The 56892-nt window shown below is 72.2% G+C and carries 59 protein-coding genes (2 of these 59 running past the window's edge); 43 read left to right on the top strand and 16 right to left on the bottom strand.

Annotation, left to right across the window (positions count from 1 at the left end; translation table 11 throughout):
* The 4 genes in view from N538_RS0109840 to N538_RS0109825 are tightly spaced (at most 11 nt apart) and all read right to left on the bottom strand, a layout consistent with a single transcriptional unit that may run on beyond the window.
* Positions 1-69, bottom strand: the beginning of a protein-coding gene (locus tag N538_RS0109840) for a sec-independent translocase (protein WP_028637168.1). 270 nt of this gene lie to the left of the window's left edge; the window shows 69 of its 339 coding nt (coding positions 1-69); the start codon lies at positions 67-69; the stop codon falls past the left edge of the window.
* 3 nt (positions 70-72) lie between these two features.
* Positions 73-1236 carry an Mrp/NBP35 family ATP-binding protein gene (locus N538_RS0109835; RefSeq protein WP_028637167.1) on the bottom strand — a complete coding sequence of 388 codons (1164 nt, stop codon included), beginning with the start codon at positions 1234-1236 and terminating at the stop codon, positions 73-75.
* Between the two features lie 11 nt (positions 1237-1247).
* The gene (locus tag N538_RS24715; protein WP_036570006.1) at positions 1248-1784 is read right to left on the bottom strand and encodes a DUF1003 domain-containing protein; all 537 of its coding nucleotides are present in this window, start codon (positions 1782-1784) and stop codon (positions 1248-1250) included.
* A complete protein-coding gene (locus N538_RS0109825) occupies positions 1781-3037 on the bottom strand; it encodes a magnesium transporter MgtE N-terminal domain-containing protein (protein WP_028637166.1) in 1257 nt (418 codons plus the stop codon). The genes N538_RS24715 and N538_RS0109825 overlap by 4 nt, the downstream gene beginning before the upstream one ends.
* Positions 3038-3149: 112 nt before the next feature.
* Between N538_RS0109825 and N538_RS24710 the strand changes: the two genes are divergently transcribed.
* From N538_RS24710 to N538_RS0109765, 12 genes are all read left to right on the top strand, one after another.
* Complete coding sequence (locus N538_RS24710) at positions 3150-4175, top strand: hypothetical protein (protein WP_155992036.1); 1026 nt, start codon at positions 3150-3152, stop codon at positions 4173-4175.
* A gap of 58 nt (positions 4176-4233) precedes the next feature.
* The gene (locus N538_RS0109815) at positions 4234-5289 is read left to right on the top strand and encodes an endonuclease/exonuclease/phosphatase family protein (protein ID WP_028637165.1); all 1056 of its coding nucleotides are present in this window, start codon (positions 4234-4236) and stop codon (positions 5287-5289) included.
* Between the two features lie 72 nt (positions 5290-5361).
* Complete coding sequence (locus N538_RS0109810) at positions 5362-6510, top strand: phospholipase D-like domain-containing protein (RefSeq protein WP_155992035.1); 1149 nt, start codon at positions 5362-5364, stop codon at positions 6508-6510.
* Positions 6511-6531: 21 nt separating this feature from the next.
* Positions 6532-8112, top strand: coding sequence for a class I SAM-dependent methyltransferase (locus N538_RS24705; protein WP_051549104.1), 1581 nt, complete (start codon positions 6532-6534; stop codon positions 8110-8112).
* Positions 8103-8333 carry a DUF6752 domain-containing protein gene (locus N538_RS0109800; protein ID WP_028637163.1) on the top strand — a complete coding sequence of 77 codons (231 nt, stop codon included), beginning with the start codon at positions 8103-8105 and terminating at the stop codon, positions 8331-8333. The genes N538_RS24705 and N538_RS0109800 overlap by 10 nt, the downstream gene beginning before the upstream one ends.
* 5 nt (positions 8334-8338) lie before the next feature.
* The gene (locus N538_RS24700) at positions 8339-9397 is read left to right on the top strand and encodes a hypothetical protein (protein WP_051549102.1); all 1059 of its coding nucleotides are present in this window, start codon (positions 8339-8341) and stop codon (positions 9395-9397) included.
* 69 nt (positions 9398-9466) lie between these two features.
* Positions 9467-10798: a phospholipase D-like domain-containing protein gene (locus N538_RS0109790; RefSeq protein WP_231496185.1), complete on the top strand. Its 1332-nt coding sequence runs from the start codon at positions 9467-9469 to the stop codon at positions 10796-10798.
* Between the two features lie 3 nt (positions 10799-10801).
* The gene (locus N538_RS0109785) at positions 10802-11821 is read left to right on the top strand and encodes a hypothetical protein (protein WP_028637161.1); all 1020 of its coding nucleotides are present in this window, start codon (positions 10802-10804) and stop codon (positions 11819-11821) included.
* 42 nt (positions 11822-11863) lie between these two features.
* Positions 11864-13060, top strand: a complete 1197-nt coding sequence (locus N538_RS0109780; RefSeq protein WP_028637160.1) for an acyl-CoA dehydrogenase family protein — start codon at positions 11864-11866, stop codon at positions 13058-13060.
* A gap of 67 nt (positions 13061-13127) precedes the next feature.
* Entirely contained in the window at positions 13128-14168 is a 1041-nt protein-coding gene (locus N538_RS0109775) for an endonuclease/exonuclease/phosphatase family protein (RefSeq protein ID WP_028637159.1), read from the top strand.
* A 41-nt stretch (positions 14169-14209) separates the two neighbouring features.
* Entirely contained in the window at positions 14210-14395 is a 186-nt protein-coding gene (locus N538_RS0109770; protein ID WP_028637158.1) for a DUF5302 domain-containing protein, read from the top strand.
* Positions 14396-14457: 62 nt separating this feature from the next.
* On the top strand, positions 14458-14991 hold the full coding sequence (locus N538_RS0109765; protein WP_028637157.1) for a MaoC family dehydratase: 534 nt from the start codon (positions 14458-14460) through the stop codon (positions 14989-14991).
* Positions 14992-15049: 58 nt separating this feature from the next.
* Here N538_RS0109765 and N538_RS24695 read toward each other — a convergent pair whose 3' ends face one another.
* Positions 15050-16228, bottom strand: a complete 1179-nt coding sequence (locus N538_RS24695) for an MFS transporter (protein WP_036570004.1) — start codon at positions 16226-16228, stop codon at positions 15050-15052.
* A gap of 94 nt (positions 16229-16322) precedes the next feature.
* Between N538_RS24695 and N538_RS0109755 the strand changes: the two genes are divergently transcribed.
* From N538_RS0109755 to N538_RS0109735, 5 genes are all read left to right on the top strand, one after another.
* Positions 16323-18287, top strand: a complete 1965-nt coding sequence (locus tag N538_RS0109755; RefSeq protein ID WP_051549100.1) for a CASTOR/POLLUX-related putative ion channel — start codon at positions 16323-16325, stop codon at positions 18285-18287.
* A gap of 7 nt (positions 18288-18294) precedes the next feature.
* The gene (locus N538_RS0109750; protein ID WP_155992033.1) at positions 18295-18861 is read left to right on the top strand and encodes a histidine phosphatase family protein; all 567 of its coding nucleotides are present in this window, start codon (positions 18295-18297) and stop codon (positions 18859-18861) included.
* 66 nt (positions 18862-18927) lie between these two features.
* Positions 18928-19389, top strand: a complete 462-nt coding sequence (locus tag N538_RS0109745) for an HIT family protein (RefSeq protein ID WP_028637154.1) — start codon at positions 18928-18930, stop codon at positions 19387-19389.
* A 223-nt stretch (positions 19390-19612) separates the two neighbouring features.
* Positions 19613-20227, top strand: coding sequence for a DUF6758 family protein (locus N538_RS0109740; protein ID WP_028637153.1), 615 nt, complete (start codon positions 19613-19615; stop codon positions 20225-20227).
* Positions 20228-20246: 19 nt separating this feature from the next.
* Positions 20247-21074 carry a PHP domain-containing protein gene (locus tag N538_RS0109735; protein WP_028637152.1) on the top strand — a complete coding sequence of 276 codons (828 nt, stop codon included), beginning with the start codon at positions 20247-20249 and terminating at the stop codon, positions 21072-21074.
* A gap of 3 nt (positions 21075-21077) precedes the next feature.
* Here N538_RS0109735 and N538_RS0109730 read toward each other — a convergent pair whose 3' ends face one another.
* Positions 21078-21836, bottom strand: a complete 759-nt coding sequence (locus N538_RS0109730) for an SDR family NAD(P)-dependent oxidoreductase (protein WP_028637151.1) — start codon at positions 21834-21836, stop codon at positions 21078-21080.
* Between the two features lie 60 nt (positions 21837-21896).
* Between N538_RS0109730 and N538_RS0109725 the strand changes: the two genes are divergently transcribed.
* Both N538_RS0109725 and N538_RS27350 read left to right on the top strand, forming a co-directional pair.
* Positions 21897-22670: a ParA family protein gene (locus tag N538_RS0109725; RefSeq protein WP_081790392.1), complete on the top strand. Its 774-nt coding sequence runs from the start codon at positions 21897-21899 to the stop codon at positions 22668-22670.
* Positions 22667-23356, top strand: coding sequence for a L,D-transpeptidase (locus N538_RS27350; protein ID WP_051549099.1), 690 nt, complete (start codon positions 22667-22669; stop codon positions 23354-23356). The genes N538_RS0109725 and N538_RS27350 overlap by 4 nt, the downstream gene beginning before the upstream one ends.
* A 16-nt stretch (positions 23357-23372) precedes the next feature.
* Here N538_RS27350 and N538_RS0109715 read toward each other — a convergent pair whose 3' ends face one another.
* Positions 23373-24785: a DEAD/DEAH box helicase gene (locus tag N538_RS0109715; protein ID WP_028637149.1), complete on the bottom strand. Its 1413-nt coding sequence runs from the start codon at positions 24783-24785 to the stop codon at positions 23373-23375.
* 169 nt (positions 24786-24954) lie between these two features.
* Here N538_RS0109715 and N538_RS0109710 point away from each other — a divergent pair, with 169 nt between their 5' ends.
* Positions 24955-25644 (top strand): ferritin-like fold-containing protein, encoded by a 690-nt coding sequence (locus tag N538_RS0109710; protein WP_028637148.1) that lies wholly within the window; start codon positions 24955-24957, stop codon positions 25642-25644.
* On the opposite strand, the gene N538_RS0109705 is transcribed toward N538_RS0109710, so the two are convergent.
* Positions 25641-25862 (bottom strand): DUF3107 domain-containing protein, encoded by a 222-nt coding sequence (locus N538_RS0109705; protein WP_028637147.1) that lies wholly within the window; start codon positions 25860-25862, stop codon positions 25641-25643. The two genes, N538_RS0109710 and N538_RS0109705, sit on opposite strands and share 4 nt — an antisense overlap.
* Positions 25863-25931: 69 nt before the next feature.
* Positions 25932-26513, bottom strand: a complete 582-nt coding sequence (locus N538_RS0109700; protein WP_051549148.1) for a TetR/AcrR family transcriptional regulator — start codon at positions 26511-26513, stop codon at positions 25932-25934.
* A gap of 185 nt (positions 26514-26698) precedes the next feature.
* Between N538_RS0109700 and moeZ the strand changes: the two genes are divergently transcribed.
* From moeZ to N538_RS24675, 8 genes are all read left to right on the top strand, one after another.
* Entirely contained in the window at positions 26699-27898 is a 1200-nt protein-coding gene (moeZ, locus tag N538_RS0109695) for an adenylyltransferase/sulfurtransferase MoeZ (RefSeq protein ID WP_028637145.1), read from the top strand.
* A 262-nt stretch (positions 27899-28160) separates the two neighbouring features.
* Positions 28161-29030: a hypothetical protein gene (locus N538_RS24685; protein ID WP_036569999.1), complete on the top strand. Its 870-nt coding sequence runs from the start codon at positions 28161-28163 to the stop codon at positions 29028-29030.
* Positions 29031-29133: 103 nt separating this feature from the next.
* Entirely contained in the window at positions 29134-29865 is a 732-nt protein-coding gene (locus N538_RS27345) for a DUF4129 domain-containing protein (protein ID WP_081790391.1), read from the top strand.
* A complete protein-coding gene (locus N538_RS0109680; protein ID WP_155992032.1) occupies positions 29862-30335 on the top strand; it encodes a hypothetical protein in 474 nt (157 codons plus the stop codon). Before N538_RS27345 ends, N538_RS0109680 begins: the two co-directional genes overlap by 4 nt.
* Positions 30332-31318 (top strand): AAA family ATPase, encoded by a 987-nt coding sequence (locus tag N538_RS0109675; protein ID WP_051549098.1) that lies wholly within the window; start codon positions 30332-30334, stop codon positions 31316-31318. The genes N538_RS0109680 and N538_RS0109675 overlap by 4 nt, the downstream gene beginning before the upstream one ends.
* The gene (locus N538_RS0109670; protein WP_028637141.1) at positions 31315-32595 is read left to right on the top strand and encodes a DUF58 domain-containing protein; all 1281 of its coding nucleotides are present in this window, start codon (positions 31315-31317) and stop codon (positions 32593-32595) included. The genes N538_RS0109675 and N538_RS0109670 overlap by 4 nt, the downstream gene beginning before the upstream one ends.
* Positions 32592-33098, top strand: a complete 507-nt coding sequence (locus N538_RS0109665; RefSeq protein WP_028637140.1) for a hypothetical protein — start codon at positions 32592-32594, stop codon at positions 33096-33098. The genes N538_RS0109670 and N538_RS0109665 overlap by 4 nt, the downstream gene beginning before the upstream one ends.
* Complete coding sequence (locus tag N538_RS24675; RefSeq protein ID WP_197025295.1) at positions 33095-33457, top strand: MGMT family protein; 363 nt, start codon at positions 33095-33097, stop codon at positions 33455-33457. The genes N538_RS0109665 and N538_RS24675 overlap by 4 nt, the downstream gene beginning before the upstream one ends.
* On the opposite strand, the gene N538_RS0109655 is transcribed toward N538_RS24675, so the two are convergent.
* The 3 genes from N538_RS0109655 to N538_RS24670 form a co-directional block, all read right to left on the bottom strand.
* On the bottom strand, positions 33381-34805 hold the full coding sequence (locus tag N538_RS0109655; RefSeq protein WP_028637139.1) for a DUF1116 domain-containing protein: 1425 nt from the start codon (positions 34803-34805) through the stop codon (positions 33381-33383). The genes N538_RS24675 and N538_RS0109655 overlap by 77 nt on opposite strands.
* Positions 34806-34881: 76 nt before the next feature.
* Positions 34882-36303, bottom strand: coding sequence for an FdrA family protein (locus tag N538_RS0109650; protein WP_028637138.1), 1422 nt, complete (start codon positions 36301-36303; stop codon positions 34882-34884).
* On the bottom strand, positions 36300-36950 hold the full coding sequence (locus tag N538_RS24670; RefSeq protein ID WP_155992030.1) for an oxamate carbamoyltransferase subunit AllH family protein: 651 nt from the start codon (positions 36948-36950) through the stop codon (positions 36300-36302). The genes N538_RS0109650 and N538_RS24670 overlap by 4 nt, the downstream gene beginning before the upstream one ends.
* A gap of 69 nt (positions 36951-37019) precedes the next feature.
* Here N538_RS24670 and N538_RS24665 point away from each other — a divergent pair, with 69 nt between their 5' ends.
* From N538_RS24665 to N538_RS29455, 9 genes are all read left to right on the top strand, one after another.
* The gene (locus tag N538_RS24665; protein WP_155992029.1) at positions 37020-38276 is read left to right on the top strand and encodes a PucR family transcriptional regulator; all 1257 of its coding nucleotides are present in this window, start codon (positions 37020-37022) and stop codon (positions 38274-38276) included.
* A 155-nt stretch (positions 38277-38431) separates the two neighbouring features.
* The gene (locus N538_RS0109635; RefSeq protein WP_028637137.1) at positions 38432-39892 is read left to right on the top strand and encodes a uracil-xanthine permease family protein; all 1461 of its coding nucleotides are present in this window, start codon (positions 38432-38434) and stop codon (positions 39890-39892) included.
* Positions 39893-39915: 23 nt separating this feature from the next.
* Positions 39916-40752, top strand: a complete 837-nt coding sequence (locus tag N538_RS0109630) for an FAD binding domain-containing protein (RefSeq protein WP_028637136.1) — start codon at positions 39916-39918, stop codon at positions 40750-40752.
* Entirely contained in the window at positions 40749-41330 is a 582-nt protein-coding gene (locus tag N538_RS24660) for a (2Fe-2S)-binding protein (RefSeq protein ID WP_081790390.1), read from the top strand. The genes N538_RS0109630 and N538_RS24660 overlap by 4 nt, the downstream gene beginning before the upstream one ends.
* 138 nt (positions 41331-41468) lie before the next feature.
* Entirely contained in the window at positions 41469-43847 is a 2379-nt protein-coding gene (gene cutA / locus N538_RS0109620; protein WP_028637135.1) for an aerobic carbon-monoxide dehydrogenase large subunit, read from the top strand.
* The gene (locus tag N538_RS0109615) at positions 43844-44479 is read left to right on the top strand and encodes an SRPBCC family protein (RefSeq protein WP_028637134.1); all 636 of its coding nucleotides are present in this window, start codon (positions 43844-43846) and stop codon (positions 44477-44479) included. The genes cutA and N538_RS0109615 overlap by 4 nt, the downstream gene beginning before the upstream one ends.
* Positions 44476-45852 (top strand): amidase, encoded by a 1377-nt coding sequence (locus tag N538_RS0109610; protein ID WP_028637133.1) that lies wholly within the window; start codon positions 44476-44478, stop codon positions 45850-45852. Before N538_RS0109615 ends, N538_RS0109610 begins: the two co-directional genes overlap by 4 nt.
* A gap of 218 nt (positions 45853-46070) precedes the next feature.
* Complete coding sequence (locus tag N538_RS29460; protein WP_081790389.1) at positions 46071-46880, top strand: DUF222 domain-containing protein; 810 nt, start codon at positions 46071-46073, stop codon at positions 46878-46880.
* Positions 46766-47233 (top strand): HNH endonuclease signature motif containing protein, encoded by a 468-nt coding sequence (locus tag N538_RS29455; RefSeq protein WP_081790388.1) that lies wholly within the window; start codon positions 46766-46768, stop codon positions 47231-47233. Before N538_RS29460 ends, N538_RS29455 begins: the two co-directional genes overlap by 115 nt.
* Before the next feature lie 13 nt (positions 47234-47246).
* Here N538_RS29455 and N538_RS0109595 read toward each other — a convergent pair whose 3' ends face one another.
* The 4 genes from N538_RS0109595 to N538_RS0109580 form a co-directional block, all read right to left on the bottom strand.
* A complete protein-coding gene (locus N538_RS0109595) occupies positions 47247-47558 on the bottom strand; it encodes a hypothetical protein (protein ID WP_155992028.1) in 312 nt (103 codons plus the stop codon).
* A 23-nt stretch (positions 47559-47581) separates the two neighbouring features.
* Positions 47582-48262 carry a DUF1684 domain-containing protein gene (locus N538_RS0109590; protein ID WP_028637129.1) on the bottom strand — a complete coding sequence of 227 codons (681 nt, stop codon included), beginning with the start codon at positions 48260-48262 and terminating at the stop codon, positions 47582-47584.
* On the bottom strand, positions 48255-48953 hold the full coding sequence (locus tag N538_RS0109585) for a VOC family protein (protein WP_028637128.1): 699 nt from the start codon (positions 48951-48953) through the stop codon (positions 48255-48257). The genes N538_RS0109590 and N538_RS0109585 overlap by 8 nt, the downstream gene beginning before the upstream one ends.
* Positions 48954-49789: 836 nt before the next feature.
* On the bottom strand, positions 49790-50035 hold the full coding sequence (locus N538_RS0109580; RefSeq protein ID WP_028637127.1) for a DUF2630 family protein: 246 nt from the start codon (positions 50033-50035) through the stop codon (positions 49790-49792).
* Positions 50036-50096: 61 nt separating this feature from the next.
* Here N538_RS0109580 and N538_RS0109575 point away from each other — a divergent pair, with 61 nt between their 5' ends.
* The 6 genes from N538_RS0109575 to N538_RS0109550 form a co-directional block, all read left to right on the top strand.
* Positions 50097-50762, top strand: a complete 666-nt coding sequence (locus N538_RS0109575) for a lysophospholipid acyltransferase family protein (protein WP_028637126.1) — start codon at positions 50097-50099, stop codon at positions 50760-50762.
* A gap of 92 nt (positions 50763-50854) precedes the next feature.
* A complete protein-coding gene (locus tag N538_RS0109570; protein ID WP_028637125.1) occupies positions 50855-52090 on the top strand; it encodes an amidohydrolase family protein in 1236 nt (411 codons plus the stop codon).
* 3 nt (positions 52091-52093) lie between these two features.
* A complete protein-coding gene (locus N538_RS0109565) occupies positions 52094-54175 on the top strand; it encodes a hydantoinase/oxoprolinase family protein (RefSeq protein ID WP_028637124.1) in 2082 nt (693 codons plus the stop codon).
* Positions 54172-56082 carry a hydantoinase B/oxoprolinase family protein gene (locus N538_RS0109560; protein WP_028637123.1) on the top strand — a complete coding sequence of 637 codons (1911 nt, stop codon included), beginning with the start codon at positions 54172-54174 and terminating at the stop codon, positions 56080-56082. Before N538_RS0109565 ends, N538_RS0109560 begins: the two co-directional genes overlap by 4 nt.
* A 13-nt stretch (positions 56083-56095) precedes the next feature.
* Positions 56096-56572: a tRNA (N6-threonylcarbamoyladenosine(37)-N6)-methyltransferase TrmO gene (gene tsaA / locus N538_RS0109555; RefSeq protein ID WP_028637122.1), complete on the top strand. Its 477-nt coding sequence runs from the start codon at positions 56096-56098 to the stop codon at positions 56570-56572.
* Positions 56573-56576: 4 nt separating this feature from the next.
* Positions 56577-56892, top strand: partial view of a VOC family protein gene (locus N538_RS0109550; RefSeq protein ID WP_028637121.1) — the 5' portion only. 38 nt of this gene lie beyond the right edge of the window; 316 of the gene's 354 nt are visible here — the first part of the coding sequence; it begins with the start codon at positions 56577-56579; its stop codon lies off the right edge, out of view.

Here is a 56892-nt window from a genome sequence, read left to right as displayed (position 1 = left end):
GTCCGGGCCGAAGACGAAGATCGCGACGAAGGCGATGACGGCCAGCTCCGTCAGCCCGACTCCGAACACGGGCTAGAACTTACTGGTCGGCGTCAACCCGAGCTGGAGTCCGGCGAGGCCGCGGCCGCGGCCGGCGAGCTTCTCGGCGATCGCCGTCAGCACCTGCGCTCCCGGTGCGGTGGGGTCGGAGTCCACGATCGGCTTGCCGGAGTCGCCACCCTCGCGGAGCGAGGTGTCGATCGGGATCTGGCCGAGCACGGGTACGTCGTACCCGAACCGCGTCGACAGCGTCCCGGCCACCCGCTCGCCGCCGCCGGCGCCGAAGATCTCCAGGCGGTGGTCGGTGCCCTCGGCGGTGCAGTGCGGGCAGGGCAGGTAGCTCATGTTCTCGACGACGCCCACCACCCGCTGGTGCATCATCGAGGCCATCGTGCCGGCGCGCTCGGCGACCTCCGCCGCAGCCTCCTGCGGCGTGGTCACGACGACCACCTCCGCGCCGGGGAGGTGCTGGCCCAGCGAGATCGCGACGTCGCCGGTGCCCGGCGGCAGGTCGAGGAGGAGCACGTCGAGGTCACCCCAGTAGACGTCCGCGAGCATCTGCACCAGGGCACGATCGAGCATCGGGCCGCGCCAGGCGACGACCTGGTCGCGACGCGGCTTCAGCATCCCGATCGAGATGACCGAGACGCCTGACGGCGTCGGCACCGGCATGATCAGGTCGTCCACCTGGGTCGGACGGTGGTCGGCGACGCCGAGCATCGCCGGGACCGAGTGGCCGTAGATGTCCGCGTCGACGATGCCGACCTTGAGCCCCTGCTTGGCCATCGCGAGCGCGAGGTTCACGGTGACCGACGACTTGCCGACCCCGCCCTTGCCGCTGGCGATCGCGAACACCTTGGTGAGCGAACCCGGCTGGGCGAACGTGATCTCGCGCTGCGCCTGGCCGTTGCTGAGGATGTCCTTCAACCCGGCGCGCTGCTCGGCGGTCATCACGCCGAGGCTGAGGTCGACGCCGGTGATGCCGTCGACCCCGCCGACGGCCGCCGACACGTCGCGGTTGATGGTGTCCTTGAGCGGGCACCCCGCCACCGTCAGCAGCACGGTCAGGTGCGCGATGCCGGCGTCGTCGATCTCGACGGACTCGACCATGCCGAGCTCGGTGATCGGGCGCTTGATCTCGGGGTCGTTGACGGTCGCCAGCGCGGCGTTGACCCGCTCGAGAAGGGGGGTGCTCATGATCCCCGAGTCTACGTGGGCGTGTTCTCCGGATCGGCGTCGGCCGGGTGAGACTGGCCACGGTCCTCGGTGCGCTCGTCCAGGTCGGCCAGCAGGCTCCGCAGCTCGGACCGCAGGAAGTCGCGGGTCGCGACCTCGCCGACCGCCATCCGCAGCGACGCGACCTCGCGGGCCAGGAACTCCATGTCGGCGTGCGCGCGGGCGTCGGCCTGCCGGTCCTGCTCGGCGATCACCCGGTCGCGCGCCTCCTGCCGGTTCTGCGCCAGCAGGATCAGCGGGGCGGCGTACGACGCCTGGAGGCTGAGCATCAGGGTCAGGAAGATGAACGGGTAGTCGTCGAACCGGAGGTGGTCGGGCGCCGTGAAGTTCCAGACCACCCAGAACACGACGAAGAGCGTCATGTAGATGAGGAACTGCGCGGTGCCCATGAAGCGGGCGAACTGCTCGGCGAAGACCCCGAAGGTGTCGGAGTTGTACGACGGCCGCCGGACCAGCGGGGGACGGCGCAGGTCCTTCGGGGTGTCGAGGCGCGGCGTGCGGTCGCTCATCCCTCGACCCCCTGCCGCACGGCCCGGTCCCGCCAGCCCTCGGGCAGCATGTGGTCGAGCAGGTCGTCGACGGTGACCGCGCCGAGGAGATGGCCGGTGTCGTCGACCACGGGCGCGGCCACCAGGTTGTACGTCGCCAGGTGGGCCGCCACCTCGTCGATGGTGGCCTCGGGGCGCAGCGACTCCATCGAGTCGTCCAGGGCGCCGGCGACCAGGGTCGACGGTGGCTCGCGGAGCAGCCGCTGGATGTGCGCGACGCCGAGGAACTTGCCGGTCGGCGGCTCCAGCGGCTGCCGGCACACGTAGACGAGCGCGGCGAGCGCCGGCGTGAGCTCGGGGTTCCGCACGTGGGCGAGCGCGTCGGCGATGGTGGCGTCCGGCCCCAGGATCACCGGCTCCGGCGTCATCATGCCGCCGGCCGTCTCCTCGGCGTACGACATCAGCCGGCGGACGTCCTCGGCCTCCTCCGGCTCCATCAGCTCGAGCAGCGCCTCGGCGGTCTCCGGTGGCAGGTCCGCGATCAGGTCGGCGGCGTCGTCCGGCGACATCTCCTCGAGGATGTCGGCGGCGCGCTCGTTGTCGAGGTGCTCCAGGATGTCGACCTGGTCCTCCTCGGGGAGCTCCTCGAGCACGTCGGCCAGGCGCTCGTCGTCGAGCGCGGCCACGACGGCCGAGCGCCGCTCGAGCGGCAGGTCGTGGATCATGTTCGCGGCGTCCGCCGGACGCATCTCGTTGAGCGCGGCGATCAGGTGGGTGGCGCCCTGCGACTCGTCGCGGGCGGTGAGGCCCTCGACGTCGCGCCACTCGACGACGTGCGTCTGGCCGCGGCGGCGCAGCCCCTTCGTGGGCTCCTGGATCGCGACCCGGCTCAGCACCCAGTCGCGGTTGCGGGCCTGCTCCATCGCGACGTCGTACACCGTGCCGCTCACGCCGGTGATCGGGACCCGCACCGAGCGGTCGAGCATCTGGCTCATCACCAGCGTCTCGGTGGGCCGCTGCTCGAAGCGGCGCATGTTGAGCAGCCCGGTGGTGTACACGTGCCCGCTGTCGATGTTGGTCACCCTGGTCATCGGCACGAAGATCCGGCGCCGGCCGAACACCTCGGCCACCAGGCCGAGCACCCGGGGCTGGTGGACCTCGGACCGGACCGCCGCGACGACGTCCCGCACCTTGCCGACCTGGTCGCCCTGGGGGTCGAAGATGGGCAGCCCGACGAGACGGGCCGCGAAGACGCGGACGGGCGTGGTGCTCATCCGGGGTCCCGCCGGAAGCGTGGAGTGGAGGACCGAAGCGGGGGAGCTCCTCGCTTCCGTGGGGTGCGGCTCACGTCTGCACACGCTACCGGCCGGTGGCACCATGTCCTTCGTGCCACGCGTCGTGCTCCACGTCGGACTGCCCAAGACCGGCACGACGTACCTCCAGGGACTGCTCGCCGACCACCGCGACCGGCTGCGCGACGCGGGCGTCCTCTACCCGTTCGTCGGGCCGGGCGCGATGTTCCGTGGCGCCGTCGAGGTGCGGGGCAGTCACGCGAAGTTCGGCCTCACCGCCGGCGAGGTCGCCGGCAAGTGGGCCGCGGTCTGCGACCGGGCGCTGGCGCACGACGGCGTCGCCGTCATCAGCCATGAGGTCCTGGCCGGCGCGACGACCGAGCAGGTGCGTGCCGCGCTCGCGCCGCTGGCCGGCGCCGAGGTCCACGTGGTCGTCACCGCTCGCGACCTCGGCCGGCAGGCGACCGCGCACTGGCAGGAGGAGGTGAAGCTCGGCGCAACCTGGTCGTTCGCCGACTTCGAGCGGGACCAGCTGCGCGCCGACACCGGCCCCGACGAGGGACCGGACGCCGGGGGCGTCCGGCCGCACTTCTGGCACGCCCAGGACTTCGCCGACTGCCTGCGGCGGTGGTCGGTGGCGGTGCCGGCCGGCCGGGCGCACCTCGCCGTCGGGCCGGCGCCCGGCGCCGGGCCCGAGGTGCTGTGGCAGCGGTTCGCGGAGGCGTGCGGCTTCGACCCCGACGTCCTCGACGGACGCACGGCCCCGGTCAACCCGTCACTCGGTACCGCCGAGGTGGCCCTGCTCCGCGCCGTCAACGCGGCGCTCGCCGACCGGGTCGACCGGGCGACGTACCTGCGCGTCGTGAAGCGGGGGTACGCCGAGGGCGAGCTCGCCGCGCGGCCGGGTCCGCGGCCGCGCGCGCCGTACGAGCTGGGCGGCCTGCTGCGCGCGGTGACGGCGCGGTGGCTGGACGAGGTGCGGGCGGCCGGGCACCCGGTGCACGGTGACCCGGCGGACCTCGCCCCGGTGGTCGGTGCTCCGGAGGATCCGGGGCCGGACGACGCCACGCCGGCCGAGGATCCCGCCCAGGTGGTCCAGACCCTCCTGTCGCGCGGTTGAGCGCGCCCTGGCTCGGGTACGCTCACGACCACCTGGGCACACGGGAGGATCGGGACGCATGACCAAGCACGTCGGTCCCTCCGACCCCGCCGAGACGACCGGCGCCGCGGTCGCGACGATCGCGGTCGTGGGCGTGCTCGGGCTGGTCATCGCCGTGCTCGCGATCTTCCGGCCCGGTGGCGGAGCCGAGGACCCCGGCCCGAGCGCCGCGGACGTCGCGGTCGCGACCCGGGCGCCCACGCAGTCGGTCAGCGCCGGGCAGCGCATCCACGCGGCGCCGACGGTCAAGCCGCAGCGGGTCGGGAAGGTCGGCAAGGAGCTGCGCCGCAAGACGCAGAAGGTCGCGGCCCGGAAGCCCACGACGTTCCGCATCGGCACGTTCAACGTGCTCGGCGCGTCGCACACCAAGGCCGGCGGCAACAAGAAGGGCTGGGCACCGGCTCCGACCCGGATGTCCTGGGCGACCTCGATCGTCCAGGCGTCCGACGCGGACGTGATCGGCTTCCAGGAGTTCGAGAGTCCCCAGGTCAGCACGTTCCTCGCACGGACCGCCGGTGCCTGGGCGGTCTTCCCGGGCAACGCCGGCGACCCGCGCAACTCCATCGCCTGGCGCACGAGCGTCTGGGAGCTGGTCTCGAGCGCGACGGTGCCGATCCCGTACTTCCACGGCCAGACCGTCCAGATGCCGTACGTGCGGCTGCACAACATCGAGTCCGACCAGGACGTGTATTTCATCAACGTGCACAATCCGGCGACCACCGGCCGCTGGGGCAACAACGAGCGCTGGCGGGACGCGGCGACCGCCCGCGAGATCGCGCTGATCAACCAGCTGCACGCGCAGGACTTCCCGGTCGTGCTCACCGGGGACTTCAACGAGCGCGACGAGGTCTTCTGCAAGGTCACCGGCTCCGGGGCGATGGTCTCCGCGAGCGGCGGTGTCGCGTCCGGCGGGAGCTGCGTGCCGCCCTCGGGCATGGGCGTGGACTGGATCTTCGGCTCCAGCGTGATCCGGTTCAGCGACTACCTCGCCGAGCGGAACGGCCTCGTGCAGCGCGCCACCGACCACCCGTTCGTGGTCACCACGGCGATGATCCCGCCGCTCAGCGACCGCTGAACCCCGCGTTACAGCTGCGTCGCACCCGCGCGGGGGTTGTCACCCACGGGACAGATGTGACAATAGGTGCCCGTGAGCACTCTCGGACTCCTCCGCACCGCTGTCGTCTCCGCCGCCCTGGTCGCCGGCGCCCTCGCCCTGTCCGCGCCGGCGGACGCCGGGCCGGCCACCCAGCGGGTCGGCCACTACGTGCCGCCCGCGGGCGGCAACTTCAACAACCCGCTCGGCACGCCGACCCAGCAGCGCAAGCTGCTCCAGCAGGTGATCCGGACGGTGAACAGCGCGCCGGCCGGGTCGACCATCCGGATGGCCGTCTTCTCGTTCGGGGACGGGCCGACCGCGGACGCGCTGATCGCGGCCCACGACCGCGGTGTGAACGTGAAGCTGGTGTTCGCGGGGGAGAACGTCTACCCGGCGATGGCGCGGCTGCGCTCGGCCATCGGCACCGACACGAACGCGCCGTCGTTCGTGCGGATCTGCCAGAACAGCTGCCGCGGGGACGCGGGCCAGATGCACGCGAAGTACTTCTCGTTCAGCAGGGCCGGCACCGCGAGGTGGATCACGATGGTCGGCTCGGTGAACCTCACCCAGCACAACGCCCAGGACCAGTGGAACGACCTCTACACCCGCGTCGACGACCGGCCGTACTTCCGGGCCTACGGCCACTGGTTCGGCCAGCTCAAGGCGGACCAGCCGGTCGCGAAGCCGTACCTCCACAAGGCCGTCAGCGACACCGACATCCGAATCATGCCCGTCGACCTGCGCGCGGACACCGACCCGATCCTCGCCGCGCTCGACGACGTCCAGTGCGTGGTGACGACGAACGGCGGGGACGTCCACACCGGCGTCTACATCAGCACCCACGCGTGGAACGAGGACCGCGGCAAGGCGATCGCCTGGAAGGTCGCGGCGCTGCGCGGTGAGGGCTGCGACGTGAAGGTGTTCTACGGCACCGGCATGGGCGCCGCGGTGCGGTCGATCCTCGAGAACCACGACGTCGCGATGCGCAAGGGCGGCCACCAGGGCATCCGCACCCACCAGAAGGTGATGATCGTCTCGGGCGGGTACGACGGCGAGACGTCCACCGTGCGCGCCTGGACCGGCTCACAGAACTGGAGCACCCGGGCCACCCACCGCGACGACCTGATCGTGCGCATCGACGACCAGGCCGAGGCGACGACGTACGAGAAGCGGTTCCTGTGGATGTGGGACCACGGATAGACCCGGTTACGATCTCGCCCCATGAGGAGACCGTTCAGCCGAGCCCGCGTCTCCTCCGTCTCGGTCACGGCCGAGGGGATCGCCGCCCGTTCGCGACGTGAGGTCGTGCTCGACGTCGCGTTCGACGACCGCCGGATCTACTCGTTCTGGCTGCACCGCGACGGGACCCGCCGTCCCGACGGCACCCGCCTGGTGCCGTGGCCGCACGCCATCCGCAAGTTCCTCGACGGCACCACCCGCCTCACGCTGACCGTCCACGAGACCGGTCAGGTCGTGCACGACGCCGAGGTGCGCCTCGGCCAGGACGGTGCAGCAGGGGGCGCCGGCCGGATCGCGGTGGTGAACAAGGACGGCCAGCCGCTCAGCCTGGACAAGTCGCTGCGCCTGGTGCAGACCTTCGACAACCGCAGCGAGGAGAACGTCCGCCCGCTGCTCGACGCGATCGACCACGTGCTCGCCGGGCTGCAGGCCGCCGGCCTCGAGCCGTTCCTGGCCTACGGCACGCTGCTCGGCGCGGTCCGCAACGGCAAGCTGATCGGCCACGACAGCGACGCCGACCTCGGGTACGTCAGCGCGCACGAGCACCCGGTCGACGCGATCCGGGAGTCGTTCCGGGTGCAGCGGGCCCTGGTCGGGGCGGGCTACCGGATCACGCGCTACTCCGCGCTGGCGTTCAAGGTCGACGTCGTGGAGAGCGACGGCCACGTGCGCGGCCTCGACGTGTTCGGCGGCTTCATGCGCGACGGCCTCCTGCACCTGATGGGCGAGATCCGCACGCCGTTCCGGCGCGAGTGGGTGACCCCCCTCGGCCGCGCGACGCTGGAGGGCCGGGAGTTCCCGGTGCCGGCGGACACAGACCGGTTCCTCGCAGCGACGTACGGCAAGAGCTGGCGGGTGCCCGACCCGGCCTTCCACTTCGCGACCCCGGCGTCCACGCGCCGCCGCTTCGACGGCTGGTTCCGCGGCATCCGCACCGGCCGGCCGCAGTGGGACCGCTTCTACTCCAGGCGCCGGGTCCCCGGTGCGGAGCCGTCGGAGCTGGCCCGCTACGCCGCGCAGCGCGAGGACCCCGCGACCCCCGTCGTGGACCTGGGCTGCGGCACGGGCACGGATGTCCTCTGGTTCGCCCGGCGCGGTACGCCGGCGACGGGCCTGGACTTCGTGCGGCGGGCGTTCGAGGCGGCGGAGGAGGAGGCGGGCGTGGAGGACCTCGCGGCGAGGTTCCTCACCTGCAACTTCCTCGAGGCCCGGTCCGCGCTCGCCACCGGCGGGCTGGTCGGCGCCGAGACGGGCCCGCGGGTCGTGCTCGCCCGGCACCTCGCCGACAACGTCGACCGGCGGGCCCGGAGGAACGCCTGGCGTGCGGCGCGGATGATGTTGCACGACGGCGGCCGGCTGTACGTCGAGTTCCTCGTGCAGCGCGGGGACGGCGTCCTCGCCCGCCGCGAGCGGGCGAAGATCCGCAGGCCGGCGATCGTGGCGCGGGAGCTCCGCTCCGTCGGTGCCAGGATCGTCGAGCGGGAGACAGTGAAGATTCCGAGGGCAGGCCGCTCTGGCGGTTCGCCCACCAAGATCTGCCGGATGGTGGCGACATGGGAGTGAAGGACAAGGCGTTGGGCGTGGCCGGGCGGTTCAGGGCATCGGCGACCCACGACCTCCGCAAGCGGGTGGCGGCCCTCGAGGCCGAGGTGCAGGAGTGCCGCCAGCTGAACCTGCGGCTGGCCGAGCTCACCGACCTGGTGACGGACCTGCTCGTCCCGCTCGCCCGGAGTGACGAGGCGGGCATGCGCGAGGTGCTCGCGAAGTACCAAGAGAGCATCTGACGCACGTGGCGGAGCGGGTCTACCTCCACATCGGTCTGCCCAAGACCGGCACGACGTACCTCCAGGGCGTGCTGTGGGACAACCGCGACCTGGTCCGCCGCGACGGCGTGCTGCTGCCCGGCGACGGGCACCGCGAGCACCTCTGGGCGGCCCTCGACCTCCAGGGCCGCAAGAAGCTCGACCGGCGCGGCCCCCGCGCCAAGGGCGCCTGGGGCCGGCTCCGCGACGAGCTGGCGGCGTACGACGGCACCGGCCTGGTCACCCACGAGTTCTTCTGCGGCGCGTCCCGCGAGCAGGCCGAGCGGGCCGTCGCCGAGCTCGCGCCGGCCGAGGTGCACCTGGTCGTGACCGCCCGGCACACCGCCGGGATGCTCGCCGCCGGCTGGCAGGAGATGGTCAAGAACGGCGGCACGGAGCCGCTCGAGGACATTCCGCACCGGAAGGGCCGCGGCTCGGAGTTCAGCTGGCGCACCTGGGACCTGCACGGTGTCCTCAAGCGCTGGACCGGGACCGTGCCGCCGGGGCGGGTCCACGTCCTGCCGATGCCCGGCAAGGGCGAGCCGCCGGACCGGCACTGGCGCAACTTCGCCGGCGTGGTCGGCCTCGCCTCGGACTACCCGCTGCCGGACCGGGCGGCGAACCAGTCCCTGGGCGTCGTCCAGGTCGAGCTGCTGCGACGGGTGAACGCGCACCTGAAGGGCTTCGAGAACCCCACCGACCGCGGCCGGTGGATCCGTGGCTACCTCGCCGAGAAGCACCTGGTCGCGCAGCAGGGGGAGCGGTTCGGGCTCACCGACGACCTGCTCGCGGACTGCCGCCGCCGCAGCGAGGGGGCGGTGCGGATGATCCGCCGGAAGGGCTTCCACGTCGTGGGCGACGTCGAGTCCCTCCTGGTGCCCGACGACCTGCCCGCCCAGCGTCCCGTCTCGTCGGTCACCGACGCCGAGCTCGTCGATGCGGCCGGGGACCTGGTCGCTGTTATGCTCGCCGACGTTCGCGAGTTGTCTGGGGGCACGACCCGTCGTCGTGCGCGTCGTTCGGCGAGGACAGCACCCACCGCCTGAGCGGCTGCGTTCCCGGGTGTGCCGGCACGACGTCCCTTCCGGACACGGGAGAAGGGTTCGGATGTGGGTGTGAGGTCGAGGCTTCTCGTGGTGGCCGGCGTGATCGCGCTGGCGGCCCCGCTGATGGCGATCCCGGCGGCGCACGCTGGTGGCGGTGGCGGGACGACCACGCGGACCGGCGGGACGAAGCCCTGGAAGCCGACCACCGGTGGGTGGTTCAACGATCCCTGGGGCGACTCCGCGTCGCAGTTCCGGATCGAGCGGCAGATCGCGGACGCGATCCGGCACGCCCGCAAGGGCTCCTTCATCCGGATCGCGGTGTACTCCTTCGACCGCGTGAACATGGCGAAGCTGCTGATCAACGCCCACCACCGTGGCGTCCACGTGCAGGTCCTGCACAACGACCACCAGTACACGACCGCGATGAAGATGCTGAAGCACGACCTCGGCACCAACCGCGGCAAGAAGAGCTGGGACTACACCTGCAAGACCGGCTGCCGCAGCGAGCAGGGCGTGCTGCACGACAAGATCTACCTGTTCGAGCAGACCGGTGCTGCCCGGGACGTCGTGATGACGGGATCGGCCAACCTCACCGGCAACGCGACCCAGCACCAGTTCAACGACCTGCTCATCAAGAACGACGTCCCGCGGCTCTACGACCGACTCTTCTCGCTGTTCCGCGAGCTGAAGAAGGACAGGACCGCGAAGCCGCTCTACGAGCACGACGACCTCGGCGCGTTCGAGACTTGGGTGATGCCGCACCCGCACACCACCGAGGCGAACGACCCGGTCATGCAGATCCTGCGCCCCGTCCAGTGCCAGGGGGCGACAGACGGGACCGGGACCGCCGGCAGGACGAAGATCCGGGTCTCGATGCACGCCTGGAACGGCGCGCGCGGCACCTACATCGCCCGCCGGCTCCGCAACCTCTACGCGCAGGGGTGCGACGTCAAGGTGCTCTGGGCGCTCGGCGGCGCGGAGATGAAGAGGGTCATCGGCATGCAGACGCCGCGGGGCACCGTGCCGCGGCACACCGACAGCTACAACACCGACTGCGACGAGCTGCAGGAGGTCGACATGTACAGCCACCAGAAGTACCTGACGATCTCCGGCCACTACGGCGGCAACACGAGCACGTCGGACATCTTCACCGGGTCCAGCAACTACACCCACTCCGGGCTCGTCGGTGACGAGCTCATCCTGCGGGCCACGGGCTCCCACCTGGTCACCCAGTGGAACCGGAACTTCGACTTCATCTGGGACCACCGCTCCCGTCCGGTCGGCGGCAGCCCCGGCCCGAGCTTCGACCCGCCGCCGCCGGTGTGCCCGACCACGCCCGCGAAGCGGTCCGCGGGCGCCGAGGGGCTGGCGTACTCGGGACGCTTCTGGGAGGGCGACTGACGCGTGGCCGAGCGCGTGGTCCTGCACGTCGGGACGATGAAGTCCGGCACGACGTTCCTGCAGAACGTCCTGTCGAACAACGGCGACGCCCTGCGCGAGCAGGGGGTCAGCTTCGTCGGTCGCAAGTGGCGTGACCAGATCAAGGCCGCGCAGGACGTCATCGAGCGCGGCGGCGAGGAGCAGAAGCCGATCGCGGCCGACGGGCCGTGGGCGCGGATCGTCCGCGAGATCGAGGAGTGGCCGGGAACGGCGCTGTTCTCGGTGGAGTTCTTCGGTGCCCGCAAGGCCGCCAAGATCGAGCAGGTCGTCGCGGCGTTCGGTGACACCCCGCTGACCGTCGTCATCACGGCCCGCGACCTGGCCCGCCAGATCCCGAGCATGTGGCAGGAGTCGGTCCAGAACGGCGGCCGGGCGACCTGGCCGGACTACCTGGAGGCGGTCCGCGAGGAGCGCCGGGGCAACCCGTTCTGGCGCCAGCAGGGCGTCGCGACCTGGGCCAGGCGCTGGTCGGGCGTGGTCGGCACCGATAACGTCGTGCTCGTGACCGCGCCGCCGAAGGGCGCGCCGAGCAACCTGCTGTGGGACCGGTACGCCGGGGTCGCGGGCATCGATCCCGCCTCGTGCAGCCTCGAGGTCACCACCAACCCGTCGCTCGGCCTCGCCTCGACGCTGGTGCTCCGTGACCTCAACGAGGCGCTCGCCGACGACCCGCTGTCGCGCAACGCCTACCACTCCCGGGTCAAGCGGGTGCTCGCGAAGCAGGGGATGGCCCGGCACCGTCGCGACGAGCCGACGCTCGGCCTGGACGAGGCGTGGGTCTACGCGCGCTCGGAGAAGGAGATCGCGGCGCTGCGCGAGGTCGGCTGCCCGGTCGTGGGCGACCTGGCCGAGCTGACGTCGTACCCGGTCCCCGGCGTGCAGCCCTCCGACGTGCCGGTCGAGCAGCAGCTCGAGGCCGCCGTGCGTGGCCTGGCTCACGCGGTGCGCGATCTCACATGGGCCAGGGACGGCAAGAGGAAGTAAGTTACCGGCGAGTCACCTGTACGCCACGACGGAAGGACGCCGATGGGCCGGCTGTGCGAGACCGACGGACTGACCGACGACCAGCGCGAGATCCTCAAGGCGGTGCGCACGTTCGTGGAGGAGAAGATCCTCCCGGTCGCGACCGAGCTCGAGCACGCCGACGAGTACCCGCAGGAGATCGTCGACGGGCTCAAGGAGCTGGGCATCTTCGGGCTGATGATCCCCGAGGAGTACGACGGCCTGGGCGAGTCGCTGCTGACCTACGCGCTGTGCGTCGAGGAGATCGCCCGCGGCTGGATGAGCGTCTCGGGCGTGATCAACACCCACTTCATCGTGGCGTACATGATCATGCAGCACGGCACCGAGGAGCAGAAGAAGAAGTACCTGCCGGCGATGGCGGCGGGCGAGGTCCGCGGCGCGTTCTCGATGTCGGAGCCGGGGCTGGGCTCGGACGTGGCGGCGATCAAGACCAAGGCCGTCAGGGACGGTGACGACTACGTCATCGACGGCCAGAAGATGTGGCTGACCAACGGCGGCTCGTCGAACCTGATCGCGCTGCTGGTGCGCACCGACGAGGGTGCGGACTCGGTGTACCGCAACATGTCGACGTTCCTGGTGGAGAAGGAGACCGGCTTCGGCGAGGTCGCGCCGGGCCTGACCATCCCCGGCAAGATCGACAAGATGGGCTACAAGGGCGTCGACACCACCGAGGCGGTCTTCGAGGGCCACCGGGTCTCCGCGGACCAGCTCCTGGGGGGCGAGCCGGGCAAGGGCTTCTACCAGATGATGGACGGCGTCGAGGTCGGCCGCGTGAACGTCGCGGCCCGCGCCTGCGGTATCGGCCTGCGGGCCTTCGAGCTGGCCATCGCCTACGCGCAGCAGCGGGAGACGTTCGGCAAGCCGATCGCCGAGCACCAGGCGATCATGTTCCGGCTGGCGGAGATGGCGACCAAGGTCGAGGCCGCGCACGCGATGATGGTCCGCGCCGCCCGCCAGAAGGACACGGGCGAGCGCAACGACGTCGAGGCCGGCATGGCCAAGATGCTCGCCGCGGAGTACTGCAACGAGGTCGTCCAGGACTCCTTCCGGATCCACGGCGGCTACGGGTACTCCAAGGAGTACGAGATCGAGCGGCTCTACCGCGAGGCGGCGTTCATGCTGATCGGCGAGGGCACCTCCGACATCCAGAAGATGATCATCGGCCGCAGCCTGCTCAAGGACTACAAGCTGAAGGGCTGACGCGGCCGTAATGGGGCTTCTGTGACGGGAGTGACGTTAGAGTACTCCTGATCTCTCAGGAGGACCCATGCTGTCCGACGCTCGCTCCCGCCAGCGACTCACGGTCGTCGCCGCCCTGCTCCTCGGGATGGTGCTCGGCGCCGGTGCCCTGCGCATCTCCGGGATGGGCGGGTCCGGCGACGACTCCGCCCGCCTCGCCGACGGCGAGGTGACCGGCCCGACCCAGCTCACGATCAGCTCGCTGAACGCCCTCGGTGCGGACCACACCGCGTCCGGCGGCAACAAGCACGGCTGGGCGCCCGGTCCGGAGCGGATGAAGTGGCTGACCCAGGTGATCAAGGCCGAGGGCGTCGAGGTGATCGGGCTCCAGGAGTTCCAGTTCCCGCAGTACCAGGTCTGGGAGCAGGAGATGGGCACCAGCTGGGACACCTACCCCGGCACGGCCTGGGGCCGCAAGGGCATGCGCAACTCGGTCGCGTGGCGCTCCGACCAGTGGTCGATGGTCAGCGCCAGCTGGGAGAAGATCCCGTACTTCCACGGCACCATCCTCCGGATGCCGGTCGTGCTGCTCCAGAACATCGCCACGGGGCAGCAGGTCTACGTGTCGTCGTTCCACAACCCCGCCGACGCCCGCGGCCCGGCCGCGAAGTGGCGCAAGCAGGCCACCGACATCGAGATCGCGATGGTGAACCGGCTGCGCGCCGACACCGGGCTGCCGGTGTTCGTCACCGGGGACATGAACGAGCGGGACATCTACTTCTGCCGGATGACGGCAGGCACCGACATGATCGCGGCGAACGGCGGCGTCAACACCGGGAACGGCGGCCTCGGCGGCTGCTCACCGACGCGGCCGACGTACATCGACTGGATCTTCGGCTCCCCGGAGACGACGTTCACGAACTACCACGCGAACCGCGGGCCCAAGGTCCGGAAGTCGACGGACCACCCGATGATCGTCACGGAGGCGGAGCTGCCGCCGGTGCTGCCGACGGACTGCCCGACCACCTCGCCGACACCGACCACCACGGTCACCCCCACGCCGACGACGTCGCCGACCCCGAGACCGACCGGGTCGCCGTCGCCGAACGTGCCCTCGCCGTCGTCGTGAGGCCGTAGCGTCCGGACGGCGCCGCGTGCGATGGTGAGGCCATGACCGACTCGCAGCAGAACGACGACCTGAAGGCCAAGATGCGCGAGGCGCTGGATCGGAAGAACCAGAAGGAGAAGGGCGTCCACCAGGACGGCCCGGTGCGCGAGAAGGCGCACGGCTCCGAGGTGACCGGGGGAGCGGGGCCGAAGATGCACCGGCGCAAGGCGGGCGGCGGCGGCAGCTGACTGTGGGATAGCCCACGCGTCCGGCTGGTGCGCCCCATGGGCCGGCCGGGCAGAGTGGGCGCATGCAGTTCGGACGCAGCTACGAGGAGTTCGAGGTCGGCGCGACCTACCGGCACTGGCCCGGCAAGACGGTGACCGAGTACGACGACCACCTGTTCTGCCTGCTCACCATGAACCACCACCCGCTGCACCTCGACACCCACTACGCCGAGGAGACCACGCAGTTCGGGAGGAACGTGGTGGTCGGCAACTACGTCTACTCGATCCTGCTCGGCATGAGCGTCCCGGACATCTCGGGCAAGGCGATCGCCAACCTCGAGATCGAGTCGCTGCGGCACGTCGCCCCGACGTTCCACGGCGACACGCTGTACGGCGAGACCACCGTGCTCGACAAGTGGGAGAGCACCTCCAAGGACGACCGCGGCGTCGTCCACGTCGAGACCATCGGCTACAACCAGGACGGCAAGGTCGTCTGCATCTTCCGCCGCAAGGTGATGGTGCCGAAGCAGAGCTACCTCGAGGCCCGTGGCGGCGAGCAGCCCGGCCGCCCGGTGCCGCAGCCCGACAAGTTCTGGCCGGGGCCGGCGGCGGAGTAGCGCGCGTCGGTGGTCGAGGCGCCCCGCGCCGGATGAGCGGGTTCCCTGCTGCTCGCGCTCAGGAAGCCGATGGCCGGGGTGCACCGACCGCGGCGACGATGCGCGGCACGAAGGCAGGCGCCAGCGGGACGATGCCGAGCACGAGCACCATCGGCACCGCGAAGCCGATCCGCAGCGAGTCCTTGCCGACCAGGCCGGTCATCACCGACCCGAGGATGGCGCCGAGGTAGTTGAACTGGTTGAAGCGTGCGATCACGGCGTCCACGCGGGCCTGCCGGACCGCCGGCTCGAAGCCCTCGCCGCCGGCGATCTTCGCCGCGGCCGAGAAGCTGAGCGGCGCGACGACCGCGACGCCGGCGCCGAGGATCGCGAAGCCGAGGACCGCGACCTGCCAGGTGGGGGAGAACACCACGACCGCCAGCGCGGCCGCACCGATGACCGCCCCGACCCGCAGCACCGGCACCGGACCGAACCGGGCCACCAGCCGGTCGCCTGCCAGTCGCACCGCGCCGCTGGCCAGCAGGTAGCAGAGCGCCGGAAGGGCGACGTACCGCTCAGGGGTCGTGAAGGTGTGGTCCACGAACAGCGGTCCCCACGTCTGCACGGCCGTGTCGACCATGTAGAAGAGCACCATCGCCGTGCCCACCAGCAGGATCGGGCGCCACGGCACGGCGACCCGGGTGGCGAGCTCGGTGGGGCCGTGGTCCCGGGGGAGGAACCGGCCGAACGCGACGACCAGCGGCATGACCGCGAGCGCGGCGCTCGCCTCGAGCGGCAGGTCGGCGGTGGCGAGGGTGACGGCGGCGCCGATCACGCCGCCGAGCGTCCACGCACCGTGGAAGGACGGCAGGATCGGCCGGTTGTAGCGGTGCTCGAGCGCGACCGCCTGCATGTTGGTGCAGGCGTCGACCATGCCCAGGCCGAAGCCGTAGACCGCGAGGCCGGCCACGAAGAACGCCGAAGCCTGGGCGGTGCAGAGGACGGGGACGCCGATCGCGACCGTCACCAGGCCGACCCGCAGCAGCAGCGCGCTGTCCTTGCGCTTCGCGAGCGCCTCCGCGGTCACCGAGCCGCCGCCGGCCAGCAGGATCATCATCAGCAGCAGCACCGACAGCGTGACGTCGGAGAGCCCCCACTTGTCCTGGAAGTCCGGTAGCCGCGTGGTCAGGCTCAGCAGGATCAGGCCCTGCGAGAGGAAGCCGGCGGCCACGGCCACGCGGGCCCGGGTGATGTCCATGGGCGGCATCGTGGCACGGGTTGCCGCAAAAGCGGTGTCAGCCCCGCGCCGGTGCGCGACGATCTCCCGAGCACTCAGCCGATGGGGAGACGAGATGGCACGGACCGGCCAGCAGCTGCGGCAGCGGACGGCGAAGGCGATGGCCCAGCCGAAGGGCGCCGCGGCCCCGGCCGGCGCGCGTCCGGTGAGGGAGCCGAGGTCCAGCCTCGGCGACCGGATGCGCTACCGCTTCGACAACAGCATGTCGCGAGGCACGCCGGCGCTGATCGCGTGGCTCTCGGTGGCCACTCTCGTGCTGATCCTGCTGTTCACCGTTGTCGTCACCGCCCTGCGGCTGCGCCGGGGCGGCAGCGACGGCTTCTTCCGCGAGATGGTGCAGACCCTCTTCCACGCTCTCGACCCGGGCACGGTGGCGGGCGACGCGGACAGCCCGTGGCGGTTCCTGCTCACGATGCTGCTGCTCACCATCGCCGGGCTGTTCATCGTGAGCGCCCTGATCGGCGTGATCGCCGCCGGCATCGACACCAAGCTCGCCGACCTGCGCCGCGGCCGCTCGATCGTGCTCGAGAAGGACCACACGGTGATCCTGGGCTGGTCGGACTCGATCTTCACGATCGTCCGCGAGCTCACCATCGCCAACGAGAGCCGCCGGAAGCCGGTGATCGTGATCCTCGCCGACCGGGACAAGGTCGAGATGGAGGACGAGCTCCGGGCGAAGGTCGCCGACCTCCGTGGCACGCGGGTCGTCTGCCGCAACGGCTCGCCGATGGACATCGACGACCTGCGGCTCAGCAGCCACGTCACCGCGCGGTCCGTGATCCTGCTCGCGCCGGAGGACTCCGAGGACCCGGACAGCGAGGTCATCAAGACCCTGCTGGCGCTCACCCACGCGGGACCGGACGGGCCACGGATCGTCGCCGAGATCCGCAACCCCTCGAACCTCGAGGCCGCCCGGCTGGTCGGCGCCGAGCGTACGGTGCTGGTCGACATCCGGGAGACCGTGGCGAAGCTGGTCGTGCAGACCTCGCGCCAGTCCGGAGCCGCGGCCGTCTACACCGAGCTGTTCGACTACGGCGGAGACGAGATCTACTTCCTGGACGAGCACAGCCTCGACGGCTCGACGTACGCCGAGGTCCAGCTCGCCTTCGAGGAGGCGACGGTGATCGGCGTCATCGCGGACGGCGTACCGAAGCTGAACCCGCCACCGGAGACCGTGATCGCCGGACACACGCTCATCGTGGTCGCCGAGGACGACTCCGTGCTCAGGGGCGACCCGGACTCGACGTCGCGGCCCGACCTCGGTCGGCTGGGCACCGGCAGCGGCCAGGACGACCACCCGACGCAGGCGCTGCTGATCGGCTGGAACGAGCGCGCCCCGATCGTGCTGCGCGAGCTCGACCACTACGCGCCGGTGGGATCGACGCTGACCGTGCTCACGTCGTTCGACGTGCGCGACGTCCCGCGCCTGAAGAACCTCCTGGTGACGGTCGTGCCCGGCCCCACGACGGACCGGGGCACCCTCGAGCAGTACGTCCGGCCGGACCTCGACCAGGTGCTGGTGCTCTGCTACTCCGACCACCTCGAGCCGCAGGCGGCCGACGCGCGCACGCTGGTCACGCTCCTGCACGTCCGCGACATCCTGGGACGGTACGACGACGCCGCGACCCCGGTGGTCAGCGAGATGCTCGACGACCGGAACCGGGTGCTCGCCCAGGTCGCGCACGTCGACGACGTCGTCGTCAGCGGCGAGATCGTCAGCCTGCTGGTCACCCAGCTGTCCGAGGACCACCGACTGGAGGCGGTGTTCGACCAGCTGCTCGGTGACGAGGGCAGCGAGATCTACCTGCGCCCGGCCGAGTGGTACGTCGCGCCGGGCGCCGAGGTCTCCTACGCGACGATCATCGCCGGCGCCGCCCGGCGCAACGAGACGGCGATCGGCTACAAGTCGGAGGCCCTCGCCGACGGCGACGCGTCGTTCGGGGTCCGGGTGAACCCGGCGAAGTCGGAGACCTTCCGTGTCCTCGCCGGCGACCGGGTGGTCGTGCTCGCCGACGACTGACTGTTCAATGGGGCTCGTGAACGAGCTCTGGCTGGTGCGGCACGGACAGACCGAGTGGAGCGCGCAGGGTCGGCACACGTCGACGACCGACCTGCCGCTCCTGCCCGAGGGCGAGGAGGTCGCGCGGTCCCTGGTGCCCCGCCTGGCGTCGGTCTCGTTCGAACAGGTGCTGACGAGCCCGCGCGAGCGTGCCCGGCGTACCGCCGCGCTGGCCGGGTTCCCGTCCGCCGAGATCGACGACGACCTGGTCGAGTGGGACTACGGCGACTACGAGGGCGTGACCACCGCCGACATCCGCTCGCAGGCCCCCGGCTGGACGGTCTGGACCGACCCGGTCCCCGGCGGCGAGACCGCCGCCGACGTCTCGACCCGACTCGACCGGGTCGTGTCCCGCGCCCTGGCGGCCGACGGCCCCACCCTGGTCTTCGGCCACGGCCATGCGTTGCGCGCGCTCGCCGCCCGCTGGCTGCGCCAGCCCGTCGCCTTCGGACAGCACCTCCGCCTCGACACCGCCACCGTCTCGGTCCTCGGCTGGGAGCACGAGGCGCCGGTGGTGCTGTGCTGGAACAGCTGAGGTCCGGCGCCCCGGAGTGCCTGCCCGTCGCCGCGGAGGGAGGAGCGCACGGCTAGGGTCCCGCGGGTGACCGACCAGGACCTCGTCCCCGGCTGCTTCCCGTGCGACCAGCAGGCACAGCTGCCCGGCCTGCCGCCGCGCGAGGACGTGCTGCACACCGCGCACTGGCGCGTGGCGCACGCGTTCGACAGCAGCCTCGCGGGATGGCTGGTGGTGCTGCCGACCCGGCACGTCGCGTCGTTCGCCGACCTGACCGCCGAGGAGGCGGACGAGCTCGGTGGGCTGGTACGGCGCCTGAGCGTCGCGCTCGAGAGCGTGACGGGCTGCGTGAAGACGTACCTCATGCAGTTCTCGGAGGCGGAAGGGTTCTCGCACCTGCACCTGCACCTGGTGCCACGGATGCCGGACCAGCCGGAGAGCGCGCGCGGGCCGCGGGTGTTCACCTACCTGGGGGCGGGTGCCTCGGAGCGGATCAGCGAGGGCGCGCGCGACGAGATCGCCGTGGCCGTGCGGGCCGCGCTGCCGTAGGACTCAGGTCCCGGCGACGTGCCACGGGTGGGTGCAGCCGCAGTTCCTCGCCAGCGAGCCGGTGCCCGTCCGCGGCTCCGGGCACTGGGTGCGCAGGCCCCACAGCCGGTCGAGCCAGGACCGCCCGGCGACCTTGGCCGAGTGCCCGCAGCGAGGACATCGATCAACGCCACCACGGTAGTCGCCCCTTGACTGGGGGGCCGTCGTTCCGCACCGTAAGCCCATGTCGCTGGCGGCGAGCTGCGTGCGGTGCCCGGCACCGGTGCCGTGCCCCAACCACGGGGGGCTGGCGCCGCTGTGGCGCCCGGAGGAGCCGTCGTACGACGCGTTCGCGGAGCACCTCGCGGCGACCCCGCAGTTCCCGACGTACCTGCCCTGGCCGATGGGCCCGGGGTGGAGCGTCACGGACTTCGCGTCGGTCGGCGACGGCGTCGAGCGGGCACGGGCGACGCTGACGTGCGCGTCCGGGACGAGCGAGCTGGACGGTCCCGTCGACGTGATGGTGATCGCCGAGGAGCCCGGGACGGGCCTGGGCGGCCGCTGCGCCGGCACCCGGTACGACGACCCCGGCGCCGAGATCAGCTACCGGACGCCGACCGCGCGGGTGCGGATCGGGAGCCAGCCGGTCAGCCTCTGGGACATCTCGACGAGCACCGCGGACGGCGAGTTCGACCGCTCCGTGCTGGCCGGTGAGGCCGGCGGCCGCTGGCTGTGGCTGGTGCTGCGGCCGGCGTCCGCGCTGCTGCTGCTCCGCGACGAGTGGATCCTGCGCGACGTCTCCCGTCTCGGCCCGCAGCTGCTGGAGATCCCCTTCGGGGGCCCGCGGCCGGTCTGGTGACGGTCACTAGGCTGCACCGGTGCGCATCGACCTCCACACGCACTCCCGCGCCAGCGACGGGACGGACACGCCTGCCGGCCTCGTCCGGGCGGCCGTCGACGCCGGGCTCGACGTCATCGCCCTCACCGACCACGACACGTCGGACGGCTGGGACGAGGCGACCAAGGCGGCCGAGGAGACCGGCCTGACGGTGGTCCCGGGGATGGAGATCAGCACCCGCCACCACGGGCGCGGCGTGCACCTCCTGGCCTACTGGCCCGACCCCGGCTACGCACCGCTCGACGCCGAGCTGGCCAAGGTGCTGCGCGGCCGAGCCTCGCGGGTGCCGGTCATGATCGAGCGGCTCAACGCCCTCGGCATCGCGATCACCGAGGACGACGTACGCCACGCCTCGCACGGCGCCGTCGCGTCCGGCCGCCCGCACGTGGCGGATGCGCTGGTCACGTTGGGCGTCGTGCCCGACCGGACCGCCGCCTTCGACCGCTACCTGGGCTGGGGGAGGCCGGCGCACGTGGACCGCTACGCCGTCCCGCTCGAGACCGCGCTCGCCCTGGTGCGGCAGTCCGGTGGCGTCACCGTGGTCGCGCACCCGTGGGGCCGCGGCGGCCTGGGGCGTCCGGACGAGGCGACGTTCGCCGAGCTCCGGGGCCTCGGCCTGGCCGGCATCGAGGTCGACCACCAGGACCATGACGAGAGGGCCCGCGGCCGGCTGCGGTCGATCGCCCGCAACCTCGACCTGGTCGCCACGGGCTCGAGCGACTACCACGGCGCCGGCAAGGCCGACCACGACCTCGGCTGCAACACCACCGATCCGGAGGAGTACGCGCGGTTGCTCGACCTCAGGTGAGCATCACTTCCGCCCGAGGCCCTGGAACCTCTGAAGCACGCCGCCGGCGATGAGCCGGGCGGCGGTCGAGATCACCTTGTACTGGGGGCTCGGGATCGAGAACACCTTGCCCCTGGCATGGTCCTTGAGCGCGGTGCGGACGAGCTCGTCGGCGTCCAGCCACATGAAGTCGGGCGCCGAGCCGCGTCCGACCTGCATGCGCTCGTGGAACTCGGTCTTCGTGAAGCCCGGGCACAGACAGGTGACGGTCACGCCACGTGGGGCGTACTCGCGCGACGCCCACTCCGAGAAGCTGTTCACGTAGGCCTTGGCCGCCGAGTAGGAGCCGCGCGGCAGGAACGCCGCCACGCTCGAGACGTTGATGATGCCGCCGCTGCCGCGCTCGGACATCGCGCCCAGGGCGGCGTGGCTGAGCCGCATCACCGCGGTCACCAGCACGTCGAGCATCGCCTGCTCCTCGTCGACGGTGTTGTCGAGGAAGCGCTTCTTCAACCCGAACCCGGCGTTGTTGACCAGCAGGTCGACCGGCCGGGCCGGGTCGGACAGCCGCGCCGCGACGGTGGCGAGCTCGGCGCGGTCGACCAGGTCGGCGGGGAGCACCTCCACCGCGACGCCGTACGCCGTCCGCAGCTCGGCCGCCTCGGCCTCGAGGCGCTCCTTGTCGCGGGCGACGAGGACCAGGTCGTAACCCTGCTCGGCGAGCTGGTGGGCGAAGGAACGGCCGATGCCCGCGGTGGGGCCGGTGACGAGCGCGACAGACATGAGCGAAGTCAAACAGGTCGCTGCGCGATCCGGGCAGGGTGGTCGGGCATGATGGGCCGCGTGACCACGACGCTCGCGATCGCGAACCAGAAGGGCGGGGTCGCCAAGACGACGACCGTCGCCTCCCTGGGTGCCGCGCTCGCCGAGCTCGGCCAGTCGGTGCTGCTGGTCGACCTCGACCCGCAGGCGTGCCTCACCTTCTCCCTCGGCATCGACCCCGAGGACCTCGAGCTCTCGGTCCACCACGTGCTCACCAAGGGGCTGGACCCGACCGAGGTCCTGATCGAGACCGAGGACGGCGTCGACCTGGTGCCGGCGACGATCGAGCTGGCCCGCGCCGAGGCGGAGCTGTTGACCCGCACCGGCCGCGAGCACGTGCTGAAGTCGATGATCGAGGCGCTCGAGGAGGCCGACGTCGAGTACGACTGGGTGCTGCTCGACTGCCCGCCGTCGCTCGGCGTCCTCACCGTCGCCGCGCTCACGGCGGCCGACGGGGTGCTGATCCCGCTCCAGTGCGAGACGCTCTCGCACCGGGGCGTCGGCCAGCTGCTCGACACCGTCCACGACGTACGCCGGTTCACCAACCGCGGCCTGGAGGTGTGGGGCGTGCTGCCCACGCTGTACGACGGGCGGACCAACCACGCGCGCACCGTGCTCGAGACGATCTCGGAGACCTACGACCTCGAGGTGATCGAGCCGCCGATCCCGAAGACCATCAAGTTCGCCGAGGCGCCGGCAGCCGGCCGCTCGATCCTCTCGACCAGCCGCAGCAGCAAGGGAGCCAAGGCCTACCGCGAGGTGGCCGAGAACCTCGTCGCGAGGTCGAAGCGGTGAGCCGGCACCGCGGCGCACCGGTGCGGCCCCGCTACGGCCGGATGGCGGCCCTCGGGTCGTCGCTGGCGGTCACCCTGGTCGCGGTGCTCGGCGGCACCGGGGTGCTCCCCGCTCCCACGGGCGGCAACGGCGGCCAGCCGGCCGTGGCGGCCTCGGTCGCCGACACAACGGGCGCGCCCGAGCCCGGCGTCGACCCCACCCCGTCCAGCAGTGCCCGGACCAGCGTGGACAGCAGCATCGACAGCCCCACCGACAGCTCCACGGACCCGACCCTGGACGTTGCGCTGCCGGCCGGGACCGGCACCGCGAAGCGGGTCGTGTTCAGCCAGAGCCGGCAGCGCGTATGGCTGGTCAGCAGGGCGAAGCACGTCGAGCGCACCTACCTGGTGTCCGGCAGCCTGACCGACAACCTCGACCCCGGCACCTACTCGGTGTACTCGAGGTCCGAGCAGGCGTGGGGGATCGACGACTCCGGCACGATGCGCTGGTTCGTGCGGTTCACCCAGGGCGACACCGGTGCCGCGATCGGCTTCCACGACATCCCGATCGACGACGGGAAGCCGGTGCAGACGCGGGCCCAGCTCGGCACGCCGCAGTCTCACGGGTGCATCCGTCAGCAGGAGTCCGACGCGAAGGCCCTGTGGGCCTTCGCGCCGATCGGCACGACCGTCGTCGTCGTCGCCTGAGCGACGGCCGACTCGGCTACTCGGCGGCCGCGGGCTTGCTGCCGCTGGAGCGGCGGCGCCGCCGGTTGCGGTTCCGGTTGCTGCTCGGGCTCGCGCCCTCCCCGGACGGGGCCTGCTGCTCGCCGCCCTCGTCCGCCGTGACCGTCTCGCCACTACGGGTGCGGGTGCGGCTCCGGTTGCGGTTCGCGTTCCGCTCGCGGGGGGCGCGGTCCTCGCGGGGCTCGCGCTTCTCCGCCGGCTTCGCGTCGACGATCCGGCCACGGGTGCCCGGGGCGATGCCCTGGTCGTGGAACAGGTGCTCGGAGGTCGAGTACGTCTCGAGCGGCTCGTCGAACGGCAGGTCCAGCGTCTTGTTGATCATCTTCCAGCGGTGCAGGTCCGCCCAGTCGACGAAGGTGATCGCGGTGCCCGTCGCGCCGGCGCGGCCGGTGCGTCCGATCCGGTGGACGTAGGTCTTGTCGTCCTCGGGGCAGCTGTAGTTGATGACGTGCGAGACGCCGGCGACGTCGATGCCGCGGGCGGCGACGTCGGTGGCGACCAGGACGCGGAGCTTGTCCTCGCGGAACCGGGTCAGCGCCTTCTCGCGCGCGACCTGCGCCATGTCGCCGTGCAGCGGGCTCGTGCTGAAGCCGCGCTCGGCGAGGTCGTCGGCCACCCGCTGCGCCTGGCGCTTGGTGCGGGTGAACACGATGAACTTGTCGGCGTCCTCGGCCTGGAGCAGCCGGCCGATGATCTCCGGCTTGTCGAGGTCGTGGACCTGGTAGATGAACTGCGCGGTCGCGGGCACGGTGGCGTTCTCGTACGACGACTCCGCCCGGATGTTCATCGGGTGGCGCATGTGGATGCGGGCCAGCGAGACGATCGCGGACGGCATCGTGGCCGAGAACAGCATCGTCTGGCGGGTCTCCGGCGTCATCCGCAGGATCCGCTCGACGTCCGGCAGGAAGCCGAGGTCCAGCATCTCGTCGGCCTCGTCGAGCACGAGCGCGTGCACGTGGGAGAGGTCGAGAGCACGGCGGTTGGCCAGGTCGATCAGGCGGCCGGGAGTGCCCACGACGATGTCGACGCCGCTCTTCAGCGCGTCGAGCTGGGTGTCGTAGCCGACCCCGCCGTACACGGTGAGGACCCGGAGGCCGAGGTCCTTGCTGGCGAGGTGGAGGTCGTTGGAGACCTGGAGCGCGAGCTCACGGGTCGGGGCCACGATCAGCGCCTGCGGCTTGCCCTGCGGCATGTCGGCGTAGGCCGGGTCCTTGGGGGCGACGCTGCGCTGCATGACGGGGATGCCGAACGCCAGCGTCTTGCCGGTGCCGGTGCGGGCCTGGCCGATCAGGTCGGTGCCCAGCAGCGCGACGGAGAGGGTCATCTCCTGGATGGCGAACGGGGTGGTGATGCCGGCGCGCTCGAGCGCGTCACAAATCTCGGGGAGCACCCCGAGCTCTCGGAACGTGGTCAGGGTTCTATCGCTTTCTTGAGTCACTGCCGTCGGATTGCGGCTGACTCGTCCACGAATCTTCGGAACCGTCTGCCGCGCACATACGCGGGTCTGCCCGGGTTGGGCGGGACCTCGAACGCAGGCAGTCTATCGGTAGGGTGCGCACGTGACCGCATCCACGCCCGTCGCGTTCGAGGACCCGCAGTACCGAGAGGCGATCGTGGACCTGCTGGGCGCGATCGCGTACGGCGAGATCTCCGCGTTCGAGCGGCTGGCCGAGGACGCCAAGCTGGCGCCGACCCTGCAGGACAAGGTCGCGATCGCGTCGATGGCGACCGCGGAGTTCGGGCACGTGGCGCGGCTCAACGAGCGGCTCACCGAGCTCGGCGCGGACCCGTTCGCGGCGATGGCGCCGTTCCAGGGGCCGATCGACCGCTTCCACGAGTACACCGCGCCGGACGACTGGTACGAGGGGCTGGTCAAGGCGTACGTCGGGGACGGGCTCGCGAACGACTTCTACCGCGAGATCGCGGCGTACCTCGACACGGACACCCGCGACCTGGTCCTCGCCTCGCTGGAGGACTCCGGGCACGCGGCGTTCGCGGTCGACCGGGTGCGCTCGGCGATCGCCGCCGACCCGCGGCTCGGTGGCCGGCTCGCGCTGTGGGGCCGGCGGCTGATGGGGGAGGCGCTCACCCAGGCCCAGCGAGTGATCGTGGACCGCGAGCCGCTCTCCGCGCTGCTCGCGGGCGGCGTCGACCGGCCCGGCATCGACCTCGCCGCGATCGGCCGGATGTTCACCCGGATCACCGAGCGGCACACCGAGCGGATGAGCGAGCTCGGGCTGGCCAGCTAGCTCCGGAAGCCGACCTGGCCCAGCGTGCCGTGCCCGATCTCCACGTAGGCGAGCTTCTCGACCGGCACGACCACCTTGCGGCCCTTGTTGTCGGTGAGCGTCAGCACGCCGCCGGACGCCAGGGCGTCGGCGATCTGCTTCTCGACGGCCTCCCCGGACTCGTCGGTGTCGATGTGCAGCTCGCGGGCGGCGTTCTGGACGCCGATCTTGACCTCCACGAGGTCCTCCTTCAGTACATCTGTCAGTGGGTCGAGCGGTGGTGGATCCGGTGGACGGTCGGCGACCTGTCAGTCGGCCCGGGGGTAGCCCCGGATGCCGCGCCAGGCGAGACCGGCCACGAGGGCGCCGGCGTCGGACTTGCTGATCGCACCGGGGTCCGACAGCCAGAACCGGGCGCTGACCTGCGCCATTCCCACGAGCGACACCGCGAGCAGGCGGGAGGCGTCGTCGGGCAGGCCGGTGTCGTCGTGGATCACGTGCGCGATCGTCGCCGCGCACTCGGTCGTCACCCGGTCGACCTGCTCGCGCACGGCGGGCTCGTTGGTGAGGTCGGACTCGAAGACCAGCCGGAACGCGCCGCTGTCGCTGGCGACGTACTCGTAGAAGACCTCCATGGTCGCCGCGACGCGCTGCTTGTTGTCGTCGGTGGAGTCCAGGGCCCGGCGGGTGTTCTCGATGATCGTGTCGCAGGACTGCTCGAGCAGCGCGAGGTAGAGATCGAGCTTGCCGGGGAAGTGCTGGTAGAGCACCGGCTTGGACACACCGGCGCGCTCGGCGATGTCGTCCATCGCCGCCGCGTGGTAGCCCTGCGCCACGAAGACCTCGAGCGCGGAGTCCATCAGCTGCGCCCGGCGCTCGCGCCGCGGCATGCGGGCGCCGCGCGGGCGGGCCGCGGGTGCGTCGTACTGCTCTGCCGTCACTCCGCGAACCCTACCGGGAACACGGAGCCGTCCGGATGACGGGACGCGGCGATCCGCCCCGGGGTCCGGCGGGGAACATGGCGGGAACGCAGCTTGTTGGGGGAAGCGAACCCAACGTGATCGAGGAGTACGCCGTGTCCTTTCCCGCGCTCGTGGAGCCCGCGGACGAGCTGACCATCGACGAGGTGCGCCGCTACAGCCGGCACCTGATCATCCCCGACGTCGGGATGAGCGGGCAGAAGCGCCTCAAGAACGCCAAGGTCCTCGTGATCGGCGCTGGCGGCCTCGGCAGCCCGGCGCTGCTCTACCTGGCCGCGGCCGGCGTGCACACGCTGGGCATCGCGGAGTTCGACGAGGTCGACGAGTCCAACCTGCAGCGCCAGATCATCCACGGGCAGTCCGACATCGGGAAGTCGAAGGCGCAGTCGGCGAAGGAGTCGATCGCCGAGACGAACCCGTACGTCGAGGTGATCCTGCACGAGCAGCGCCTCGACAACGACAACGTCATGGACGTGTTCCGGGGCTACGACCTGATCGTCGACGGCACCGACAACTTCGCGACCCGCTACATGGTCAACGACGCGGCGTACTTCCTGGGCATCCCGTACGTCTGGGGCTCGATCTACCGCTTCGACGGCCAGGCCTCGGTCTTCGCGCCGACGCTCGCCGACGACGCGCCGTGCTACCGCTGCCTGTACCCCGAGCCGCCGCCGCCGGGCATGGTCCCGAGCTGCGCCGAGGGCGGCGTGCTGGGCGTGCTGTGCGCCTCGATCGGCTCGATCCAGGTCAACGAGGCGATCAAGCTGCTGACCGGCATCGGCGAGCCGCTGGTCGGCAAGCTGATGATCTACGACGCCCTGGAGATGGAGTACCGCAAGCTGCGCGTCCGCAAGGACCCGAACTGCGCGCTCTGCGGCGACAACCCGACCGTCACCGGCCTCATCGACTACGACGCCTTCTGCGGCGCCATCTCCGACGAGGCCGCCGACGCCGCCGCCGGCTCGACGATCTCGGTCACCCAGCTCGAGCACATGCTCAAGGAGCGCAGCGAGGGCACCCGCGACTTCGTGCTCGTCGACGTCCGCGAGCCGAACGAGTACGAGATCAACCGGATCCCCGGCTCGGTGCTCATCCCCAAGGGCGACTTCCTGAACGGCTCGGCCCTCGAGCAGCTGCCCGCGGACAAGCAGATCGTCATGCACTGCAAGTCCGGGGTCCGCTCCGCCGAGACGCTGGCCATCGTGAAGGGCGCCGGCTACGCCGACGCCGTGCACGTCGGTGGTGGCGTGGTCGCCTGGGTCAACCAGATCGATCCGTCGCAGCCGTCGTACTAGACCATTCTCCTCGAGGCCGAGCCGGCGCAGACTCAGCTGAGTCTGCGCCGGCTCGGCGTTCCTGGGCCGGTGCCGCGACCCCCCCGCACCCGCCGACGACGGCGTCCCACACCCGGCCTGGCCGGTCCAGACCACCCTTCCGGGCGTAGTCACGAATGACTACCCGGGCGTAACCCATCTGGACCAGTGCTCGTTGGGCCCTCCGTCAGACTCCGGCTGCCGGGCCAGCCCGGCGCCCCGATCGGGAGGGTCAATCACCCCCATGCGCTTCTCCGCCAAGCACGCCGTGGCCTCGGCAGCCCTGCTCAGCAGCGGTGTCCTCGCCGCCGCCCTGTCCGCCGCCGCACCGGCGTCCGCCGCCCCGACCTGGGCACCGGCTGACACCGCCCAGATCCACCCCGGCACGATGATGTACACCGAGGGTGCCCAGTGCACCGCGAACTTCGTCTACACCGATGGCGCAGGCACGGTCTACGTCGGGTACGCCGCGCACTGTGCCGGCACCGGATCCTCGACCGACACGAACGGCTGCACGACCCAGTCGCTGCCGCTCGGCACCAAGGTCACCTTCAACGAGGGCGGCAGCCTGATCGACGAGGGCACCCAGGTCGGGACCGGCACCTTGGCGTACTCCTCCTGGGACGCGATGAAGAAGGCCGGTGAGACCGACCCGAACACCTGCGCCTACAACGACCTGGCCCTGGTCAAGGTCGACGCCGCGGACGTCTCGAAGGTCAACCCGTCCATCCCGTTCTGGGGCGGACCGACCGGCATCGACACCAACGGCACGGCCGCCGGTGACCGCGTCTACACCTACGGCAACTCCAGCCTCCGTGCCGGCGTCGCCGCCCTGTCGCCGCACACCGGCATCAGCCTCGGCGACCAGGCCGCCGACGGCGGCTGGTCGCACCCGCTGTACACCGTCACCCCGGGCATCCCCGGTGACTCCGGCTCCGGCTTCGTGAGCGCGGACGGCAAGGCGATCGGCGTGCTGTCGACCCTGGGCCTCGCCCCGCTCCCGGCGTCGAACAACATCGGCGACATCGCCAAGGAGATCGCGTACGCCAGCTCGCACGGCGTGTCCGGCCTGCAGCTGGTCAACGGCACGGAGCCGTTCTCGCCGATCCTCTGAGCAAGCCGCTGAGCCCCAACCCCTGAGCGATCCTGCGAGGGAGCTCCCGACGGCCCCGTCCCACGTGGACGGGGCCGTCGGCCACGTCGGCTAGTTTGCCGTCATGACAGCTCGGCGCGCAGGGACGACCGCGGTCGCGGCCGTCGTGGCGACCGCGCTGCTCGTCATCGTGCTCGGCGCGTGGGCCGCCTCGATCGGCCCGAGCGAGGTGCTCACCGGCCCGGGCCCGTCCAGGGCCGGGACGCCGACCTTCGACGACGCGCCGAGCCGCGACGCCGGCGCGCTGCGGACCGGCGAGAAGGAGGACAGCCAGGGAACACCCGGCTGGGTGCGCACCGTGGCGTTCCTCGTCGACGTCGCCGCCGCCCTACTCGTCGGCTACCTGCTGCTCCGGTACGTCGGGAAGCCGCTGCTGTCCTGGAGCAGGACCCGTCGGCGGCGGCTGCGCTCGGGGCGGCGCGGTAACGGGGACGAGGCCGACTTCGCGGTGCTCGAACCGCCCGCGGCGATCGCCCGGGCGATGCTCGAGGACGCCGAGCAGCAGCGGCGTGCGCTCATCGAGGCGGACACCCCCCGCAACGCGGTGGTCGCCTGCTGGCACCGGTTCGAGGCCCAGGCCGCGGCAGCCGGGGTCGAGCGCCATCCGTGGGAGACCTCCTCGGAGTACACGATGCGCGTGCTCGACCTCGTTGACGCCCACCAGCCCGCGGTGTCCCGGCTCGGGTCGCTCTACCGCGAGGCGCGGTTCTCCGAGCACGAGGTCACCGAGGCCCACCGCCAGGAGGCGCTCGCGGCCCTCGACACGATCCACCGGACCGTCGGGCTCCCGGCATGAACCGTCGTCGATGGTGGCGCCGCGCGGCCGCGGGCGTGGTCGTGTTCGCGGTCCTGGAGGTCGTCCTGGAGCTCGCCCACGCCGGCCCCGACGCCGTACGCCTCGCCCTGCTGGTGGCGACCTGCGTCGGCGTGCTCGGCCTCGTGCTCGACACCCTCTCGGACGCGAGCCCGACCTGGACCGTCGAGGTCGAGCGCCCGTCCGTGCGGGAGGGCGGCGACCCGCGGCTCTCCCGCTACGTCAACCTGATCGAGGCCCACCTCACGGCCCGCAGCGACGACGCCGCGCTCCGCGACCGGCTCGCGACGCTCACCGACCAGGTGCTGCGCCAGCGGTACGCCGTGGGCCGCGGCGACCCGCGCGCGGAGGCGCTGATCGGGCCCGAGCTGGCCGCCGTGATCTCCGGACCCGTCCGCCGGCTCTCGCCGGCCGACATCGACCGCTGCCTGACCAGGATCGAGGAGCTGTGACCACCTCAGGAGACACCAGGGACCTGTCCGTGCAGGACGCCGCCGCGCTCGCCGCCCGCGTCGTCGACGAGGTCGAGAAGGCGGTCGTCGGGAAGCGTGACGCCCTGATGCAGGTGCTCGCCGCCGTGCTCGCGAAGGGGCACGTGCTGCTCGAGGACTTCCCGGGCCTCGGCAAGACCCTCGCGGCGCGGTCCTTCGCCCGGGCCCTCGGCATCGACTTCACCCGCGCGCAGTTCACTCCCGACCTGCTGCCGGCCGACCTCACGGGGTCCTTCGTCTACGACCAACGGCGCGGCGAGTTCGACTTCCGCCGCGGCCCGCTGTTCACGAACCTGCTGCTCGCGGACGAGATCAACCGCACGCCGCCGAAGACCCAGGCGGCGCTGCTCGAGGCGATGCAGGAGCGCCAGGTGACCGTCGAGGGCGAGACGTTCCTCCTGCCCGCGCCGTTCCACGTGCTCGCGACCGCGAACCCGATCGAGTACGAAGGCACCTTCCCGCTGCCCGAGGCGCAGCTGGACCGGTTCCTGCTCCGGGTCAGCTTCGGCTACCCGGCGCGCAACGAGGAGTACGTCGTGCTCGCCCGCCGGATGCAGCGCCGCCAGGAGGAGGTCGACCTCGACGCGGTCACCGACGGCGCCGGCCTGCTCGCGATGCAGGGGGCCGTCGAGACCGTGACCGTCGACGAGAGCGTCGGCAGGTACTGCGTCGACCTCGCGGTCGCCACCCGCACCCACCCCGACGTCCTCACCGGGGCCTCGCCCCGTGGCTCCCTCGGCCTGGTGCTCGCCGCCCGGTCGTTCGCCCTGCTGCGCGGCCGCGACTACGTGGTGCCCGAGGACGTGAAGGCGATCGCGCGGTCCGTCCTCGCACACCGGATCACGGTCAAGCCCGAGCTCTGGATGACCGACGCGAGCGGCCGGTCGGTCGTCGACGCGGTGCTCCAGCAGGTCCCCACCCCGTCCACGATCGGTCATCCGTGAGCGGGTGGCGCGCGACCGCGTCCCTCGGCCGGGCCCTGGTGCTCGCCGGGGTCGGACTCGCGCTGGCGCTGGTCGCGGGCAAGCCCGCGGTGCTCGTGCTGGCGGCGCCGTTCGTCGTGCTCGCGGCGGTCACCCTGGTGCACCGGCCCACCCGCGAGCCGCGGATCGACTCGCGCCTCGACCACGCGGTGCTCCAGGAGGGGCTGGGGACCACGTCGCGGCTCACGCTGACGGGCGCCGACGACGTCGAGTACGTCACCCGCGCGGCCGGCCGGCCGCCGTACGTCGTCCAGCGACCGCACGGCGGCCGGGTCGGTGGCCTGCTCGGGCACGGCACGCCCGTCCTCGAGCTGAGCCCGCGGCGCTGGGGCCGCCGGCTGCTGGGGGAGGAGAACGTCGCCCTCTACACCCCGTGGGCCGGCTTCCGGTTCGGACCGGTCGCGCGCGGCGGCCAGCCGGTGCGGGTGCTGCCCACCACCGCGCCGTACGACTCCCGTGCGGAGGCCCCGCAGCCGCTGGGCCTGGTGGGCTCGAACCGCTCGCGCCGCGCCGGCAGCGGGTCCGAGCTGTTGGGCATCCGTCCGTTCCTCGCGGGCGACCGGCTGCGCCGGGTCAACTGGCGGGTCTCGCTGCGCACCGGAGCGCTGCACGTCGTCACGAGCCGCGCCGAGGAGGACACCGGCGTGCTCCTCGTCGTCGACGCGCTCGCCGACCACGGTGTCTCGGAGGGCGTCGACGGCGCCGCCAGCAGCATGGACCTCACCGTCCGTGCCGCCGCGGCGATCGCCGAGCACCACGTCCGCGCCGGCGACCGGGTCGCGCTGCGCGTGGTGGGCCGCGGTCGGGAGCAGGTCGGGTACGGCGCCGGCGCCCGGCACCTGCGCCGGATCCAGGACCAGCTCGCGACCGTGCGGGTCGGCGAGGCCGGCGAAGGGTCACTGCAGCTCGGCGTGACCGGCGGCGCCGTGGTCATCGTCCTGTCGCCGATGCTCGCGGAGTCGATCGGGACGGTCGCCGCCACCCTGACCCGGCGCGGCGTCGCGGTGCTGGTGGTCGACACGCTGCCACCCGACGCCGAGCCCGCGGTCGCCGAAGGTGTCGACCCCGCCCTGGCCTCGCTGGCGTGGCGGATGCGCCGGGTGGAGCGGACCGTCGTGCTCGACCGGCTGACCGCGCTCGGCTGCCCGGTCGTCGCGTGGCGTGGCCCGGGCACCCTCGACGACGTGATGCGCCGGCTGGCCCGGCGGGCGCAGCTGCCGCGGGTGGTGAGCCGGTGACCCCGCGCTCGCAGCTCGTGCTCCGGGCGATCGTGCTGCTCGGCCCGGTGGTCGCGCTGCTGATGACCGGGCCCGCCGGGCACTGGCCCCCGTTGTGGATCGTGCTGCCCGTGGCCGGCCTGGGCGCCACCGCGGCCGCTGCCCCGGACTCCCCGGTGGCCGCGGGCGCCGGGCTGGTCGTGCTGGCCTGGTGGACGATCTCCCTCGGCGACGGGGTGCCGGCCTGGGTCCTGGTCGCGGCCGTCGCACTGCTGGCCGGGCACCTGGCGGGGCTCCTGGCGGCGTACGGACCGCGGCAGCAGCCGCTCGACCGCGCCACGGTGTTGCTCTGGGTGCGGCGCGGTGCCCTCGTGGCGTTGACCGTGCCCGCTGCCTGGGCGGCGGTCCGGGCGCTGCACGGCGAGCCGGAGCAGCCGGGCATCTGGGTGCTCGGCGTCGCCGCCGCCTGCGTCGCCACCGTCGCGGCCACCGCGGCGGTCGAGGTGCGGAGGACCGACTCGTGAGCCTGGACCACGAGGAGTACGTCGAGCGGGTGCTGCAGTGCGTGGAGGCGATCCCGCGCGGCCGGGTGTCGACGTACGGCGCCATCGCCGAGGTCGTCGGCGCGCTGCTCGGCGGTGGTGGCCCGCGGCTGGTCGGCTCGACGATGGCGAGGCACGGCGGTGCGGTGACCTGGTGGCGGGTGGTGCGGTCGGACGGGTCGCTGCCGCAGTGCCACGAGGGCGAGGCGCGACAGCACTACCTCGAGGAGGGGACCCCGTTGCGGCCAACCGGCAACGTCGACATCAAGAAGGCGTTCTGGCGACCGCCCGCGCTGCGAGCCGCGCCAGCGCCTTCGGGAAGATCTCCGCGGGAGGAGTGACGAGCCCGGCGCCGACCTGGCCGACGCCCGCGACCTTGCCGGCCATGCCGGTGTTGATCTGCGGCAGGATCCCGGTCCGGCACACCTTGGTCACGTCGATGCCGGTGGGCGTGCCCTGGAACTCCAGGACCGGCACCGACCAGCGCGGGTTCTCGCCCAGCGTGATCTCGTGCATCCGGCGGGTCGTCGCGAGCGCGTCGGGCACCGAGCCGCCGACGAACCGCACGATCGCGGGAGCGGTCGCCATCGCGAAGCCGCCGATGCCGGCGGTCTCGGTGATCGCGCTGTCGCCGATGTCCGGGTTCGCGTCGTCGGGGCCGTAGTCACCGAGGAACAGTCCGTCCGCGAGCTGCGCCGGTCCGGTGAACCACTCGTCGCCGGTGCCGGCGACCTGGATGCCGAAGTCGGTGCCGTTGCGGGCCATCGCGACGACCATCGTCGAGCCCTCGATGCCGCGGGCGGCGTCCAGCGCCAGCTTGCACGCGGGCATCGCGAGGTTGAGGAAGAAGTGGTCGTTGCCGCCGATGAACCTCAGGGACCCGGCGACGTCCGCGCTGTCGAAGCCGGCCCCCTCACTGCAGAGCACCATCGCGGGGGAGAGGTCGCGCAGCAGCATCAGCGTGCCGGCCCGGTTCCGGTTGTGGGCCTCGTCGCCCATCTGGAGCATCTGGGTGAGGATGCCGGTCACGTCGACCGGGCCTGCTCCGGAGTCCACCTGGGCGCGCACGGCGGCCTGCAGCAGCGGGCCGAGCACGTCCCCCATCCAGCGCAGCCGGATCAGCACGTCGGGGGAGTAGGCGCCGTACCGGAGCACCTTGCCGAGGCCCTCGTTCAGCGAGCAGTAGGTGCGCCGGCCCGTCGCGGCGTCCTCGAGCACGAACATCCACATGCTCGGGGTGACGACGCCGGCCATCGGGCCGACCGCGGAGCGGTGGTGGCAGGGCTCCAGCGATACCGAGGAGCCGGACTCGAACAGCGGGACGGCGGCCTCGGGGTCCTCGACGAGTCCCTCGAGCGCGGCACCGCCCATCAGCGCGCCGCGCAGCGGGCCGGACGCCCGGTCCCAGGTCATCGGCGGGCCGGCGTGCAGGAACTCGCCGCGCTCCAGGCCGAGCAGCTCCGCCGCGGGGGCGACGTCGACCAGGGTCGCGGTGACGTCGAGCATCGCGGCGAGGGCGCGCTCGTTCGCCGTACGCCGCAGCGGGTCGGCCGCGACCGCGGCGAGGTCGGCCTCGGTGCCCTCCATCGGCGGGCGCCAGTCGACCCGGGTCACCGGGACGGCCTGGTCCTCGACGGCGTCGGCGAACAGGTCGGCGCCGACGTTGACGACGGCGGTGGGCGTGCTCATGCACGTACTCGCTTCGCTCCGTGCGCGCATGAGGCACATGGCGCGCAGCTTCGAATGGTGAGCTCGCTCCGCTTGTTCACTGGTGACCTCCGGCCAGCTCGATCGCGCGGCGGGTGGCGCCGGCGTTGGACAGGTGCACCTCGGCCCCGGCATCCGCGAGCGCACGGACCTGGCCGGCGAGGCCCTGCGGGTCGGCGTCGGTGCCGACGACCGCGACCACGACCGGCTTGCCGATCCCGGCGAGCGCGGGCGCGAGGGACGCGGCCGGGTCGGGCTCGGCGCCGTGGCCGAGCACCACGTCCAGCAGCAGTACGCCGGTGGCCGGGTCGGCCGCGGCGCGGGCGAGGTGCTCGAGGCGGATCGAGGGGTCGATCATCGGGTGCGCGCGACCGGCGGTGTACTCGTCGTCGCCGAAGTCCACGAACGTGTGGCCGCCCTGCGTCCCCGCGACCAGCTCCGTGATCAGCCGGGCCTCGCTGGCCAGGGTGCCGCCGACGAACAGCCCGCGGACGGCACCGGCGCCGGCCGGGGCCGAGCCCGAGACCGGCCAGGCGGGAACCTCCCGGCCCAGGCGGCGCAGCACCGACTCGGTCGCGGCGGTCAGGTCGGGACGCCCGGGACCGAGCAGCGCGTACTCGACGGGCGTCGCGAGCGTGCCGGCGTACTCCTCGACCTCCGCGGCGACGTCCTCGGCCGGCGGCTTGGAGACCAGCACGATCAGCTCGACCGAGGGATCCTCGTCCAGCCGGCGCATGGCCTCGCGGGTGGCGAGGCCACGGACCTCGGCGGACAGGTCGCGGCCGCCCACGCCCAGCGCCGACGAGACACCGACGCCGGCGTGGTCGAGGAGCGCGAGGACCTGCTGGCAGCCGGTCCCGGACGCCGCGACGATGCCGACCGGCCCGGGGGAGACGGTGTTCGCGAAGCCGAGCCCGAGCCCACCGACCACGGCGGTGCCGCAGTCCGGGCCCATCACGAGCAGGCCGTGCTCGGCGGCGACCCGCTTCAGCGCGACCTCCTGCTCCAGCGGCACGTTGTCGCTGAACACCATCACGTCCTGGCCCGCCTCGAGCGCGTCCATCGCCTCGACGAACGCGCTCGCGCCCGGCACCGACACCAGCGCGATCGCCTCGTGGCCCGAGGTCCCGGCAGTGCGCCGGAAGGCGCTGCCGGTGGTGCGCGGCGGCGCCTCCTGGGCGGGTCCGCTCTCGCGGCGGTTCGCGTCCCGCAGCGCCTGGTCGACCCCGGCCAGAGCCGTGGCCAGCCGGTCGGCGTCATCGAGGCGGAGCGCCACGACGAGGTCGTTGGGCGTGGCCGCGGCGGGGACGTCGAAGCCCATGCCGGTCAGCACCTCGATGTTGAGCGTGGTGGCCATCGCGACCTGCGCAGCGACCACGCCGTCCAGGCCCTGCACGGTCCGGGAGACCTGCAGCAGGGTGACGGAGTCGGCGTACGCGCCGGGCCGGAGCTCGACGTGGGTCGGTCCGGGGCTGGTCATGCGGCACCTCTCAGCTGGTCGAGTACGGCGCGGCCGCCTTGCAGCAGGCCGCGCCCGGAGGAGTGGCCGACGGCCGCCAGGGCCGCGGCGCGGGCCGGGTCGTCCGGTGCGGCCAGCCAGGCGGCGAACTCGGGGATCACCTCGCCGTGCATGGCGCAGTCCAGGAGCGTCGCGGACAGCAGCGTGGTGCTCCCGAGCCGGGCCCGCACCGCGGCGTCCACCTCGGGCGTGGCGACGCCGGCCGCCCGGTGCACGGCGAACCAGCCGCAGAGCACGTCGTCGTCGTACGGCGTCAACCCGTCGCCGCGGCCGACCATCCGGCCGATGTCGCCGGGTGGTGACGCGGGGTGCGTCCATCGGACCGCCAGCCGGGGCACGGTCACGTCGACCAGCCGGCCCACCCGGAGGGGTTCGCCGTCGAGGCGGAGCTCGCCGCCGAGGAGCGCCGCCTCGGTCACGTCGAACCGGTCGACCGCCGAGCGCAACGCACAGGGCACGGCGACCGCACGGCGGCCGACGACGCCGACGATCCGGCCGCCGACGTCGACGTACACGGCGTCCGCGCCGCGGTGCACGATCGGGACCGGGCCGTCGGGGGCCTCCCGCAGTTGCGACCGCACTCGCGGCGGCGCACTCACGGGGATCACCTCGCCGACGCTATCGGGGCGGGTTACCGTTTGCCGATGTGAGGTTGTGCCAACGGAACGGTCAGGGGAGTGCAAGAGTTGATAACCGGTGACCCGGAAGAGCGCGCGAGCGCGGCCCTCGCCCGGGTCGACGCGCTGCACACCGCGCTGACCCGGATCGTCCTCGAGGGCGGCAATCTGGACGGCATCGCAGCCGAGGTCGCCAGCGTGCTCGACGCCGGCGTCGCGTTCACCTCGACCGACGGTCGCGAGCGCGCGGGATCGATGTCCGCCGACGTGCGCGCCGCGCTCGTGGACGCGGGCCTCGTCGACCCCACCGGGCGGCTGCGCGTCGAGCGGATGGACGTGGACGGCACCGTGCGCGCGCTCCGGGTGGCCGCCGGGGGAACGGACCTGGCCCGGCTTGTGTGCGTCCGGCTCGGCCGCCCGCTGGCCGACGACGACGTGCACGCGCTCGAGCGGGCCGCGGCGGTCGCGGCGCTGCTGATCACCCGCGAGGAGGCGGTCAACGCCGTCGAGAACAAGTACCAGGGCGACTTCCTGCGCGACCTGCTGCTGCGGCGGGCGGCCGATCCGGCGTACGTCGCCGAGCACGCCGCGACCTTCGGCTGGGAGCTGGACCGGCCCGTGGTCGTGGTCGCCGCGGAGATCGACCCGGCCGACGAGCCGGCCTCCAGCGCCCAGCGCCGGCAGTGGCAGGAGCGGTTCTCGGCCGCCTGGCGGCAGGTGACCGACACGGTGGGGCGCGGGATCCCCGCGGTCGACTTCTCCTCCGAGGTGGTGGCGCTGCTGCCGGTCGGCGAGTCCGACGAGGTCGGCCACGACGTCGTACGCCGGGCGGTGCTGGCCGTCGCCGGCGACAAGGGCGGGGGTCGCCGGCCGTTCTCCGTCGGCGTCAGCCGGGTCGCGCCCAGCCTGGACCGGTTGCCGGAGGCGTACGCGCAGGCGCGGCGCGCGGTCGAGGTCGGCCGCCGGGTCCGCGGCGGCGGGTCGACGACGTTCTTCGACCAGCTGGGGCTGCACCGGCTGATCGCGCTGATCCCGGACGGGCCGGAGGGGAACGGGGAGCTGCGGTCGTTCGTCCGCGACGTCCTCGGCCCGCTCGCCGCGGACACCACGGAGGCCGCGGACCTGCGCGAGACGCTGCAGGTGCTGCTGGACACGAACTTCAACGTCGCCGAGGCGGCCCGCGTGCAGTTCTTCCACTACAACACGATGCGCTACCGGGTCTCCAAGCTGGAGCGGCTGCTCGGCCCGCTGTCCACCGACCCGCACCTGCGGCTCGACGTGGCCGTGGCGCTGCGGGTGCACGAGATCACCGGCTGACCTGCCGTCCGGCCGGTCCGTACCACCCCGCCGCGCCCACAACAGGTGCCAGCGGCTACGGCGTTCCTTCGGCATTTCTCGCCGTCGTGGGTGTGTCATGAACATCACTAGTTTGTGCGGGAACTCGGGCCCCCACACAGCGAAAGGGTGCTGTCATGTCGATGTTCAAGTGGCAAGTCGTCGATCCCAAACCCGGTGAGGCGGTAGCCCCCGACCAGCGTCTGGCCTGGGGCAAGACGGTGGGCCTGGGCGCCCAGCACGTGATCGCGATGTTCGGTGCGACCTTCGTGTTCCCGCTCGTCATGGGTCTCAACCCGAACCTCGCGATCCTGATGAGCGGTATCGCCACGATCTGCTTCCTGCTGATCGTCAAGGGCGTCGTCCCGAGCTACCTCGGTACCTCGGCGTCGTTCGTCGGTGGCGCCGCCGCCATCTATGCCCAGGACGGTGGGCCCGCGGACGTCACGGGCGCGATCCTGGTCTCGGGCGTCGTGCTCGCGATCGTCGGCGTCATCGTCCACTACCTGGGTGCGGACGTCGTCAACGCCGTGCTGCCGCCGGTCGTCACCGGCGCGGTCGTGATGATCATCGGCTTCAACCTGGCCACGGTCGCGACCAAGGTCTACATGCCGGCCGACCGCTGGATGGCGATCATCACCATGACCGCGGTGATCCTGATGGCGGTGGGCCTGCGCGGTTTCTTCGGCCGGATCGCGATCTTCCTCGGCCTGGTGTTCGGCTACCTGCTCTCCTGGCTCTTCGACGTGCTCGGCGTCGGCGGGGTCACGGGCGACCGCGTGAGCTGGGACAACGTCAAGGCCGCGGACTGGTTCGGCTTCCCGCCGCACACCGCCGACGGCCTGGTCGGCAACCAGTCGCCTTTCGGCGGCGCCAACAACATGGCGGAGGTCGGCTGGCACCTGCCGAGCTTCTCGCTGACCTTCACGCTGCTGGCGCTCCCCGCCGTGATCGCACTGATCGCGGAGAACATGGGCCACGTCAAGGCCGTCGCCGGCATGACCGGTCGCGACCTCGACCCGGTCATGGGGCGGGCCATCGCCGCGGACGGTGTCGGCACCGTGATCGCCTCGGCCGTCGGCGGCTCTCCGACCACGACGTACGCCGAGAACATCGGCGTCATGGCGGCGACCCGGGTCTACTCGACGGCGGCGTACTTCGTCGCGGCCATCGTCGCGATCCTGTTGGGCTTCATCCCGAAGTTCGGCCAGGTCGTCGCGGCGACCCCGGGCGGCGTCCTCGCCGGCATCACGATCGTGCTCTACGGCATGATCGGCCTGCTCGGCGCGAAGATCTGGGTCGAGAACCGGGTGAACTTCGCGAACCCGGTCAACCTGGTCCCAGTGGCCGCCGGCCTGATCCTGGGCATCGGCCTCGACGCCGGTGACTCGAGCGCGTTCTTCAAGATCACCGACGACTTCGTGCTCGGCGGCATCGCGCTCGGCACGATCGTCGTCATCGCCGGCTACCACCTGGCCCGCTGGGTGGCGCCGAAGGGCGACGACGACGGGGCGGTGATCGCGGTCGGCCAGACTGGTGCGCACGTGGAGGACCACGCGGCTCCGCACCACCACGACCACGGCGACCACAAGCACTGAGGACCGACCCGAGGAATGACTGAGTGAAGCCAGCACCCTTCGACTACCGCCGGCCGGGGACGCTCTCGGAAGCGATCGCGGCCCTGGCCGGCGAGCCGGACGCCAAGGTGCTGGCGGGTGGCCAGAGCCTGGTCCCGCTGCTGTCCATGCGTCTCGCGGCACCGTCGCTGCTGGTGGACATCAACGGGCTCCCGGGCCTGGACACCATCGAGGTCACGGGCGAGGGCGACGAGCCGGGCGTGCGCGTGGGGGCGCTCGCCCGGCACGCCGCCGTCCTGGCCTCGGACGACGTACGCCGCGTGCAGCCGCTCGTCCCGCTCGCGCTCGCCGACGTCGCCCACGCCACGATCCGCAACCGCGGCACCACCGTCGGGTCGATCGTGCACGCCGACGCGGCCGCGGAGATGCCGGTGGTGCTCACGCTGCTCGGCGGCTCGGTCGAGGTCGAGGGACCGTCGGGTCGCCGGACGATCCCCGCCGACGAGCTCTACGTCGGCCCGCTCGAGTCCTCGGTGGGGCACGACGAGATCGCGGTCGCCGCGTTCTTCCCGGCCCTGCGGCCCGGTGCCGGGGTGGGGTTCGAGGAGATCGCCCGGCGGCACGGCGACTACGCCCTCGTCGGTGCGGCAGCGCTGGTCGAGGGGGAGTCGGTCCGGGTCGGGTTCCTGTCCGTCAGCGACGTGCCGACGGTCGTCGACCTGTCCGGTGTCGCCGACGACGAGCTGGGCGACGCGGCCCTCGCGCAGCTCGAGCCGATGGACGACATCCACGCCACCGCGGCGTACCGCTCTCAGCTCGTGCGGGTGCTCACCACGCGGGTGGTTCGATCTGCACAGGAGATGGCTCGGGAGGGCATGTGAGCGAGGAGCTGCACGACGTACGGCTGACGGTGAACGGGACGACCCACGAGGTCCGGGTCCCCGCACGCCGGCTGCTGTCGGACGCGCTGCGCCACGACCTCGGCCTCACCGGCACCCACGTCGGTTGTGAGCACGGCGTCTGCGGCGCCTGCACGATCCTCGTCGACGGTGCCCCGATGCGGTCCTGCCTGATGTTCGCGGTCTCAGCGGCGTACCACGAGCTCACGACCGTCGAGGGCCTGGCGAACGACGACGGCTCGCTCGGCCCGGTCCAGCAGGCGTTCATGGACTGCCACGGGCTGCAGTGCGGCTTCTGCACGCCGGGCTTCCTGACCACGATCACGGCCGGGTTGCGGCAGAACCCGCACCCCACGCACGACGAGGCGCGCGACATGATCGCGGGCAACCTGTGCCGCTGCACCGGCTACCAGAACATCGTCAAGGCGGTCGAGCGAGCCGCGGAGCTGGCGGGCACGGCAGCGGGTGAGTCGCCGCCGGAGCCGCCGCGCCCCGGGTCGGCGCAGCTACCGTCCGAGGACCGGGACGAGGACACCGCGTCGACGGGACTGGGTGCATGAGCACCCCACGGAACTGCGGGCTTCCCCCGCTTCGCTCCGCCACCCCGCACTTCCGAGGGGACCCCGCATGAGCACCCCACGGAACTGCGGGCTTCCCCCGCTTCGCTCCGCCACCCCGCACTTCCGAGGGGACCCCGCATGACGACGAAGCTGATGGGCCAGGGCGTGAAGCGGGTCGAGGACCAGCGCTTCCTGCGCGGCCAGGGCCGGTACGTCGACGACGTCGCGATCGGCTCCGACACGCTGCATGCCGCCGTGCTCCGGTCCCCGCACGCCCACGCGCGGATCCTCGACATCGACGTGGCCGACGTCCTCGACGTCGAGGGCGTGCACGCGGTCTACACCTACGACGACCTCACCGGCCCGATGGCCGAGCCGTTGCCGCTGCTGATCCCGCACCCGGCGCTCACGCACGGGCGCACGCAGTACGCACTGGCGAAGGACGAGGTCAACTACGTCGGCGAGGCGATCGCGTTCGTCGTCGCCGAGGACCGGTACGTCGCCGAGGACGCCGTGTCGCGGATCCGCGTCGACTACGAGTTCCTGACGCCGGTCGTCGGCGTCGACGCCGCGCGCGCCGCGACCGCGCTCGTGCACGAGGACGTGCCCGGCAACGTCGGTGCCAGGCTGGAGCAGAGCGTCGGCGACGCGGTCACCGCTATCGCGAACGCCCCGCACCGGCTCGAGCTCGACCTGACGATCGAGCGCAGTGCGTGCATGCCGATGGAGGGCCGCGGCACCGTCGCCCGTTGGGATCCCGACATCAACCGGCTCCAGGTCTGGACGTCCACCCAGAGCTCGACCGGGGTCCGTGCCGCGGTCGCGGTCAAGATGGGCCTCGACCTCGGCCAGGTCGACGTGATCACGCCGGACGTCGGCGGCGGCTTCGGGGTGAAGATCAACCACCCGTGGCCCGAGGAGCTGCTGGTGCCGCTGGCGGCCCGGGCGCTCGGCCGCACGGTGAAGTTCACCGAGGACCGCCGCGAGCACTTCATCTCCTCTGCGCACGAGCGCGGCCAGGTGCAGCACATCGAGGTCGGATTCGACGACGACGGCCGGCTGCACGGGCTGGACGTCGAGTTCTGGCACGACCACGGCGCGTTCACGCCGTACGGCCTGATCGTCCCGATCATCACCTCGACCCAGCTGCTCGGCCCCTACAAGCCGCAGAACTACCGGGTCGTGTTCGAGTCCCTGTACACCAACACCGTGATGGTGACGCCGTACCGCGGAGCCGGCCGGCCACAGGGCTGCTTCGCCATGGAGCGGACGATGGACGCGATCGCGGCGTACCTCGGCAAGGACCGCGCCGACGTGCGTGCGCTGAACTTCATCCAGCCCGACGAGTTCCCCTACGACCAGGGGCTGATCTTCCAGGACGGCCGCGAGCTCGAGTACGACTCCGGTGACTACCCGGCGTCGTTGGAGAAGCTCAAGGAGCTCGTCGGCTGGGACGAGTTCCCGGCGTTCAAGGCGGAGATGGCGGCCCAGGGACGGCAGGTCGGCATCGGCCTCGCCTGCTACGTCGAGGGCACCGGCGTCGGTCCGTACGAAGGCGCCCACGTGCACGTCGAGACCTCCGGCAAGGTCAAGGTCGCGACCGGGCTCACGACGCAGGGACAGGGCCACGCGACGGTGTTCGCGCAGCTGGTGGCCGACGAGCTCGGCGTGAAGTTCGAGGACGTCGAGGTCGTCACCGGCGACACCCGCCGGATGCCGTACGCCGTGGGCACGTTCGCCTCACGCGCCGCCGTGATGAGCGGCTCGGCGATCCACCTCGCCGCGAAGCGGACCAGGGAGAAGGTGCTCAAGATCGCCGCCGAGGCGCTCGAGGCCGACGAGAACGACCTCGAGATCGTGGACGGCGTGGTGTCGGTGAAGGGCTCGCCCGGCAACTCCATCGACCTCGGCACCGTGTCGGTGCTGTCCAACCCGCTGCGCTACGCCTTCGACGAGAAGTCCAGGGCGGCCACGCAGTTCTCGATCGGCGACCCCGGCAAGCCCCCGGTCGCGGAGGACGAGGAGCCGGGCCTGGAGGGCAAGGACTTCTACTCGCCCGAGCGGGCGACGTTCGCCTCCGGCATGCACGCGGTCATCGTCGAGACCGATCCGCTGACCGCCGAGATCACGATCCTCAAGTACGCCGTCGTCCACGACTGCGGCCACCTGATCAACCCGATGATCGTGGAGGGCCAGATCCACGGCGGCGTGGCCCAGGGCGTCGGGGGAGCGCTCTACGAGCGGATGGCGTACGACGAGTCCGGGCAGCTGCTCAACGCGTCGTTCATGGACTTCCTGATGCCCTACGTCACCGAGATCCCGGACGGCATCGACATCGACCACCTCGAGACGCCGTCCCCCCTGAACCCGCTCGGCATCAAGGGCGCGGGCGAGGCCGGCGTGATCCCGTCCGCCGCCGTGTTCGCCGCCGCCATCGAGGACGCCGAGGGCCTGACCATCACGGCGATGCCGATCTCGCCGTCCGAGCTGTACACCCTGCGCCAGGAGCACTCATGAAGATCGCTGGATCGAACGTCGTCGAGCAGCCCGTCGAGAAGGTCTGGGAGGCGTTGCTCGACCCGCGCGTGCTGGTCGCGACCATCCCGGGCTGCGAGCGGCTGGTCGCGACCGGCGGCCCCGGTGATCACGCCTACGACATGACCGTGACGGCGGGCGTGGCCGCGATCAAGGGCACGTACCAGGGCCAGTGCACCCTCTCGGACCTCGTGGAGCACGAGGGCATGACCATGCGCCTCTCGGGTGCGGGTGCGCCCGGCACCATCGACGCCACCGTGCAGGTGTCGTTCGCCTCGCCGACCGCGGACACCACGGCCATCTCCTACGAGGCGGACGCGGTCGTCGGCGGCATGGTCGGCGGCGTCGGCCAGCGGATGCTCACCTCGGTGTCCAGGCGGATGGCCGGTGAGTTCTTCGGCAACGTCGGCCGGACGCTCTCCGCCCCGGTGACGGCCGCGGCCGGTGCGTCGGAGCAGGTCGCCGTCGGCGAGACCCCGGCCGGGGCCGCGGTCTTCTCCGCGCCGCCTCGCTCCGCCGTCTCGTCGCAGGGCGACTTCGCGAAGGGCATCGCCGTCGGGGCCGGGCTGGTGGTGCTCGGGGTCGTGGTCGGGCGATTGTTCGGCCGCCGATGACTCTGACGGTCGAGTCGACCGCACGCGACCAGGCGGCCGCCGTACGCCGGCGCGAGATCTCCGCGCGTGAGCTCCTCGAGCTGCACCTGGCGCGGATCGCGAAGCGCAACCCCCTGCTGAACGCCATCGTCTCGCTCGACGAGGAGCGGGCTCGCGAGGGAGCGCTGGCGGCAGATGAGGCGCTCGCGTCCGGCGTCGAGGTCGGGCCGCTGCACGGGCTGCCGTTCGCGTTCAAGGACACCCACGAGGTCGCGGGGTGGCGGACGACGTACGGCTCGCCGCTGTTCGCCGACCACGTCCCGGACCGGGACGAGCTGCTCGTCGAGCGGGTACGCCGCGCCGGTGTGGTGGTGATCGGCAAGACCAACGTGCCGGAGTTCGCGGCCGGCTCGCACACGTTCAACACGCTCTTCGGCACGACGTTGAACCCGGTCGACCCGAGCCGGTCGGCCGGCGGCTCGTCCGGCGGTGCGGCGTGCGCGCTGGCGTCCGGCATGGTCCCGCTCGCGGACGGCTCGGACATGGGCGGCTCGCTGCGCAACCCGGCGTCGTTCTGCGGCGTGGTCGGGCTGCGGCCGTCGCTCGGGCGGGTGCCGGAGTGGCCGCAGTCCAACCAGTGGGAGACCACCTCGGTGGGCGGCCCGATGGCCCGCAACGTCGGTGACCTGGCGTTGCTGCTGTCGGTGCTCGCCGGACCCGACCCCCGTGCGCCGCTGGCACTGGGCGACTCGGGCTCCTCGTTCGCACCGCCCCTGTCCGGCTCGCTGTCCGGGCTGCGCGTGGCGCTGTCGGTCGACCTGGGCGGAGCCTTCGAGGTGGACGACGAGGTGGCCGCGATCGTGTCCTCGTCGGCATCGGTCTTCGGGAGCGTCGACTCCGCCCACCCGGACCTCTCCGAGGCCGACGACACGTTCCGCACCCTGCGGGCCTGGCACTTCCAGGCGCGGTTCGGCGCGCTCCTGGCCGAGCACCCGGACGCCTTCAAGCAGTCGCTCGCCGACAACATCCGGCTCGGCGAGGCGCTGACCGGTGCCGACGTCGCCCGCGCGTACGCCCAGCGCACCACGCTGTCGGAGCGGATGCGGGAGTTCTTCTCGTCGTACGACGTGCTCGTGCTGCCGGTGTCCCAGGTGCCGCCGTTCCCGGCCGACCAGGAGTTCCCGACCTCCATCAACGGTCAGCCGATGGCGACCTACCTCGACTGGATGCGTGCGGCGTACTTCATCACCGTCACCGGCTGCCCCGCGATCTCGGTCCCGTTCGGCCACACCGCCTCCGGCCTCCCGGTGGGGATCCAGATCGTCGCCGCCCACGGCCGCGACCGGTTCCTCCTCGAGGTGGCCGCGGCGTTCGAGGCGGCGGTTGCGGGGTGATGTCCGCGGCTCTCGGGCCGTGGGGTGGTGGCGACCGAAAAGGCAGCTACGGGAGCGGTGGGCGGGTGGTCGCCGTCGGTTCCCGGCTTGCGGGCCCGCCGGGGGCCGCGCGGCCTGTGGAAAGCGTCTCGGAATCGTGACCTGTTCGTTACCCAGATCCCTGTGGAGCAAGGGCTTCTGGGCCTCTCACTGTCGGTGCTCGATGCTTGAGTGGACCCATGACAGCGATGGCCACACCCCGGCACCGGGTCTCGGTGGCCGTCGCCCACGCCCACTCCCAGATCGATGCGGTCGCCGATGCGTCGGTGTGGTCCATGGAGCCCGCAGAGACCACGACGACGCTGATCGAGCTGACCCGGTTGAAGGCAAAGGTCGCCGAGCTGGAGGCCCGGGTGGCCGAGCACGCCGACGACGAGGCCGTGGATGCGTGGGCGCATCGGACCCGGCAGACCAGGCCCGTGGTGCTGGGCCAGGTCAACCTCGGGCAGGCGCTGGTGACCCGCGGTCATGTCCGCGACGCGCTGGCCGCGGGTGACCTGGTGGTCGAGCAGGCCCGGGTGATCGTCGCCGCGCTCGACCAGCTGCCCGGCGACCTCGACACCGCCCTGGTCGATCGCGCCGAGCGGCACCTGGTCGCCGCCGGACGCGAGCACACCGCCCCGAGGTTGCGGGTCCTGGGCAAGCGGCTGATGGACGTGGTCGCACCCGACCTGGCGGATGAGTACGAGGCGCGGCAGCTCGCCCGCGAAGAGCGCGACGCGCTGCTCGCCACCAACCTGGTCATGGCCGACGACGGCCACGGCAAGACCCACGGCCGGTTCACCGTCCCGTCCTTCCACGGCGCCGCGCTGAAGAAGATGCTGCTCGCGATCGCCGCCCCAAACGGCAGGACCCGCAGGAACCCAGCGTTCCGCTGCGGCCCGGACCCGAACGGAGGGGCCGGGCGTTCTGCGAGCTCATCGAGCGCTACCCCGCCCACCAGCTCCCGCAGACCGGCGGGGTGTCGGCGACCGTGGTGGTCACCATGACCCTGGAGGCTCTCGAGGGCCGGCTCGAGCAGGCCGCACGCCTGGACACCGGGGAGAAGATCACCGCCGCCACCGCCCGCCGGCTGGCCTGCGAGGCCGGGATCATCCCCGCCGTGCTCGGCGGACCCTCGGAGGTCCTCGACCTCGGCCGCACCCGCCGGTTCCACACCAAGGCACAGCGCATCGCGATCGGGATCCGGGACCAGCACTGCACCGAGCCCGGCTGCGACTGGCCGCCGGCGATGTGCCACGTCCATCACGACATCCCCTGGAGCCGCGGCGGACCCACCGACGTCGACCACGGCAGGCTCCTCTGCCCGAAACACCACACCAGGTTCCACCGTCGGAACTAGGCCGACCCGGGCCTCATCCCGTAGCGCGGTGCCGGGATCGACGCGGGACCGGCTCGACCCCGACCGGCGGCCATGCTCGTTCGTCGTGCACGACCTCCGCCCACTCGCCGGCGGGGTACTGCTGGGCGACCTTCGTGGTCGCGGGTTTCCAGAAGAGGACGTCGCGGCTGTCGTCGAGGCGGTCCCGGACCCGGCGGAACAGGTGCGCGTAGACCGTCAGGACGCCGTGGACCTCCTGGCATGAGTAGTCGATCCACCGCGTCTCGCCGCGGATCGTCTCCCAGGCATCGAGGTGGGAGGTCGTCCTCCGCACCGTCACAGCCATGCGGCCACGCTAACCGAGCCCGGCTAGGACATCAGGGGCACCTGCTCGCCCGCGTCCACCGCGAACGGCAGCGTGTTCTCCGCCGGCGGTACGGGACACGTGGCGAAGTCGGTGTAGGCGCACGGCATGTTGTGTGCTCGGTTGAAGTCGAGCTCGACCGTCCCGTCGGCTGCCGGGGGAGAGGTGAGCAGCTGCCGCATGGCGGCGTACGTCGTGACGCCAGAGGTCGCGTCGCGGAACAGGATCCACAGGCGGCCGTCGTCCTCCGGCCACGCGACCAGCCGGTGCTCGGCACCGTCGCGCTCGAACACGACAGCCCGGGAGCGTCGGAGGCGGCCCGCGACGACCCACGCGGGGTCGGGCGGATAGCAGGGCGTGCCCCGGTAGGTGCGCAGGTTCGCCGAGTCGGGACGGCGGGGCCGCACGATCACCCGGCCGTCGCGGTCGGCCACCTCCGCGGTGACGCCCAGGAAAGCAAGGGTCAGGCCGTCCTCGTCGACCGGCCCCAGCCGGCGCTCGCCGTCGTCGAGGGTGACGACGGGGCCGTCCTGCTCGCTGCGCCACTCGCCGGGCAGGTCGTCGAAGCGCTGCGGCTCGGCGGTCAGCCAGTGGATGGCGGTGATCGCCAGCCACCCGTGCGGGTCCCGCAGGCGCGCCTCACGGGCGGTCCGCCAGGTCTGCCACTCGGCCAGGAAGTCACCCATGAGCGAGGCAGAACTCGTTGCCGTCGGGGTCGGCCAGCTGCGCCTGGTCGAGCCGGGTGGCGCCGAGGGCGACCAGACGCGCGACCTCGGCTGCCCGGTCGGTGCCGGCGGAGGGCACGAGGTCGAGGTGCTGGCGGCCCGCGCCGGTCTTCGGGGCCACCGGGGGACCGCTCCAGGTGATCTTGGAGCCGCCTCGCGGCGACTGGATCGCAGTCTCCTCGTCCTGGTCCCAGACCAGTGGCCAGCCGAGCGCCTCGCTCCAGAAGTGGCCGACCCCGCGGGTGCCCTCGCAGTTGATGGCGCCGATGCGTCCGCAGCCGTCGAGGAACCGGTTCCCGGGCCCGATCACGCAGAGCTCGTTGCCCTCGGGATCGGCGAGCGGTACATGGTGCTCGTCCGGGCCGAGCACGAAGTCGAGGTGCCGGCCGCCGCGGGCGAGGACCAGCTCGACGGTGGCGCGCTGCTCGTCCCAGGTCGAGCTGGTCAGGTCGAGATGGACGCGGTTCGGACCGGCCTTGCCGGCGGTGGCCGGGAGGAACCGCAGCCGGTAGCCGGTGTCGTCGCGGGGCACGAGGGCGACGCGGTCCGCGGCGTCCGTCACCATCTCCCACCCCAGCAGCTCGGACCAGAACCGCGCGAGCGCGGTGGGGTCGTGGGCGTCGAAGCAGAGGGCGGCGAGGTCGGAGGCCACCCGCGCGACGCTAGGCGGCCGGCGAACGCCGACGCAACGCGATTCTTTTCCACAGCCTCCGGTGGAAAACCTGGGGACAATGGCCCGGTCGGCTGTGGAGTACCGGGGTCGTACCTGTGGGCGACCGGCCAGTTCCTGTGGGACCCGAAGTTTGTGGGCGAAAGCCCTTGCGCACCGGTTCGCGACGGGCATAGAACTTCTCCCACGCCCTCCGGCAACGGAGAGCGGGACAGCTCGGAGACGAGGGTCCGAACGACGCGAGCCGGCTTGCCGGAGCGCGGCGCAGCGGCTGGGTGACGAGGTCGCTGGGACCGGAGTGGATGAGCTGTCGACCGGAAGCGTCACCGGTACCGGTCACCCGAAGGGCCCTTGCGACTCATACTCGCAAGGGCCCTTCTCTTGTGTCCGGGCCCGGGTGCCCGCGGATCGCCGTCCTCATGCGCCGGCGGCGTCGCCGACGACGACTCTCCACAGGAATCCCGCTCAACTGTGGGAATCGGAGCACTTCCTGTGGACGACGAGGCGTCGATCTGTGGAGCAGTGGGTGACTTTCGGTGGAACCGAGGGAATGTCGGCGAAAGCCCTTGCGCAGCTGTTCCCCGAGGGCATAGAACTTCTCCCACGCCCTCCCGCAAGGGAAGGCGGGACAGCTCGGAGACGAGGGTCCAGACGGAGGTTCGCCGGCTTGCCGGTGGGCCGCCGCGGTGGCTGGGTGATGAGGCCGCCGGGACCGGAGTGGAAGAGCAGTCGACCGGGAGCGTCACCAGTACCGGTCAACGAAGGGCCCTTGGAACTCATACTTCCGAGGGCCCTTCACCTATTTCGCCCCGGCTCCGCTACTGGCGGTAGTTCTCCACCGTGCCCGGCGGACGTACGGCGGTGTCGGCCGGGTCCTGGCCGGCGGCCCGCCGGGCCCGCCGCTGGCGGAGGAGGTCCCAGCACTGGTCGAGCTCCACCTCGATGCCGCGGAGCTTCTCGTGCTCCTCACCCGGGGAGATGTCGCCGTCCGCGAGCGAGTCGCGCAGGCGGTGCTCCTCTTCGATGAGCGACTGGATGTGCTGCTGGATGTCGACGTCGGCCATCTCGCCAGTGTGGCACCGAGTCGATAGACCGACGGGTAACCGCGACACTGGGGCGGTGGTCATGTACTCGGTCCTGCACACGGTGGTCCCGCCCCTCGCCAAGGTGGTCTGGCGCCCGACGGTGACCGGCCTCGAGAACGTGCCGCGCACCGGGGCGGTGATCCTGGCCAGCAACCACCTGAGCTTCGCCGACTCGCTGGTGATCCCGATCGTGGCGCCCCGCAAGGTGCACTTCCTGGCGAAGTCCGACTACTTCCGCGGCGGCGGGGTGAAGGGCACGCTGCAGAAGGCGTGGTTCGAGGGGATGGGCATGCTGCCCGTCGACCGCGACGATCCGCGGGCGGCGATCGCCAGCCTGGACACCGCACTCGCGGTGCTCGCCGACGGCGGGGCGTTCGGCCTCTACCCCGAGGGCACCCGCTCGCGTGACGGCCGGCTCTACCGCGGCCGCACCGGCGTCGCGCACCTCGCGCTGACCGCGAGCGTCCCCGTCGTCCCCGTGGGCATCACCGGCACGGAGCGGCTCCAGCCGGTCGGCGCCCGGTTCCCGCGCGTCGTGCCGATCTCGGTCACCTTCGGCGACCCGATCCAGGTCGCGGGCCGGTACGACGGCGTGCCGCTGGGCCGGGCGCGGCGCGAGGTCACCGACGAGATCATGCGCGCCATCCAGGCCCTGTCCGGCCAGGAGGAGGCCGGCGTCTACAACGACCGGGCCCCGGACGCCTAGGACGTCTGCTGGCAGATGTTGCCGGAGAACGGGCCCTTCGTCGGCAATCGATGCCGTGGCCCGCTGCGGAGCCGGACCGGTTGAATCGACGCGTGCCCACCCACCAGCTCGTCGTCGCGGACGCGACGCTGCGCGGTCGGGACGGGCGCTTCCAGATCGGCATCGACGAGGGCCGGATCGCCGCCGTCACGCGGGACCCCCTGACCGGCGCCGAGGAGATCGACGCCGCCGGCGGCCTGGTCACCGAGAGCTTCGCGAACGGCCACCTGCACTTGGACAAGGTGCACACGCTGGACCGGATCGGCGACGCCGCGCTGACGGCGTACACGTCCGGGGAGATGGGCTCCGCGCTCCACTCCATCGAGCTCGCCTCGGCCGTCAAGGCCGACTACGACCGCAGCTGGATCGAGCCGAACGCCCGCGCGGCGGTGCTCGAGGCGGTCCGGTACGGCGTCCGCCACGTGCTCGCCTTCGCCGACGTCGACACCAGGGCGCGGCTCGAGGGCGTCGTCCCGCTGCTCGCGCTGCGCGAGGAGTTCCGCGGCGTGGTCGACCTCCAGGTGGTCGCGTTCCCCCAGGACGGCCTGGTGCGCGACCCCGGTGCGGAGGAGCTGGTGCGCGAGGCGATCGACCTCGGTGCGGACGTGGTCGGCGGCATCCCGTGGATCGAGCACACCGACGCCGAGGCCCATGAGCACGTCCGCCGGATGTGCGAGCTCGCCGCGGCGCACGGCCGCCGGGTCGCGATGCTGGTCGACGACGCCGGTGACGCGAGCCTGCGCACCACCGAGATGCTCGCGACCGCGATGCTCGAGCACGGCCTCGAGGGCCGCGGCGTCGCGAACCACGCGCGCGCCGTCGGCCTCTACGCCCGGCCGACCCTCGAGCGCCTCGCCGGCCTCGTGAAGCGCGCCGGCCTCGGCTTCGTCAGCGACCCGCACACCGGCCCGCTGCACCTCCCGGTCCGCGAGCTCACGGCGATGGGGGTGCCGGTCGCGCTCGGCCAGGACGACATCGAGGACGCGTACTACCCGTTCGGCCGGCACAACATGGTCGAGGTCGCGTTCCTCGCCGCGCACGCTCTCGAGGCGGTCGACAGCGCCGGCATCGACCTGGTGTACGACGCCGTCACCACGACCGCCGCCGACGTCCTCGGCGTGGCCGGCCACCGGCTCGCCGAGGGCGGCAACGCGGATCTCGTCGTCCACCCGCACCCGACGCTCCGCGAGGTCGTCGGCCACCACGACGCGCCGGCGTACGTCGTCGCGTCGGGCAGGCTGGTCGCGAGCTCGACCTCCACCACGACGTTCCACCTGGAAGGACACTGAGCCATGGCCCGGCGGATCCGGATCGGCATCGACACCGGCGGGACGTTCACCGACGTCGTCGCCTTCGACGAGGACTCGGGCGAGCTCGTCACCACCAAGACGCCCTCGACGCCGGGCAACCCGGCCGACGGCTTCCTCGCCGGCATCGACAAGGTGCTCGGGCTGCTCGGCGCGACCGGCGCGGACATCGACGCGGTCAGCCACGGGACCACGGTCGCGACGAACCAGCTGCTCGAGGGCAAGGTCGACCGGCTCGGGTTCATCACGAACACCGGCTACGAGGCGATGCTCGAGATCGCCCGCCAGTCGGTGCCCGACGGGTACGGCAACAGCTACTTCTGGGTCAAGCCGGAACGGATCGTCCCGCGCGACCGGGTCCAGGGCGTCGAGGGCCGCCTCGACGTGAACGGCGAGGAGGTGCGTCCCTTCGACGAGGCGGGCGCCCGGGCGGTCGCGCGCTGGTTCAGGGCACAGGACATCAGCACCCTCGGGGTCTGCTTCCTGCACGCCTACGCCAACCCCGTGCACGAGGACCGGATGCGCGCGATCCTCGCCGAGGAGCACCCCGACGCGGTCGTGTCGCTGTCCAGCGAGGTGCTCCGCGAGTACCGCGAGTACGAGCGGGCGATGACGACGCTGGTCGACGCGGCGGTCAAGCCGCGGCTCTCGGCGTACGTCAACAACATCAAGTCGCGGCTGACGTCGTACGACGACCGGGTCATCCCGTTCTACGTGATGAAGTCCAACGGCGGCGTCCTGTCGGCCGACGAGGTCGTGCACCAGCCGATCACCACCGTGCTCTCCGGCCCGGCGGCGGGCGCCCTGGGCGCGGCGCTGATCGCGAAGGTCGCCGGCTTCGACCGGGTGCTGACCTCCGACGGCGGCGGTACGTCGACCGACGTCAGCGTCGTGATCGACGGCCAGCCGACGCTCACCACGGAGGGGTCGGTCGGCGCGTTCCCGTCCAAGATCCCGATGATCGACGTGGTCACCGTCGGCGCCGGCGGCGGCTCGATCGCGTGGCTGAGCCCCGAGGGCACGCTCAAGGTCGGCCCGCAGTCGGCGGGCGCGGACCCGGGCCCGCTCTGCTACGGCAAGGGCGGCACCGAGGTCACGATCACCGACGCCCACGTCTTCCTCGGCCGGATCCCCCCGCACCTGCTCGGCGGTGAGATCCCGCTCGACGTCGATGCGGCCCGCGACGGCATCGAGCAGCTCGCGTCCAAGCTCGGGCTGAGCCCCGAGGGCTGTGCCACCGGCATCCTGGAGATCTCCGCGTGGAACCAGGCGAACGCGCTGCGCCAGGTCACCGTCAAGCGCGGCCTCGACGTCCGCGACTTCACGCTCACGACGTTCGGCGGCTCCGGTTCGCTGCTGCTGTGCCGGCTGATGGACGTGCTCGGGCTGTCGACGGTGCTGGTGCCGCCCAACCCCGGCAACGTCTCTGCGTTCGGCCTGCTCACCGTCGACGTCAAGAACGACTACGTGCAGACCCACGTGACGCTGGCGGAGCACCTGGACCCGGCCACGGTCACCGGCATCTACGACGCGCTGACCGCGCAGGCGGCCGAGGCCCTCGCCAAGGAGGGCTTCGAGCCCACCGAGCACCGGTTCGTCCGCACCGCCGACCTGCGCTACTTCGGTCAGGCGTTCGAGGTGCGGGTGCCGGTCGGGACCGGCGTCCTCGACCCGGGCGCGGTCGCCGAGGCGTTCCACGCCGAGCACCGGGCGCTGTACGGCTACGACTTCTCCGCGGACGACTCCCAGCAGGTCGAGTGGGTGAACCTCCGCGTGTCCGGCATCGGCCCGATCCGCCGGCCCGAGATCAAGCGAGTCGGGTCGTCCGCCCCAGGCTCGCCTATAGGCCGCCGAGAGGCGGACGACCCGGTCAGGCAGGTCTGCTTCGACGCCGGTCAGGGGTACGTCGACACGCCCGTGCTGTGGCGCCCCGACCTCGCCCCCGGCAGCATCGTCGAGGGGCCGGCGATCATCGAGGAGTTCGGCTCGACCGTTCCGCTCCACCCGGGGTTCACCGCCCGCATCGACGAGTACGTGAACATCATCGTGACGAGGAGCGACCGATGAGCCGCCGCGCCCCCACCCAGTTCCCGTTCGGCCACCTGACCGACGACGCCGGCGCGAGCGCGGACCCGGTGCTGGTCGAGATCGTGCAGGGCTCGCTGGCCTCGGTCGAGATGGAGGTCGAGACCGCGATCGGCCGGACCAGCCGGAGCCCGATGATCCGGGACGCGCACGACTTCCGCGCCGGCATCCACGACCGGCTGCTGCGCAAGCTCACCGGCCGGTCGTACTCCGCGCTCGTGCACCCGGTCGCCCGCGACTTCCCGATCGCGGAGATGCAGGAGGGCGACGTCTTCTTCCACAACGACGTCTACCGCTCCGAGGGAGGCATCGGCCACCTGCCGGACCTCTGCGTCACGGTGCCGGTCTTCAGCGACGGCAGGGTCGTCGCGTTCGTCCAGGCCTTCGGCCACCACGACGACATCGGCGGCGCCGTACCGGGCTCGATGCCCTCCGACGCCACTAGCGTCTTCGAGGAGGGCCTGATGGTCCCCCCGATCCGGCTCTGGGACGCCGGCGTGCCGAACCGTGCGGCGCTCAGCATCATGACCCGCAACTCGCGGATGCCCGAGTCGCTCGCCGCCGACCTGGACGCCGAGTGCTCGGCCTGCCTGATGGGCGCCCGCCGGCTCGGCGAGCTCTTCGACCGGTACGGCGTGGAGACCGTCGAGTCCTGCTTCGACGCGATCATCAGCCGGACCACCGAGACCTACCGGCGCGAGATCCTCGGCAAGATCCCGGTCGGCACCTGGGTCTGGGAGGACTACGCAGAGCACGACGGCGTCGACGAGCCGATGCTGCACACCCAGCGGATCACGCTGACCCGGACGCCCGCCGACGACCCCGAGGGCGAGCGGCTGGTCCTCGACTTCGACGGCACCAGCCCGCAGGCGAAGGGCCCGATCAACCACTGCGGCGACTACAGCGACGGCGTGTTCCTCAAGAAGTGGCTCGCGCCGATCCTGCGCAACCTCGCCGACACCCCCGAGCGGATGGCGGAGCTCGACGTCAACGAGGGCATCGTGCCGCTCATCGAGATGCGCTTCCCGGAGCCCGGGACCCTGCTGACGCCGGTGTTCCCGGCACCGACGAACGCGCGCACCTTCGTGATCCTCCGGCTGCTCGGCGTCCTCGCGGGCGTCGTCGCCAAGGCGGTCGACGGCAAGATGCCCGCCGACCAGGAGACGATCCGCTACACCGGCGTGTACGGCGAGGACCTCGAGGGCCGGCCGTACCTGATGCGCGAGGTGCTGGGCGGCGGCTCCGGCGGCCGCTACTACGCCGACGGCGAGGACACGATCCACGTGGTCCCGGACTCCCGGAACCTGCCGACCGAGTTCACCGAGGCGCGCTTCCCGTTCCGCGTCGAGTCGCTGTCGCTGGCGACGGACAGCGGGGGAGCGGGCCGGTTCCGCGGGGGTCTCGGCTACGAGAAGCACATCCGGATGCTCAAGGACGGTCACTTCATGTCGATCGCGGACCGGTCGATCCTGGCGTGTTGGGGGGTCAGGGGCGGCCTCGCCGGCAAGCCGTTCGAGGTCGTCATCGACCCCGGCGGCCCGCACGAGCGCGAGGTCGACGCCCTCGCCGACGCCGAGCCGGTCGCGGCGGGCGAGGTGATCCGGATCCGGACCACCGGCGGCGGCGGTTGGGGCGACCCGCTCCAGCGCGACCCCGCCCTCGTCGTCCGCGACGTCGTGTGGCGCAAGGTCTCCCCGGAGGCCGCGCTGGCGTCGTACGGCGTGGTGCTCAGCGGCTCCCTCGAGGACGGCTCCCTGTCGTACGACGACGCGGCGACCGTCGCCGAGCGCGCGAGCCGCCCGGAGCCGAGCGAGGCGTTCTTCGACCGCGGCCCGGGCTACGCTCGGCTCGCCGAGGGCGCGGCGTACGCAGCCGTCGACCTGGTCTGAGGAGGTGGGGTCGGTGCCCCGCGAGGACGAGCTCCGCGATGCCGAGGTCGCGGTCGACCCACCCGTGGCCGCGGACGCCGGCCTGGTGTTCATCGGCACGATCCGCACGCCCTGGAGCTCGACGCTCGAGACGCCGCGCCAGGGCCGCGCGGACGGGCCCGAGTGCCGGATCGAGGTGTTCGAGCCCTGGGTCGCCGCGCTCGACGGGATCGACCGGTACGAACGCCTCGAGGTCCTCTACTGGCTGCACCTCTCACGCCGCGACCTGGTCCGGCAGAGCCCGCGGAACGACGGCAGCACCCGGGGCACCTTCGCGCTCCGGTCGCCGGTGCGCCCGAACCCGATCGCGACCTCGATCGTGACCGTGGACCGCATCGAGGGCGGCACCCTCGTCGTGCGCGGCCTGGACTGCCAGGACGGCACCCCGCTGCTCGACCTCAAGCCGGACCGGGAGCTGTTCATGCCGGCCGCGCCGCCGCGGCAGGGGTGATCGCGTGATCACCGGCAGCCACGTCGTCCTCTTCAGCCGCGACCCCGCGGCGGACCGGGCCTTCTTCCGCGACGTCCTCGACTGGCCGTACGTGGATGCCGGCCACGACTGGCTGATCTTCCGGCTGCCGCCGGCCGAGCTCGCGGTGCACCCGTCCGACGGTCCGACCGGGCACGAGCTCTATCTCATGTGCGACGACCTCGAGGCCACCGTCGCGGAGCTCGGCGCCCGCGGCGTCCAGCTGACGGCCGACGTCACCGACGAGCGCTGGGGACGGCTCACCAGGTTCCGGCTGCCCGGTGGCAGCGAGGTCGGACTGT

Source organism: Nocardioides sp. URHA0032 (assembly GCF_000620645.1).
GTDB lineage: Bacteria > Actinomycetota > Actinomycetes > Propionibacteriales > Nocardioidaceae > Nocardioides.
This window is presented reverse-complemented; position numbering and strand designations above follow the sequence as displayed.

Excerpts from the sequence above, each read along its gene's own strand:
- N538_RS0109775 (WP_028637159.1), top strand. The coding sequence starts at position 13,128 with ATGCTGTCCGACGCTCGCTCCCGCCAGCGACTCACGGTCGTCGCCGCC.
- N538_RS0109680 (WP_155992032.1), top strand. The coding sequence starts at position 29,862 with ATGAACCGTCGTCGATGGTGGCGCCGCGCGGCCGCGGGCGTGGTCGTG.
- N538_RS27345 (WP_081790391.1), top strand. The coding sequence starts at position 29,134 with ATGACAGCTCGGCGCGCAGGGACGACCGCGGTCGCGGCCGTCGTGGCG.
- cutA (WP_028637135.1), top strand. The coding sequence starts at position 41,469 with ATGACGACGAAGCTGATGGGCCAGGGCGTGAAGCGGGTCGAGGACCAG.
- N538_RS24715 (WP_036570006.1), bottom strand. The coding sequence starts at position 1,784 with ATGAGCGACCGCACGCCGCGCCTCGACACCCCGAAGGACCTGCGCCGT.
- N538_RS0109750 (WP_155992033.1), top strand. The coding sequence starts at position 18,295 with ATGGGGCTCGTGAACGAGCTCTGGCTGGTGCGGCACGGACAGACCGAG.
- N538_RS0109835 (WP_028637167.1), bottom strand. The coding sequence starts at position 1,236 with ATGAGCACCCCCCTTCTCGAGCGGGTCAACGCCGCGCTGGCGACCGTC.
- N538_RS0109590 (WP_028637129.1), bottom strand. The coding sequence starts at position 48,262 with ATGGGTGACTTCCTGGCCGAGTGGCAGACCTGGCGGACCGCCCGTGAG.
- N538_RS0109755 (WP_051549100.1), top strand. The coding sequence starts at position 16,323 with ATGGCACGGACCGGCCAGCAGCTGCGGCAGCGGACGGCGAAGGCGATG.
- N538_RS24695 (WP_036570004.1), bottom strand. The coding sequence starts at position 16,228 with ATGGACATCACCCGGGCCCGCGTGGCCGTGGCCGCCGGCTTCCTCTCG.
- N538_RS0109610 (WP_028637133.1), top strand. The coding sequence starts at position 44,476 with ATGACTCTGACGGTCGAGTCGACCGCACGCGACCAGGCGGCCGCCGTA.
- N538_RS0109825 (WP_028637166.1), bottom strand. The coding sequence starts at position 3,037 with ATGAGCACCACGCCCGTCCGCGTCTTCGCGGCCCGTCTCGTCGGGCTG.
- N538_RS0109730 (WP_028637151.1), bottom strand. The coding sequence starts at position 21,836 with ATGTCTGTCGCGCTCGTCACCGGCCCCACCGCGGGCATCGGCCGTTCC.
- N538_RS0109765 (WP_028637157.1), top strand. The coding sequence starts at position 14,458 with ATGCAGTTCGGACGCAGCTACGAGGAGTTCGAGGTCGGCGCGACCTAC.
- N538_RS0109565 (WP_028637124.1), top strand. The coding sequence starts at position 52,094 with ATGGCCCGGCGGATCCGGATCGGCATCGACACCGGCGGGACGTTCACC.
- N538_RS0109655 (WP_028637139.1), bottom strand. The coding sequence starts at position 34,805 with ATGAGCACGCCCACCGCCGTCGTCAACGTCGGCGCCGACCTGTTCGCC.
- N538_RS0109780 (WP_028637160.1), top strand. The coding sequence starts at position 11,864 with ATGGGCCGGCTGTGCGAGACCGACGGACTGACCGACGACCAGCGCGAG.
- N538_RS24705 (WP_051549104.1), top strand. The coding sequence starts at position 6,532 with ATGAGGAGACCGTTCAGCCGAGCCCGCGTCTCCTCCGTCTCGGTCACG.
- N538_RS0109800 (WP_028637163.1), top strand. The coding sequence starts at position 8,103 with ATGGGAGTGAAGGACAAGGCGTTGGGCGTGGCCGGGCGGTTCAGGGCA.
- N538_RS0109575 (WP_028637126.1), top strand. The coding sequence starts at position 50,097 with ATGTACTCGGTCCTGCACACGGTGGTCCCGCCCCTCGCCAAGGTGGTC.
- N538_RS0109595 (WP_155992028.1), bottom strand. The coding sequence starts at position 47,558 with ATGGCTGTGACGGTGCGGAGGACGACCTCCCACCTCGATGCCTGGGAG.
- N538_RS0109815 (WP_028637165.1), top strand. The coding sequence starts at position 4,234 with ATGACCAAGCACGTCGGTCCCTCCGACCCCGCCGAGACGACCGGCGCC.
- N538_RS29460 (WP_081790389.1), top strand. The coding sequence starts at position 46,071 with ATGACAGCGATGGCCACACCCCGGCACCGGGTCTCGGTGGCCGTCGCC.
- N538_RS24685 (WP_036569999.1), top strand. The coding sequence starts at position 28,161 with ATGCGCTTCTCCGCCAAGCACGCCGTGGCCTCGGCAGCCCTGCTCAGC.
- N538_RS0109650 (WP_028637138.1), bottom strand. The coding sequence starts at position 36,303 with ATGACCAGCCCCGGACCGACCCACGTCGAGCTCCGGCCCGGCGCGTAC.
- N538_RS0109770 (WP_028637158.1), top strand. The coding sequence starts at position 14,210 with ATGACCGACTCGCAGCAGAACGACGACCTGAAGGCCAAGATGCGCGAG.
- N538_RS0109635 (WP_028637137.1), top strand. The coding sequence starts at position 38,432 with ATGTCGATGTTCAAGTGGCAAGTCGTCGATCCCAAACCCGGTGAGGCG.
- N538_RS0109740 (WP_028637153.1), top strand. The coding sequence starts at position 19,613 with ATGTCGCTGGCGGCGAGCTGCGTGCGGTGCCCGGCACCGGTGCCGTGC.
- N538_RS0109615 (WP_028637134.1), top strand. The coding sequence starts at position 43,844 with ATGAAGATCGCTGGATCGAACGTCGTCGAGCAGCCCGTCGAGAAGGTC.
- N538_RS0109700 (WP_051549148.1), bottom strand. The coding sequence starts at position 26,513 with ATGCCGCGGCGCGAGCGCCGGGCGCAGCTGATGGACTCCGCGCTCGAG.
- N538_RS0109580 (WP_028637127.1), bottom strand. The coding sequence starts at position 50,035 with ATGGCCGACGTCGACATCCAGCAGCACATCCAGTCGCTCATCGAAGAG.
- N538_RS0109560 (WP_028637123.1), top strand. The coding sequence starts at position 54,172 with ATGAGCCGCCGCGCCCCCACCCAGTTCCCGTTCGGCCACCTGACCGAC.